The sequence below is a fragment of the Rhizobium azibense genome, from assembly GCF_004342325.1.
Lineage (GTDB): Bacteria > Pseudomonadota > Alphaproteobacteria > Rhizobiales > Rhizobiaceae > Rhizobium > Rhizobium etli_B.
The window spans coordinates 684,662-739,597 of the sequence record NZ_SMBJ01000002.1 but is presented as its reverse complement, the minus strand read 5'-3'; the positions used below and the strand labels follow the sequence as shown (position 1 = coordinate 739,597).

The 54,936-nt window shown below is 60.5% G+C and carries 51 protein-coding genes and 1 pseudogene (1 of these 52 running past the window's edge); 25 read left to right on the top strand and 27 right to left on the bottom strand.

Features of this window, described 5'->3' with window-relative positions; genetic code table 11:
* From EV130_RS32890 to EV130_RS07550, 5 genes and pseudogenes are all read right to left on the bottom strand, one after another.
* A pseudogene (locus EV130_RS32890) lies at positions 1-95 on the bottom strand (GNAT family N-acetyltransferase); the annotation flags it as partial.
* Between the two features lie 493 nt (positions 96-588).
* Positions 589-1,173, bottom strand: a complete 585-nt coding sequence (locus EV130_RS07565) for a YceI family protein (RefSeq protein WP_074065251.1) — start codon at positions 1,171-1,173, stop codon at positions 589-591.
* Between the two features lie 19 nt (positions 1,174-1,192).
* The gene (locus tag EV130_RS07560) at positions 1,193-2,044 is read right to left on the bottom strand and encodes a hypothetical protein (RefSeq protein WP_074065250.1); all 852 of its coding nucleotides are present in this window, start codon (positions 2,042-2,044) and stop codon (positions 1,193-1,195) included.
* Between the two features lie 393 nt (positions 2,045-2,437).
* Positions 2,438-3,055, bottom strand: coding sequence for a TetR/AcrR family transcriptional regulator (locus EV130_RS07555; RefSeq protein ID WP_074065249.1), 618 nt, complete (start codon positions 3,053-3,055; stop codon positions 2,438-2,440).
* A gap of 57 nt (positions 3,056-3,112) precedes the next feature.
* Positions 3,113-3,463 (bottom strand): DoxX family protein, encoded by a 351-nt coding sequence (locus EV130_RS07550; RefSeq protein WP_132659834.1) that lies wholly within the window; start codon positions 3,461-3,463, stop codon positions 3,113-3,115.
* A gap of 144 nt (positions 3,464-3,607) precedes the next feature.
* Between EV130_RS07550 and EV130_RS07545 the strand changes: the two genes are divergently transcribed.
* The 3 genes from EV130_RS07545 (at position 3,608) to EV130_RS07530 (ending at position 6,337) form a co-directional block, all read left to right on the top strand.
* Positions 3,608-4,714: an alcohol dehydrogenase catalytic domain-containing protein gene (locus EV130_RS07545; protein ID WP_132659832.1), complete on the top strand. Its 1,107-nt coding sequence runs from the start codon at positions 3,608-3,610 to the stop codon at positions 4,712-4,714.
* 5 nt (positions 4,715-4,719) lie between these two features.
* The gene (locus tag EV130_RS07540) at positions 4,720-5,001 is read left to right on the top strand and encodes a DUF3861 domain-containing protein (RefSeq protein ID WP_132659830.1); all 282 of its coding nucleotides are present in this window, start codon (positions 4,720-4,722) and stop codon (positions 4,999-5,001) included.
* 517 nt (positions 5,002-5,518) lie between these two features.
* A complete protein-coding gene (locus tag EV130_RS07530; protein ID WP_245520034.1) occupies positions 5,519-6,337 on the top strand; it encodes an alpha/beta hydrolase in 819 nt (272 codons plus the stop codon).
* Positions 6,338-6,461: 124 nt separating this feature from the next.
* Here the strand turns inward: EV130_RS07530 and EV130_RS07525 are convergent, their stop codons facing one another.
* From EV130_RS07525 to EV130_RS07515, 3 genes are all read right to left on the bottom strand, one after another.
* Entirely contained in the window at positions 6,462-7,796 is a 1,335-nt protein-coding gene (locus tag EV130_RS07525) for an HlyD family type I secretion periplasmic adaptor subunit (RefSeq protein ID WP_132659828.1), read from the bottom strand.
* A gap of 20 nt (positions 7,797-7,816) precedes the next feature.
* The gene (locus EV130_RS07520; RefSeq protein WP_132659826.1) at positions 7,817-9,541 is read right to left on the bottom strand and encodes a type I secretion system permease/ATPase; all 1,725 of its coding nucleotides are present in this window, start codon (positions 9,539-9,541) and stop codon (positions 7,817-7,819) included.
* 82 nt (positions 9,542-9,623) lie between these two features.
* The gene (locus EV130_RS07515) at positions 9,624-13,157 is read right to left on the bottom strand and encodes a DUF5801 repeats-in-toxin domain-containing protein (protein WP_132659824.1); all 3,534 of its coding nucleotides are present in this window, start codon (positions 13,155-13,157) and stop codon (positions 9,624-9,626) included.
* 907 nt (positions 13,158-14,064) lie between these two features.
* Between EV130_RS07515 and EV130_RS07510 the strand changes: the two genes are divergently transcribed.
* The gene (locus EV130_RS07510) at positions 14,065-14,655 is read left to right on the top strand and encodes a TetR/AcrR family transcriptional regulator (RefSeq protein ID WP_132659822.1); all 591 of its coding nucleotides are present in this window, start codon (positions 14,065-14,067) and stop codon (positions 14,653-14,655) included.
* 111 nt (positions 14,656-14,766) lie between these two features.
* On the opposite strand, the gene EV130_RS07505 is transcribed toward EV130_RS07510, so the two are convergent.
* The 4 genes from EV130_RS07505 to EV130_RS07490 all read right to left on the bottom strand — a co-directional run bounded on the left by EV130_RS07505 (position 14,767) and on the right by EV130_RS07490 (position 18,004).
* Complete coding sequence (locus EV130_RS07505) at positions 14,767-15,861, bottom strand: alkene reductase (protein WP_132659820.1); 1,095 nt, start codon at positions 15,859-15,861, stop codon at positions 14,767-14,769.
* A gap of 93 nt (positions 15,862-15,954) precedes the next feature.
* Positions 15,955-16,737 carry an SDR family NAD(P)-dependent oxidoreductase gene (locus tag EV130_RS07500; protein WP_132659818.1) on the bottom strand — a complete coding sequence of 261 codons (783 nt, stop codon included), beginning with the start codon at positions 16,735-16,737 and terminating at the stop codon, positions 15,955-15,957.
* A gap of 220 nt (positions 16,738-16,957) precedes the next feature.
* Positions 16,958-17,152 carry a zinc-binding dehydrogenase gene (locus tag EV130_RS07495; protein ID WP_132659816.1) on the bottom strand — a complete coding sequence of 65 codons (195 nt, stop codon included), beginning with the start codon at positions 17,150-17,152 and terminating at the stop codon, positions 16,958-16,960.
* Positions 17,153-18,004 carry a sugar phosphate isomerase/epimerase family protein gene (locus EV130_RS07490; RefSeq protein ID WP_132659814.1) on the bottom strand — a complete coding sequence of 284 codons (852 nt, stop codon included), beginning with the start codon at positions 18,002-18,004 and terminating at the stop codon, positions 17,153-17,155.
* A 342-nt stretch (positions 18,005-18,346) separates the two neighbouring features.
* Here EV130_RS07490 and EV130_RS07485 point away from each other — a divergent pair, with 342 nt between their 5' ends.
* Genes EV130_RS07485 through EV130_RS07470 form a run of 4 tightly spaced genes read left to right on the top strand, consistent with a single transcriptional unit; the run spans position 18,347 to position 22,155 of the window.
* The gene (locus EV130_RS07485; protein WP_132659812.1) at positions 18,347-19,234 is read left to right on the top strand and encodes a sugar phosphate isomerase/epimerase family protein; all 888 of its coding nucleotides are present in this window, start codon (positions 18,347-18,349) and stop codon (positions 19,232-19,234) included.
* Between the two features lie 60 nt (positions 19,235-19,294).
* Positions 19,295-20,461 (top strand): mandelate racemase/muconate lactonizing enzyme family protein, encoded by a 1,167-nt coding sequence (locus tag EV130_RS07480; RefSeq protein WP_132659810.1) that lies wholly within the window; start codon positions 19,295-19,297, stop codon positions 20,459-20,461.
* Positions 20,462-20,465: 4 nt separating this feature from the next.
* Entirely contained in the window at positions 20,466-21,158 is a 693-nt protein-coding gene (locus EV130_RS07475; RefSeq protein WP_074065240.1) for a FadR/GntR family transcriptional regulator, read from the top strand.
* Between the two features lie 22 nt (positions 21,159-21,180).
* Positions 21,181-22,155, top strand: coding sequence for an NAD(P)-dependent oxidoreductase (locus EV130_RS07470; RefSeq protein ID WP_132659808.1), 975 nt, complete (start codon positions 21,181-21,183; stop codon positions 22,153-22,155).
* An 88-nt stretch (positions 22,156-22,243) separates the two neighbouring features.
* On the opposite strand, the gene EV130_RS07465 is transcribed toward EV130_RS07470, so the two are convergent.
* From EV130_RS07465 to EV130_RS07435, 7 genes are all read right to left on the bottom strand, one after another.
* Positions 22,244-23,323 carry an ABC transporter ATP-binding protein gene (locus tag EV130_RS07465; protein ID WP_132659806.1) on the bottom strand — a complete coding sequence of 360 codons (1,080 nt, stop codon included), beginning with the start codon at positions 23,321-23,323 and terminating at the stop codon, positions 22,244-22,246.
* Positions 23,323-24,432, bottom strand: coding sequence for an ABC transporter ATP-binding protein (locus tag EV130_RS07460; protein ID WP_074065237.1), 1,110 nt, complete (start codon positions 24,430-24,432; stop codon positions 23,323-23,325). The genes EV130_RS07465 and EV130_RS07460 overlap by 1 nt, the downstream gene beginning before the upstream one ends.
* Positions 24,429-24,632, bottom strand: a complete 204-nt coding sequence (locus EV130_RS07455; protein WP_074065236.1) for a hypothetical protein — start codon at positions 24,630-24,632, stop codon at positions 24,429-24,431. The genes EV130_RS07460 and EV130_RS07455 overlap by 4 nt, the downstream gene beginning before the upstream one ends.
* Positions 24,629-25,588 (bottom strand): carbohydrate ABC transporter permease, encoded by a 960-nt coding sequence (locus EV130_RS07450; protein ID WP_074065235.1) that lies wholly within the window; start codon positions 25,586-25,588, stop codon positions 24,629-24,631. The genes EV130_RS07455 and EV130_RS07450 overlap by 4 nt, the downstream gene beginning before the upstream one ends.
* 1 nt (position 25,589) lies before the next feature.
* Positions 25,590-26,495, bottom strand: a complete 906-nt coding sequence (locus EV130_RS07445; RefSeq protein WP_074065234.1) for a carbohydrate ABC transporter permease — start codon at positions 26,493-26,495, stop codon at positions 25,590-25,592.
* Positions 26,496-26,645: 150 nt separating this feature from the next.
* Complete coding sequence (locus EV130_RS07440; protein ID WP_074065233.1) at positions 26,646-27,953, bottom strand: ABC transporter substrate-binding protein; 1,308 nt, start codon at positions 27,951-27,953, stop codon at positions 26,646-26,648.
* A 369-nt stretch (positions 27,954-28,322) separates the two neighbouring features.
* Positions 28,323-28,964, bottom strand: a complete 642-nt coding sequence (locus EV130_RS07435) for a TetR/AcrR family transcriptional regulator (protein WP_074065232.1) — start codon at positions 28,962-28,964, stop codon at positions 28,323-28,325.
* 101 nt (positions 28,965-29,065) lie between these two features.
* Here EV130_RS07435 and EV130_RS07430 point away from each other — a divergent pair, with 101 nt between their 5' ends.
* The 4 genes from EV130_RS07430 to EV130_RS07415 all read left to right on the top strand — a co-directional run bounded on the left by EV130_RS07430 (position 29,066) and on the right by EV130_RS07415 (position 32,775).
* Positions 29,066-30,262 carry a Tm-1-like ATP-binding domain-containing protein gene (locus EV130_RS07430; protein ID WP_132659804.1) on the top strand — a complete coding sequence of 399 codons (1,197 nt, stop codon included), beginning with the start codon at positions 29,066-29,068 and terminating at the stop codon, positions 30,260-30,262.
* 10 nt (positions 30,263-30,272) lie between these two features.
* Positions 30,273-31,115, top strand: coding sequence for a phosphoenolpyruvate hydrolase family protein (locus EV130_RS07425; RefSeq protein ID WP_074065230.1), 843 nt, complete (start codon positions 30,273-30,275; stop codon positions 31,113-31,115).
* Positions 31,116-31,140: 25 nt separating this feature from the next.
* Positions 31,141-31,554 (top strand): cupin domain-containing protein, encoded by a 414-nt coding sequence (locus EV130_RS07420; protein ID WP_074065229.1) that lies wholly within the window; start codon positions 31,141-31,143, stop codon positions 31,552-31,554.
* Between the two features lie 66 nt (positions 31,555-31,620).
* Positions 31,621-32,775, top strand: a complete 1,155-nt coding sequence (locus EV130_RS07415) for a M24 family metallopeptidase (RefSeq protein ID WP_165918505.1) — start codon at positions 31,621-31,623, stop codon at positions 32,773-32,775.
* A gap of 70 nt (positions 32,776-32,845) precedes the next feature.
* Here the strand turns inward: EV130_RS07415 and EV130_RS07410 are convergent, their stop codons facing one another.
* Positions 32,846-33,439, bottom strand: a complete 594-nt coding sequence (locus tag EV130_RS07410) for a DJ-1/PfpI family protein (RefSeq protein ID WP_074065228.1) — start codon at positions 33,437-33,439, stop codon at positions 32,846-32,848.
* 54 nt (positions 33,440-33,493) lie between these two features.
* Positions 33,494-34,192 carry a GntR family transcriptional regulator gene (locus EV130_RS07405; RefSeq protein WP_074065227.1) on the bottom strand — a complete coding sequence of 233 codons (699 nt, stop codon included), beginning with the start codon at positions 34,190-34,192 and terminating at the stop codon, positions 33,494-33,496.
* Between the two features lie 100 nt (positions 34,193-34,292).
* Between EV130_RS07405 and EV130_RS07400 the strand changes: the two genes are divergently transcribed.
* From EV130_RS07400 to EV130_RS07385, 4 genes are read left to right on the top strand one after another with little or no spacing between them, the layout of a single operon-like run.
* Complete coding sequence (locus tag EV130_RS07400) at positions 34,293-35,327, top strand: Ldh family oxidoreductase (protein WP_132659800.1); 1,035 nt, start codon at positions 34,293-34,295, stop codon at positions 35,325-35,327.
* A complete protein-coding gene (locus tag EV130_RS07395; RefSeq protein ID WP_132659798.1) occupies positions 35,324-36,553 on the top strand; it encodes an iron-containing alcohol dehydrogenase in 1,230 nt (409 codons plus the stop codon). Before EV130_RS07400 ends, EV130_RS07395 begins: the two co-directional genes overlap by 4 nt.
* 15 nt (positions 36,554-36,568) lie before the next feature.
* Entirely contained in the window at positions 36,569-38,056 is a 1,488-nt protein-coding gene (locus EV130_RS07390) for an NAD-dependent succinate-semialdehyde dehydrogenase (RefSeq protein ID WP_074065224.1), read from the top strand.
* Between the two features lie 11 nt (positions 38,057-38,067).
* The gene (locus EV130_RS07385) at positions 38,068-38,892 is read left to right on the top strand and encodes an alpha/beta hydrolase (protein WP_074065223.1); all 825 of its coding nucleotides are present in this window, start codon (positions 38,068-38,070) and stop codon (positions 38,890-38,892) included.
* A gap of 229 nt (positions 38,893-39,121) precedes the next feature.
* Here the strand turns inward: EV130_RS07385 and EV130_RS07380 are convergent, their stop codons facing one another.
* Entirely contained in the window at positions 39,122-39,337 is a 216-nt protein-coding gene (locus EV130_RS07380) for a hypothetical protein (protein ID WP_074065222.1), read from the bottom strand.
* A gap of 278 nt (positions 39,338-39,615) precedes the next feature.
* Between EV130_RS07380 and EV130_RS07375 the strand changes: the two genes are divergently transcribed.
* Positions 39,616-40,302, top strand: a complete 687-nt coding sequence (locus EV130_RS07375; RefSeq protein WP_074065221.1) for a winged helix-turn-helix transcriptional regulator — start codon at positions 39,616-39,618, stop codon at positions 40,300-40,302.
* 122 nt (positions 40,303-40,424) lie between these two features.
* Entirely contained in the window at positions 40,425-41,666 is a 1,242-nt protein-coding gene (locus EV130_RS07370; RefSeq protein ID WP_074065220.1) for an 8-amino-7-oxononanoate synthase family protein, read from the top strand.
* Between the two features lie 38 nt (positions 41,667-41,704).
* Here the strand turns inward: EV130_RS07370 and EV130_RS07365 are convergent, their stop codons facing one another.
* From EV130_RS07365 to EV130_RS07350, 4 genes are all read right to left on the bottom strand, one after another.
* Entirely contained in the window at positions 41,705-42,769 is a 1,065-nt protein-coding gene (locus EV130_RS07365) for an extracellular solute-binding protein (RefSeq protein ID WP_132551868.1), read from the bottom strand.
* 31 nt (positions 42,770-42,800) lie between these two features.
* On the bottom strand, positions 42,801-43,520 hold the full coding sequence (locus EV130_RS07360) for an ABC transporter permease (protein WP_132659862.1): 720 nt from the start codon (positions 43,518-43,520) through the stop codon (positions 42,801-42,803).
* Between the two features lie 100 nt (positions 43,521-43,620).
* The gene (locus tag EV130_RS07355) at positions 43,621-44,529 is read right to left on the bottom strand and encodes an ABC transporter permease (protein ID WP_074065733.1); all 909 of its coding nucleotides are present in this window, start codon (positions 44,527-44,529) and stop codon (positions 43,621-43,623) included.
* A 2-nt stretch (positions 44,530-44,531) separates the two neighbouring features.
* On the bottom strand, positions 44,532-45,629 hold the full coding sequence (locus tag EV130_RS07350) for an ABC transporter ATP-binding protein (RefSeq protein ID WP_132659796.1): 1,098 nt from the start codon (positions 45,627-45,629) through the stop codon (positions 44,532-44,534).
* 197 nt (positions 45,630-45,826) lie between these two features.
* Here EV130_RS07350 and EV130_RS07345 point away from each other — a divergent pair, with 197 nt between their 5' ends.
* The 7 genes from EV130_RS07345 to EV130_RS07315 all read left to right on the top strand — a co-directional run bounded on the left by EV130_RS07345 (position 45,827) and on the right by EV130_RS07315 (position 54,466).
* The gene (locus EV130_RS07345) at positions 45,827-46,537 is read left to right on the top strand and encodes a GntR family transcriptional regulator (protein WP_074065217.1); all 711 of its coding nucleotides are present in this window, start codon (positions 45,827-45,829) and stop codon (positions 46,535-46,537) included.
* Between the two features lie 89 nt (positions 46,538-46,626).
* Complete coding sequence (locus tag EV130_RS07340) at positions 46,627-47,988, top strand: aspartate aminotransferase family protein (RefSeq protein WP_132659794.1); 1,362 nt, start codon at positions 46,627-46,629, stop codon at positions 47,986-47,988.
* Complete coding sequence (locus EV130_RS07335; protein WP_132551864.1) at positions 47,985-49,697, top strand: acetolactate synthase catalytic subunit; 1,713 nt, start codon at positions 47,985-47,987, stop codon at positions 49,695-49,697. The genes EV130_RS07340 and EV130_RS07335 overlap by 4 nt, the downstream gene beginning before the upstream one ends.
* Positions 49,694-50,470: a 3-oxoacyl-ACP reductase FabG gene (gene fabG, locus EV130_RS07330; RefSeq protein ID WP_132659792.1), complete on the top strand. Its 777-nt coding sequence runs from the start codon at positions 49,694-49,696 to the stop codon at positions 50,468-50,470. Before EV130_RS07335 ends, fabG begins: the two co-directional genes overlap by 4 nt.
* 278 nt (positions 50,471-50,748) lie before the next feature.
* The gene (locus EV130_RS07325) at positions 50,749-50,988 is read left to right on the top strand and encodes a type 1 periplasmic-binding domain-containing protein (protein WP_132551862.1); all 240 of its coding nucleotides are present in this window, start codon (positions 50,749-50,751) and stop codon (positions 50,986-50,988) included.
* A gap of 269 nt (positions 50,989-51,257) precedes the next feature.
* The gene (locus tag EV130_RS07320; RefSeq protein WP_132659790.1) at positions 51,258-52,490 is read left to right on the top strand and encodes an HlyD family secretion protein; all 1,233 of its coding nucleotides are present in this window, start codon (positions 51,258-51,260) and stop codon (positions 52,488-52,490) included.
* Entirely contained in the window at positions 52,472-54,466 is a 1,995-nt protein-coding gene (locus EV130_RS07315) for a glycosyltransferase (RefSeq protein WP_074065211.1), read from the top strand. Before EV130_RS07320 ends, EV130_RS07315 begins: the two co-directional genes overlap by 19 nt.
* 269 nt (positions 54,467-54,735) lie before the next feature.
* Here the strand turns inward: EV130_RS07315 and EV130_RS07310 are convergent, their stop codons facing one another.
* On the bottom strand, positions 54,736-54,936 hold the final stretch of the coding sequence (locus EV130_RS07310) for a TetR family transcriptional regulator C-terminal domain-containing protein (RefSeq protein ID WP_245520028.1). The gene runs 450 nt beyond the window's last position; only the last 201 of its 651 coding nucleotides appear in the window; its start codon lies beyond the right edge, outside the window; it ends in the stop codon at positions 54,736-54,738.

Below are 54,936 nucleotides of genomic sequence, written 5' to 3'. Positions count from 1 at the left end.
ACCAGAACCTCGCCGGCCCGCGGGCCTTCAAGCTGTACGGTCATGACTTCCAGCGGTTTTCCAGCCTGAACGGCAACGGCGGCGCGAACGTCCATTTAGAATTTCCTTTCGAATAAAACCGAGCTTCGGCAAGGCGGTGATCAGTGAAGTCGCATGTCAGAGGCGATAGGATCGAAGCGATGGATAGCCGCGCGCAGGGCAAGATGCCCGGATCCACCGCGTTCGAGATGCCAATTGAAAAACCCCTTGATCCTCCCTCGGATCTGCGGGCCAACCCCCTCAGATCCTTCAGCCGCATTTTCTCGTTAACATACCGAAATGCATCTGCATACCAAAAAGTATCCGAAATACACGAATTGCGAATCTCTGCCGTTGCGTGGCCTTCACCGGCGGGCACGCCTTGCCGTACAGCAGCCGCCGAATTTCGGCCCGTCCTTTCCCGCTTCCGCCTTGGCGCAACGCCGGATGCGCCAAGCGGAGTGTTCACCAGATTTGGCCGGGCGAGTGCAGCCTGACGGTCCATCAACAGAAAAGGCGCCGTCGTGATCAAACGACGGCGTCCTAGGGAGACGACCTGACGGTCTTGCATTATCCCTGGTGTTCGCGACCTTCCACCTCGATCACGAGATCGACCTCGTCGCCGATCATGCCGAGTGCGGCCTTCATGCCGAAATCGCTGCGCTTGACTTTGGTGGTCGCGCTGAAACCGACAACGTGGCTCTTATCCCAGGGGTTTTGACCTTCCTTGTTGAACGTGACGTCCAAGGTCGTGGATTTGGTGACGCCCGCTATCGTCAGGTCTCCGACGATCTGTCCGGTATTCTCGGTTGTCTTCTTGAACTCCTTGCCGACAAACGTGATTTCGGGAAATTCAGTGGCGTTGAACCAGTCCGCACCCTGGATGTCACCGTCACGCTGCTTGTTGTTCGTCGAGATCGAGGCGACGGTGACCTTGACATCGAGGCTGCTGGCGTCCGGCTTGGAAGCGTCGAAATCGAAGCTGCCAGAGAACTCTTGCGCGACACCGATCACCTTCGTAAAGCCCAGATGATCGATGTAGAAAGCGATGCCCGAATGGACGGGATCGATGTCGAATTTCGCGGCCCAGGCGGGCGACACCGCGCCGGCGAGCGCCGTCATCGAAAGTAGCAATGCTGCAAGTCGGTATTTCATTTCCATTCTCCTCCTGATGTTAAACTGGAAAGCTCGACCCATAATCGAGAAATGCGACGGCAAAGGCCGCTGCAGCCGGCACTACAGCCAAGATGACGTGGACGAAAAGGCGCGGAAACGGCAAAGACACGCCCAACGTCCGGCAGGTCCGCTCTGAGAGTGCCGGCAGCACGACGCACAGAGCGAGAACCGCGAGTGCGATGGGGTCGGCCTTGCGCGTGATCAGCAGAACAGTATCGGCAATGGCGATCAGGCCCCCCAACGCGCCGATCGCCGAGGCGCCGCCAAAACGGTAGGCAGGCTTTACGGCGTGAATGACCATGATCCCAAAGCACCCGCCCGCAAAGAGCAGGCAGAGCTGAAACGAGGAAGACGAGGCGCCGAGAAGGGCTATCGGGGCGAAGCCGAGAGCAAGTACGGCAACGACGCCGCCGCGCTTTACGTCGTCTTCTGCGCCCGTTGCTCCGCGCAGCACCATCCCCATGACAGCCATTCCGGCGGCTGCTGCGAGCACCACTTCCCAGGACGCTATCCCCAATCGCGGCGAACCGACATAGAATGCGGCTGCGGCCGGCTGGAGAAGTGCTAGAAGGCGCAAGGCGCGTGGAGCGGCAATCTCGGCGGCGAAGCCGATCGCCGTTCCAAAGGCGATCACGTAAAACACCTTGTTGACCGCACCGACAGGCGGAAAGGTCGGCACCTTGTTATAGGCGAGCCAATACGCTGCAAGCAATGCTGCCGGCATCAGCAGATCGGTAAGCCGGGCTGGGCCGCGCCAGCGCATCAGGCTCGACGCTAAAAAGCCGACGAGCGCCATGACGAGCAGAGACGAGACCAGCGCCTCCTGTGGGGAGTTGCCAAATCCAAGCATGCAATGATTTCCGATTTTCGAATCTAGGACGGCGTGCCGTCGATATATGCGAACTGTGCGACCAGGCGCGTCTTAATCCCTGGCTCGTGCGCCTCGACAGGTCGTTGTCAAAGTAGCTATCTCCATGATCTCCCCATAACTCCGCAGCGCCTCGACAACGGTCGAGGCTTGCGACTTTAAATACCAGTTGGTTTTCACATACCAAGCGGTTTCTGGATGAACGCTAGTCTTCCAAATTTGTGATGTCAAGCTGGTTTTGTGCTGAAAGACCATCAACTTCAGCGCGGAAGAAAATTCGAACTGGCCAGACCGCTTGCCAGTCGAGTCCAGAGCGTTCGCGCCGACCGCAAGCGTCGGCGCGCGCTTCTCATGTCGTAATCTGGATGTCGTTGGTTAGGCGCTAGCCGCCCTGGCGGACGTTACCGCTCGTGAAGATCGGTACATTTCCCGCAGCACGACCCGGACCATGTCTCCAGGCGCGCCGTCCTTGAGGAAGCTCGAAATACCGCCATAGGTGAGTTCGAGAACGATGCCGCCAATGTAGAAGGGGCTCGCCGGCGGCTGCAGAACAAGATTCAGCTTGTCGATGAGGATGTTGCCCACGCCTTCCCATTGATCTCGGAATAACTTCACGTGCCGATCTCCGAGCGTGTGGTCATGCTGGGCCATTCGAAGAAGCTCTATTGCCAGCATGCCCCACCGGCGATCGTCTCCGCGGTCGTTTGCCCATGCTGCCAAGGTATCAATCAGTCCCATGGGGTCATTGCATTTTCCCAGAAGCTCAGTCAGCTGAACGACGTCGCCACCGGCGTTGCCGGCAAGGAGCTGCAGAAAGATATCTTCCTTATTGGCGAAATTCGAGTAGAACGCCCCCTTCGAGTAGCCCGCCTCTTCGGCGATGCGTTCAATCGAAGCCCCGGCATAGCCGTGGCGTGCCATGACTTCATAAGCGGACGCCAATAGCTTTTCCTTCGTGCGAGCCTGACTTTGCTCACGTGTCAGCCGTGCCATTTCAAAATTCCCGTTCGTGCGTATCCAGACACCGAGGCGTACCTCAAAACGACATGATCATACAAGAGCCGTTAGCAGACAAAGGAGTGCCCACAAAATCGGATATTCCGGACCCATCTTCTGCCAACGCCAGTTCAAGCCGTTGATCTTCACAACCGCGTAGGCAGCACCAATCAGCACAAGAGCACCGAAAACGGCCGCAACTCGGGGGTATATTGAGAACACCAGTCCGACCGTTGCGCAAGTCTCCGCAACGAGGGCGAGCCCCACGAACAGCGTCCCGGGCTTGAGGCCTGCCGCCTCGAATGTTCCTCCGGCCTTCTTATAGTGCAGTCCCTTGCCGATAAGGTGGGGAATGAACCAGACGCCGCACAGAATGCGAAGCCAGTCAATCAACACGAAGTCCATTTCTCCTCCCTGACGCCGGCCTCAGCCGCGTTCGCGAGGATCGATCGCAATTTCCCCGCTTGCATTTTCAGATACTAAACGGTATTCACAATCCAATCAGGATGTCAATATGACGAGATCTTTGGGTTTGGGAGGATAATGCCGATGGAAATGATGCGTGCTGCGCGCCTGCATGCCGTAGGTCAGGCAATGAGGATTGAAGAGGTCGAGCGGCCCAAGGCGACGGGAAGCGACGTCGTCGTTCGCGTGAAGGCCTGCGGAATGGTTCCGAATTTGGCAAATGTCCTGGCCAACTGGGAAACCTGGTATCCGCAGATGCCACTTCCCCCGCGTCCCGCGATTCATGGCCTCGATCCGAGCGGGATCGTCCACGAGGTCGGCCCTCAGGTTGTCAACCTTAAGGCGGGTGACAGGGTGTATGTGAACCCCGGGCGATTCTGCGGCGCGTGCCATCATTGTTCGTCGGGCAATCCCCAAGCCTGCGAACATTGGACCCTCGGCGGTTACTTCGGCTACAATCAAAAGAGCATCGAAATGTTCACCCGCTATCCTTACGGCGGCTTTGGTGAATTCATGCTCGCCCCGCAGGCGCAGGCCATCAAGATCCCAGATAACATGAGTTTCGTCCAAGGCTCCCGCCTGGGCTATCTCGGCACCTCTTATGCCGCCCTTAAGAAGGGCGGCCCATTGATGGGCAAGACCCTGATCATCAACGGTGCGACCGGCACGCTTGGACTGGGCGCGACCTTGTTTGCTCTGGCAATGGGCATCGCAAAAATCTATGCCGTCGCAAGGGGCGAGAAGCTGCTTGAGCGGCTGAAGGCGATTGCTCCCGACCGCATTGTCACCTTCTCGAACGTCAATGGATCGTCGGCAAGCTTCGTGAAAGAGCAGACCAATGGAAGCGGCGCCGACCTCATGCTCGATACGCTCGGCGCAAAGGCCCCACTCGAGGCCATGCTGGATGCCATGGGCGGTGTCAAAAGGGGCGGTCGCATCGTCAACATCGGCGGGACGTCCGGAGCTCTGCCTGTCGACGTCAAGTGGTGGATGGACGAGCAGATGGAACTGATTGGTTCCGTCTGGTTCACTGCCGCTGAAGGCATGGAAGTCGCTGCCATGATCGAGGCTGGTATCATCGACATGTCTGTCATGTCGCCGATGGTGTGGCCGTTGGAGAAGATCAACGATGCGATCTCCGGGGTCGGGAAGGACGAAGGCGGGTTCACATACTACGCCGTCGAACTGTGACGAAGGTGCCATCGGCTCACACTTACCGGGTCACGGTCGAGCGGCTGGAGGGCGACGCCCCTTCGGCTGCCGACGAAGCTCTCGTTTTTCGAACCACCAACCACGATGACCTGTTCAAAATCCTGTCGTTGATGCGCGAAAAGCAGTTGCTGCCTGAAGATGAGATTGCAGAATTCACCATCGGACTGAAGCTCTTCGCAGAGGTTCTCATCAGACACCGCTCCGAAATGCCCTTCAAAGAACTGTTTGCGCATTTCAGCAGCTTCATGAAGGCTCTGAAACGTTGAAGCCGCTTCTGTTGTGACTGCGGCGCAGCTCACGTGGAAGCAGGAGAGGTTGGCAGCGCGGGCCTCCTGCAATTGGCGGCAGACTTCCCGTCGAGGTGCCCGCGATCGTCAATCGGTTTGCGGGAAGGGGCGCAGGCGGTCGTGACCGCTGCGCTGGAGATTGTTGCGGGCGATAGCGATGTGGCCACCCGCGCGCCCGCTCTGATGGATGGGGAAAGCTCGGCTTGCCGGAAGCTATCGTCACTGTCGAGGGCGGTGCCATCGCCCATGGTTACCCGATCGGCAACCGGGACCATCCTTGTCAGGGGGCTCCTACACACGATGAATCAGGATAGTCTGCGCCGCGAAGTCGTCACGCTGTGCATCGGGAAGGCCAGGGCACCGCTCTCGCCCTCGAAACGTTATAGTCATTTCGAATCGGGAGTCGGCAATGTTTGAGGGTTCAAAGGAAGGACGCATTGGCGTCGGCGAGGTAGAGATTGCTTGTACGTCGGCGGGGGATGGGCCGCCGGTGCTGATGCTGCACGGATTTCCGCAGACAAAGGCGCTTTGGGCAAGAATCGCGCCGGGATTGGTCGCGCGCGGTTACCGGGTGATCTGCGCCGACCTGCGTGGCTACGGCGCCTCGAGCAAACCGCCGGCCCGACCTGATTTGGAAAACTACAGTTTCCGGACGATGGCGGCGGATCAAGTTGGTTTGATGAGGGTGCTCGGGTACGAGCGATTCCATCTCGTGGGTCACGACCGTGGCGCACGGGTGGCACACCGGCTGGCGCTGGATCATCCAGGTGCTGTCGCCAGTGTCACGCTGATGGACATCGTGCCGACGACCGTGCTGCTCAACGACCTCCGCAAGGAGGTCGCTCAAAGCTACTGGCACTGGTTCTTTCTCGCTCAACCATCGCCCTTCCCGGAACTGATGATTGCAGCCAACCCCGATCTGTTCTACGAGACCTGCCTCTATGGATGGGGTGCAGCGGGTCCGGCGGATTTCGATGTGGAACAGCTCGCCGCCTATCGGGCCTCATGGCATGACGCCGAGGCGATTGCTGGCGGCTGCAACGATTATCGCGCGGCACTAGGCGTCGATCTCGCCGACGATCTGGCGGATCAGGGGCGACGCATTTCTGCTCCCGCACTCATCCTCTACGGCGCATCTGGCGCAATGGCGAAACTCTACGATCTGCCTGCCGCGTGGGTGGATCGCTGCTCGATCATGGAAGCCAGGGCCATCTCAGGCGGGCATTTTTTCCCCGATTCCGCGCCGAATGAGGTCATCGAACAGGTGGCTGCATTTCTAAAACGTCATCCCCTGGAAAGCATTACAGCGAACTGATCGTTTGAGTCCGGGAATGCCTCCTAAGCAGTGGGGTCCCACTCGCTGCGGCGCCGGATGCGAGGGATCTCAACTCGGTGAGTTTCGCTGTTATAGCAAAGAATTGTCATCGGGTGGCCTGCAACTATTTTTCGCGCATCGCTCGGCGGAGATTCTGTGTGATAGGTTCAGCCAGATAAGAAAGCACGGTGCGAGCACCCGTCCGAATCATCGCCTCGGCCGACATGCCGGGCAGCAGCTTACGGCCCTCCAGCTTGGCCAGTTCGCTCTTATCGATCAATACGGTCGCGGCGAAATAGGGTGCCCCGGTGCGCTCCTCCACCATCCGGTCAGCCGACACGATCTCGACGACGCCGTCGAGTGGAGGAAGATTGTAGCGGGCAAAGGCCGGAAAACTGACGCGTGCGCGCTGTCCAGGGGCGATCGTCTCGACGTCCTCTGGCCTGACCATTGCCTCGACCACGAGTTGCTGTCCGAGGGGCACGACTGTCATCAGTGTATCTCCGGGTTTCACGACACCGCCGGTCGTGTGGACCTTCAGGTCCATGACGATGCTGTCGACTGGTGCAACGACGTTGGTACGGGCAAGCACGTCCTTGGCGGCACGCTCTTCCTGTGTGAGGTCAAACAACTCCGCCTCGACCTTGCTCAACTCCCCGACCGCCTCGTTCAACCGCACTGTGTTGAGGTTCAGGATTTGCATGTCAATCTCGGCCATGGCGCTTCTGGCACGAGCGATCGCCGCGACGTTGGTCGCGCGCTCCCCCTCGATCTCGCGCTGTTGCCGCCTGAGCATCAGGTTCCGCTCGCGGGTGACCAGCCCGCGCTTGAGGAGACTTTCAAGGTCTTTGGTTTCACTTTCGATCGCCTCGATCTGCTTGTCTTCGGTGATGATAAGCTCCTTCAGTCCCGTTATCTCTTCCTCGGTCTGGCGACGGCGCTGGCTGAGGATTTCCTGCTCGTCCTTTAAATTGTGGTGCTTTGCTGCGAACACGTCACGCTGTGAGGCCACCGCGTCCCTTGCGGCTTTCGCGGCGTTTGCGAGCAGCCCCGGATCAAATTCGATCTCGAACTTGCCATCCCGCTCAGCCCTCAGACGAGCGGCCAGCGCCTCACGCGTTGCTATCCGATTGTGGATCAGGTCAAGCTTCGCCGTTGCCTGTGTGTTGTCGAGCCGGACGAGGATTTCACCGGCCCTGACGATATCACCGTTGGCGGCGTTCAACTCTGCTATGATGCCGCCCTCGAGGTGCTGGATGAGCTTGCGGTCGCCGGCAACCTTGATGACGCCCGGTGCCACTGCGGCGCTTTCCAACGGGGCAATCATCGCCCAACCCCCCGCCATGCCGAAAAACAGGAACATGATCGCGAAGCCTGTGAGCGTCACACCTGTGAGACGCAGGGGAACTGGGGCGGCAGGTGGCGAAACGGGAAACGGAACGACCTTCATATCCTTCATGGCTGTTTCCGTTTCCTTGCTTAGTTCGCCACTATCGTTGGCATCTGAGTTACCTTGCGGATGCGCGAGGCGAGTTCGTTGAAGACATAGTCGCGTGGACCGAAGAGGTCTTGCTGGCCCCGGTTGAGGACGAGTATCTTGTCAACTGTCTCCATGATGTTCGGTCGGTGCGCGACCAGGATAACGGTCGTGCCAGCCGCCTTGACTGCGTTAAGAGCTGCGATCAATGCGTCCTCACCTTCGCGGTCGAGGTTAGAATTGGGCTCGTCGAGGATAATGAGTGCCGGGTCGCCGTAGAGTGCTCGCGCGAGCCCAATGCGCTGGCGCTGTCCTCCTGACAGCACCGCGCCGGATTCGCCGATCTCGGTGAGGTAGCCCTTCGGCAGTCCTTTGATGAGGTCATGAACTCCCGCCAGCTGCGCAGCCTTGACAACCTTGTCGAAGATCACTGGGCTGAGCTTGGCGAAGCGGCAGATGTTTTCGGCAACGGTGCCGGCGAAGAGCTCGATATCCTGCGGCAAGTAACCGACATAATGACCCCGGTCCTCCGCCGCCCATTGGGCAACGTCCATGCCGTCCAGCAAGGCACGTCCTGCGGATGGACGCCAGGCACCGGCCAATATTCTCACCAGACTCGTCTTGCCAGCCGCGCTGTGGCCGATCAACGCCATTGCTTCACCCGGCTCGAGTCGAAAGCTGATCCCTTTCAGGATGTGCTCGCCTCCCTGCCGGGCAAGCACAATGTTGTCGGCCTCGAACTTGCCTTTCGGTCGCGGTAGTGGCAGAACCGGCGTGGCCTCCGGGTGATTGCCGGCAACTGCGGTGAGACGCCGGTAGGCTGCACGCGCTCCCACCGTGGCCTTCCATGTGCCGATCGCCTGCTCGACCGGGGACAAAGCGCGACCCATCAGGATTGAGGCGGAGATCATGACTCCTGGTGAAGCCTCGTTGCGAAGTACGAGATAAGCCCCAAGGCCCAGAATGCCCATTTGCAGGGCCAGCCGGTGACAACGTGCGATCGCCGCGATGACGCCGCCACGGTTGGCAGCAAGCACTTGGCCTCTGTTGGCCTCGTCCTGATGCGCCTTCCAACCCTCCAGCAGTGGCTTCAACATCCCCATCGCCTGGATGACCTCGGCGTTGCGGATCGCCGCCTCGGCCTGGCCGTATGCCCGCGATTGTGCGCTTGCAGTCTCGGTCAAAGGCTTGCGTGTGAGCCATTCGTTCAGCAACGCCAACGCAAACAGGACGATCCCGCCGCCCAGCGCCAACCAACCCAGCCAAGGGTGCATGAAAAAAATAGCCGCGAAAAACAGCGGCGCCCAAGGCGCGTCAAGGATCGGGAAGATGCTGGGACTGGTGAAGAAATTCCGTACTTGATCAAGGTCGCGCAGCGGACGGGCGTTGACCTGGCCAGGCGCTGAAGCGGCATATTCTACCGATGCGGTCAGGAGAACGGGTGCCAGCCGCGCGTTCATCCAGGATCCGACGGTTGCCAGAAGACGCCCGCGCACCACCTCCAGACCCGCCATTGTCGCAAGCGCCCCTGCCGCCATCACAGAAAGCATCACCAATGTTTCCACGCTGTGGCTGGACAACACGCGGTGATAGACCTGGAGCATATAAAGCGCACCGGTCAGCATCAGCACGTTGATGCCGCCGCTGAACCAGATAAGTGGCCGGATGGCGCGTCTGGCCTCCTTCATCACGACCTGAAGAGCAGGGGCCCGTTCGTTGGCTTTCATCATTTAATCTCTGGTCCCAAGATGGTACCTCGTGCAATGGCAGAACGGGGGGCTGCGCCAGCTGCCCCCCGTTGGTCAAGTGTCAGGCGACGTCAACGAGTATGTGCTGCATCGCTGTCTGATCCGCGTCCGCGTCCTCCACCTGGAAGGCGAAGTCGAGCTCGGCTTCCGGCGTCTCGGTCACGGTCGAGGTGAAGCCGATGTCCGTGATCTTCAGCACGTCGTTGTCGGCGGCGTCGAAGTTCACCAGACCGGTGGTCGCATTGCTGCCGCCGCCAGCGCCGGTCGTCCTGTTCAGGTCGATCGCAGTGTTGTTGCCGGTGATCCCGTTGCCCGACTGCATGATCTGCGCACCCTGCAACACGTAGTCTTCGCCGGCTGCGTTGTAGTCGTTCTGCTCGATGATCACGAGGCCGTCGTTGTTGTCGAGCGTAAACTCGCCGCTATAGGCGGCCGGGACCTGACCCGTCTTGAAGATGTCGGCGTTTGACACGTAGACCGCCCGCGTGATCGTGGCGTTGTCGTCTCCGGTGCCGAGGGTGTTGTCGGCACCGTCCTTGTCGATCAGGTTAAGGATCAGCATCAGGTCCTCGCTGTTGCCGATGCCGTCGAACTTGATGGCCATGGTGCCGGCGGTCGCCGTCGGGGTGAGAGCCTCGTTCTGAATTCCGACGTTGCTGTTGAAGAACCGCAACGTGAGCAGTTCATCTTTCTGGATCGTGTCACCGGCGACACCGTTGGTGTTCTGCGTCGCAGACACCCATGTTTCATTGTTGTTACTCACCATCTCGTGAAGACCCACGGTGAACGTGGCGTCAGTGGATGTCCCCTCGCCATTGTTCGTCAGGCGGAACGGGTTGGCTCTGTTGATCGCGTTGCCCGTGAACTGCACGTAGAAGTCTTCGTCATCGGGCGTGTCCGGATCATCCGCCTGCAGCCGTTCCACCACGATCTGCGGGTGACCCGTGTTGCTCATGGGCTCCTTGGACAAGAGCTCACTGGTGTGGAGCACGTCGACGCTGAAGCCTTCGAGCGGGTCGGTCAGGTTGATGGTATAAGTGTCGGCAACCTTGTCGAAGACGAGCGTGCCGACCGCCGTGCCCGTCTGGACGCCATCCGCGGGGTCCTTGTCGTAGGTGAAGGTGAAGTTGAACGTCGCGGAGGTGAGACTCTCCGACGCGAGCGTCACGTCCGAGGTGAGGAGATTACCGCCACCGCCGCCGGTAATGGTGCCGCTCAGTCCAATCTGTACGCCGGCAAGTGCAACATTCTGGTCGACAAAGTCAGAACCGCCGCCCGCGTAGAACGCGGCCGTGCGTGCATCCGCGCCGATGTTGTACCCGAAGGCTCCGGTGGCCGACGCGTTGAGCACGTTAGCCAGAGTCTCGTGCTGGATACCTGCGGTACCGGGGTCACCGTCAAACGGCACCACGATCGTCGGCGCGTCATCCTCGAAGTTGAGGCTCTGGCCGATGTCGTGCGTGGCCGAGGCTTCATCCCCGTCACCGTCGGTGATGGTCGCCGTCAGAGTAACGAGGTTGGCAGCAGCCAGCGTAGTCGACTGGTCCGGGCCGCTGTCGGGCGTATGCACGACCGCACGCGCTTGATCGAGTGTCACATTACCGTCAGCATCTACGCTGACCGTGAACACCAGATCATTGCCGATTGCAGTGCGGCCCTCGACTATGCCGGCGTTGACCGACAGGTTGACCGCCTGACCGCTCAACGTATCAACCAGACCCGACGCACCCGCGATCACGCCCAGCTCATAGGTGATATCATCACCGTCTGCACCGGCATTCGAGGTGAAGGACGCCGAGAAACTCGCGCTGGCGTCGGTCGTGAAGTCGGTCTCGTCCACCGTGAGTTCCGGCAGGACACCGTCTGCCGTGATCGTCGGCGCGTCGTCCTCGAAGTTGAGACTCTGGCCGATGTCGTGCGTGGCCGAAGCTTCATCCCCGTCACCGTCGATGATGGTCGCCGTCAGAGTAACGAGGTTGGCAGCAGCCAGCGTAGTCGACTGGTCCGGGCCGCTGTCGGGCGTATGCACGACCGCACGCGCTTGATCGAGTGTCACATTACCGTCAGCATCCACGCTGACCGTGAACACCAGATCATTGCCGATTGCAGTGCGGCCCTCGACTATGCCGGCGTTGACCGACAGGTTGACCGCCTGGCCGCTCAACGTATCAACCAGACCCGACGCACCCGCGATCACGCCCAGCTCATAGGTGATATCATCACCGTCTGCACCGGCATTCGAGGTGAAGGACGCCGAGAAATCCGCGCTGGCGTCGGTCGTGAAGTCGGTCTCGTCCACCGAGAGTTCCGGCAGGACACCGTCTGCCGCGATCGTCGGGCCGTCATCGTCGAAGTTGATGAATGAGCCGACTTCCTCGCTGTAGGCGTTGGTGTTCGTCGCCGAGAAATGGAACTCGGTGATGTCGAGGCCCTCATTCGTGTCGACCCCCGCAACCTGCAGCCGATCCATTGGGCTGCTGGTGGTGATATCGACGGTTGTGACGTTATCGAGCCCGGTGATGGTGACGACGTTGCCGCTCCCGCTCAGTCCGGTGACGGTGACACTTCCGCCTGTCGTGATATAGGTGCCATCGGTGGTGATGGTGGCAGCAAACCCTGATTGACCAGTCAACTTGAGGGTAACGATGTCAACGGGGCTTGTGGTGGTGCCGTCAAAGAACTCCGAGCCTTGATCGTTGCCCGTATTGTTAAAGGCGCTGATACTGATGTCCACTCGCGCTTCCGGATTGGAAGGCGTGATCTGGTTGATCGTGAACCCGGCCTGCGTGATGGTCTCGAGATGGCTGCCGTACTGGATTTGCGAGGCAGAACCTGCGGCGAGGTTGCCGCCGGTCACAAAATCGACCTGCAGCGTTTCGGTCGGATTGATGCTCTGGTTGTCGACCCCGAAGCCCTGTGTACTGACGTTGGCGGTGCCACCGTTCAAACCTATCACCAGAAGCTGCTTGGAAGCGTCATTGGACGAATTGATCAGGTAGAAATCGTTATTGCCGGGCGCGGCGTTCTGGCCTGAGAAATTGTTCACGCTGGTGCCCGTGACCGAGGCGAAGACCTTGCTGGTCAGATCGATGCGGTCGTCCGCGCTGGTGGCGTCGGGATGGAGCAACGGCACGTATTGGACCGTGTAGAGGTCCGCATTGGTGTTGCTGGTGTTGATCAGCGCAAACGAGAAGGCGAGCGGCCCGGCCTCATCGGGCTCGAAGTTCGGATCAGCAGTACCGATGACGCCGATCACGATGTTTGGATGAGTTGGGTCCTGGAACAGCCAGACCCAGTTGCCATCGACCGTCTGAATGCCGCTGTTCACGCCGACGGTAGGGGAAAACGGGGTACCATTGAGGTTCTGGGAGAGAACGACCGAGGTGATGGTTTCCCCTGCACTCGCCGAGGCCACCACGAAGTTGGTCTGGAAGGCGACTTCCGGTGAGGTTAGCCCGCCGGAATCGTCAAGACCCAACAGATATTGCAGCGTGGTGTTGCTAGCGTGCGGCGAACCGGACGGATCAATATCGTCGTCGGTAAGACCGGTAGTCTCGTCGATGATGATGTCTTGGGTCGTGATGTCGAGTGCCATGGAGATTCTCCCTCGGTTTAAATCGCGACAAGGGGAGGGATCCAGGCGCCAGATGCCAAGCAGCGCCCGCCCGGGTCTACCCTTGCGCATTGAACTTGCGGCTCTCGATAGACGACGATCGTCTTTGCCGATTGGGACCGCTGGTTCATTCTCAGTTAGAAGGTAATTGGTGAATGGCCGTACCTAGGGGTTGCCACAATAACAACGTCGAAGGTCAATTCCTCAGGTGCAAGAGGAAGTTGGAAAATGCAAAAGCAATCCATGAAGATATGGCCAGACCTCTCGCCCATGCGCGATTTTATTTCGCCTACACTTTCTTTATATTACGAACACATCTGCAATGCACGTAGCCACTTAGAGCTACAAAGTGGAGTGATAGTAATCACATCGCGAGAGTTTGGCTTCATTTTAGAAGGAAAACGCATCCGTTCTGATTTTCGGTAGTTAAAATAAGAAGAGGTCTTACGGTTACTATAGAATGAGGTGTTGCCTGGCAGATTATTTTTGAGAATGCCGACGTTCGGTCGATGTCTGGCCACTTAGATCTGAGTGTCTCGGAGGCAGGTTCTCTGCGCGAAGATGCGATGGCGGCGCCATCAGAAACCCGGTGGCGGATCCTCAATTGAAGTGGAAACGGCTCAGCGCCAATGGCAACTCTAGTGCCAAACGTGTTGATTCATTGAGCTAGGTTTATCACGTTCCACGACAAGGGACACTTGGTTCCTGGAAAGCGCGGCGGCGTTCATTTTAGCGCTGGCGGCGCGATCTCAACGCACTTCGATCTTGATTGTATCGGTTCGCAAAACATCTCTGCAATGTGCTTGCCCCGGTTGGTTTGACTCACTAAAAGGACTATATTTGATGATGGTCAACATCATTTGATTGCACCGCTGCCAGGAGCGCTCGCATGCGAATAACGGAAGAGAAGAAGCAGCAAAACCGAGAGGCCATTATCGCCGCTGCTTCTGAATTGTTTCGACAAGGCGGATTCGACGGAATAGGTGTGGCGCAGCTGATGGAAAGAGCAGGGCTCACCCATGGCGGCTTTTACAATCATTTCCCCTCGAAAGAGAATCTGATCGTCGAGGCCACAGCCCATGGGTTCGACACCATCGTAAGCCGGTATGTTGGCTTTAACGCGTCCACGATCCTTAATGTATATCTATCAAGGGAACACAGGGACAATCGCGGCGCCGGCTGTCTGATCGCCGCGCTGAGCGGAGACGCTGCACGCCAAACAGACGAAACAAGGGCGCCATTTGCTGAAGGTATCGAGAAGTTCATCAGGCTTCTCGAAAAGGATATTGCCTTCAAGCAGAATGATGGCCCTGGCGCCCGGGCCAAGGCTATCAGCGCACTTGCCCAAGCCCTCGGAGCGCTGGTGATGTCCCGAGCATGCCCTGATGGGGCACCATTGGCCGACGAAATACTTGAAGTTGCCCGAGACGCTTGCCGCTTGGCGATTGATCAAGTTGGTCCGGAGCAGTCAACGCAATAAGTGGACCGCCTGGTTTAGCCGCTGCAATACTTGTCCGAACGACATTTGGGGACGCGGGCGACCACCTTGCATCGTGAAGGGCCACGCGCATGGGCGTGGCCGCCATGACAGTCAGGCCCGAAGTTTGTCTGCAACGGTTGGGTAGTCGGTGTAGCCGGCGGCTCCCCCGCCATACAGTGTGGCGGGATTGAAATTTGCCAAAGGTAGACCCTTCCTGAGACGGTCGACGAGATCAGGATTGGCGATGAAGGGCCTCCCGAAAGCGATCAGATCCGCTTTGCCTTCAGCAAGGTGGCTTGTTGCGAGTTCCAGATCATAACCATTGTTGGCAATGTAGCTGTTGGTGAACCGCCGCCGAAGCTCCATGAAGTCGAATGGCGCCACGTCGCGCGCTCCGCCGGTCGCCCCTTCAACGACGTGCAGATAGGCGAGATTGAGTTCATTCAGCTTATCGACGATGTAGTAGAATTGTCCCTGCGGATCACTGCTGGAAACGCCGTTCGCCGGCGAGACTGGCGAAATCCGGATCCCGGTGCGCTGTGCGCCGACTTCGTTGACGACGGCTGCCGTGACCTCCAGCATCAGTCTCGCACGGTTTTCGATGGTTCCTCCGTATTCATCGGTGCGCAGATTTGCGCCGTCCTTCGCAAACTGGTCCAGAAGATAACCGTTTGCTCCATGGACTTCGACACCGTCGAAGCCGGCGGAAATCGCGTTCACTGCAGCACGACGAAAGTCCTCGACGATATTCCTTATCTCATCCAGCCGAAGCGCGCGCGGCTCCGACACGTCGACAAAGCTGTTGTTCACGAAGGTTTTCGTCTCGGCACGGATTGCCGAAGGGGCCACCGGCGCTTGGCCGCCGGGCTGCAGGTCGGTATGCGATATGCGTCCCACGTGCCACAGCTGCAGGAAGATATGTCCTCCCCTGGCGTGGACGGCTTCGGTCACCTTCCGCCAGCCTTCGATTTGCGCCTCGGTGTAGATGCCTGGCGTGTCCTGGTAACCCTGGCCCTGCTTGGAAATCTGGGTCGCTTCGGAAATGATCAGCCCTGCCGAGGCACGCTGCGCGTAATACTCCGCAGCAAGTTCGCCAGGGGCAAGACCCGGGCCGGCCCTGTTGCGCGTGAGTGGGGCCATTACGATCCGGTTGCTCAGCTTCAGCGCGCCAAGATCATAGGGTTCGAGCAAGGTTGGAACAGTCATGATGGACCTTCTGGATTGAGTCATTAGAGAGGTCGGCAGCGATCGCCAAACCACCATCGTCCGATACGGGCGATCGTTGCGGGTCGAAGCCTCTTACTGGCGATAGCGCTTGGCGGCATGTTCTTGCCGGCTGTTGGGAAGAATGGCCAGGCGAGCTGCCTGATAACCGTCCCACTGCGTAACATCGGGAAGCGGCGGAATGGTAACGGGTTCGCGCCGATCAAAGCCGACCAAGGCGGCGTCGACGAGTTCTTCGACTTCCATCACGCCAGTGAGCGAATTGACGTCGATGCCGGAATGCTCCCAGATTTCAGTGCGGGTGGCTGCGGGAAGAACCGCCTGGACGTAAACGCCCTTTGGAGCGAGCTCCAAGCTCAGCCCCTGCGAAAGAAACGTCACAAACGCCTTGGTTGCGCCATACACAGTCATGCCAAACTCCGGCGCGATCCCAACGACCGAAGAGATGTTGACGATCGAACCTTCACCGGCCTTTGCAAGCCGCGGCGCGATGGCACTCGCCAGTCTTGCGACAGCTGTTGCATTCAAGGCGACAAGCTGAGCGACGTCGTGAGTTTTCTGATCAACGAAGCTTCCCGGAAGATTGCCGCCGGCATTGTTGATCAGGACGCCGATCGAGTGATCATCGCGCAGTAGCGCTTCGACCGAAGCAAGATCGTCGAGATCGGTCAGGTCCGCTTGCAAAACCTCGACCGCGACGCCGGTGTCATTGCGAAGTGTTGCCGCAACGGCGTCCAGGCGCAGCTTGTTGCGAGCGACCAAGACGAGGTCATGACCGCGATGCGCGAAACGATGAGCATAAGTCGCGCCGATGCCCGTCGATGCGCCAGTAATTAGAACCTTAGGAAGTTTACTCATGGAATATCTTTCTCGTGTCGGCAAATGATCAATGATGATGGTCGTCATCATTGATACAGTGGGTCCGCGTCAGATGTCAACCAAGCGCATTCCGATTTGGCGTTATGCACGCACCTGCCGCACTTTTGGGTGTGTCTGCCGATTAGGCAGTGAGGCATTACCGCTTCAATAGTCTCGAAAGGAAGAGGCGTTCTGTCACACGCGTCTGCGAGCGACAGGGTCAGGTTGCGCGTAGTTTGCGCATCGACTTCGCAAAGCTATTTTGCCTTGATCCCGACCTTGCCCCTTGGCGCGATCGCTTTAGGTGCGGCGTCTGTTCGAAGGGATAGACGGTGTCGATGACCGGGCGGACCGCGCCTGCATCGACCAGATCGGCGAGCTTGGCAAGCTGCTCACCGCTGGGCCGCACTTTCATTCATGCTGCCGCGTGCCATCCATCGCGAATATGGCGGTAACCTTCGCGATAGACCGCTTCCGGCGTCTCGCAAAAGTCGCGCCAGACCTTTGTCGCGGCGGCAAGGTCCTTGAGTGCGCGGCCGAAGGACTCGATCGTCAGCCAGCCGTCGTAGCCGCTTGCGCGCAGCGCCCTGAACGTCTCGGCCCAGGGAATGTTGCCGCGCCCTGGTACGCCGCGGTCGTTCTCCGAAATGTGGACATGGACGATGCGGTCACTGTTTCGCGTGAAGGCGCCGATCGGATCGGCCTCCTCGATATTGCTGTGGAACGTATCGTACATGGCGCGGATGTTCGGATGCCCGACCGCATCGACATGGGCCGCGATGGCGTCCATCGTATTGAACAGGTAACATTCGAAGCGGTTCAGCGCCTCGAGCCCGATCGTGACGCCGCGCTTTGCTGCATGGTCGCCAATCGCGCGTTGCGAATAGATCGAGCGCTTGAGTTCTGCCGCGCTCGGCCCGCTTCCGGAAAATTGGCCGAGTGTCGAATGCAGCGGACCGCCCAGAATCGTTGCGCCGAGCGCATCGCTGCAGTCGATTGCCCATTTCATGTAGTCGATGCCGCGTTTGCGGGTCTTGGCATCGGGCGCGATCAGGTTCATCGAGGGATCGCCCATGGCGGAAACGGCAGTCCGTTCCAGGCCTATCCGGTCGAGCAAGCCCCCCAGCCGACGGTAGTCATCGGGCGTTCCCGAAAAGATCGGAATCTCGACGCCATCAAATCCGGTGTCCTTGATGTCGCGTAACAGTGCCTCGTGCTTGCGCCCGACACTCGTCGTCCACAGGAACATGCACATGCCGATCTTCATGTCTCCTCCCTCCGGGCTCTTTGGCCCCTGCGCCTGGTTCGACACCTGTTTGGCTCCGAAATCTGGTCATACCAAAACCGGAAATTCGGTCAAGCCAATTCTCAGCGACAATAGCTTGCAGAATTGGCGTGTATTCCGAATTTACAACGTTAAACATCGGCATAAGAAGATATGTTTCCGTTTCTCGTTCCGCCTTGCAGAGGCTGAGAATTTGCGCTAGAGCTTTCAACAGCGATAAATTGGCCAAACCAGATGCGCGCAATCTCGGGCTTGGCTGACAAGAGGGACCGCTTGCCGCCCTCAGCGGTCGAGCGAGCCGCAAACAGTCTGGGAGGAGACCTCATGCATCTTTCAACACACAACTGGATGCGGGCCGAGCCGCTTGCCGTCACGCTGAAGCGGATCAAGAAATACCGCTACCAGAGCATCGAGATATCGGGCGAGCCGACGCAGTACGATGTGAAGGACACGCGCGCGCTGCTCAAGGAACACGGCATCCGCTGCTGGGGCGCCGTCACTCTGACGCTGGGCGAGCGCAATCTTGCCGCCAAGGACGAAGGCCAGCGTGCCAGGACGGTGGATTACGTCAATAGCGTCATCACCATGGTTAGCGAACTCGAGGGCGAGATCGTCACGCTCGTGCCGGCGACCGTCGGCAAGGTCGTGCCGGATGCGACCGAAGAGGAGGAGTGGAAGTGGGTGGTCGACGCCACCCGCGAGTGCTTCACCCACGCGCAGAAGAAGGGCGTAAGGCTGGCGATCGAGCCGCTCAACCGCTTCGAGACCTATCTCATCAACCGCGCCGCCCAGGCGCTGGCGCTGGCCGATGCGGTGAGCCCGCAATGCGGTGTGTGCCTCGATACCTTCCATCTCAATATCGAGGAGGAGGACATGTACGCGGCGATCCGGCTGGCCGGCAAGCGCCTCTTCGATTTCCACGTGGCCGACAACAATCGCTTCGCCGCCGGCCTCGGCCAGCTCGACTGGCCCAAGATTATCGGCACGCTGAAGGAAAGCGGTTATGAGGGTGCGGTGACGAACGAGTTCGTCGCCCCCGTCGATCGCACGCCGGCTGCCAAGTACCCGGACATGGTGGAGCGCAACCCCGTCGATATCCCGCCGGAGCAATTGAAGTTCATCCAGGACCACGGCTCGAGCCTTCTCACCGAGACGTTCTACGACAATCAGATGCGGATCACGGCCGAGACGATCCTGCCGCTGATCAAGTGATGAACGGGAAGGCATATGCCCTGCCGGCCGGCGAGGTCGTGAGGGCGGGGGATCCGACACATGCATATCAAAACCGTAGAGGCCTGGTGGGTGAAGATCCCGATCGAGGCGAGCCGCCAACACCGTAGCGACTTCGGCCGACTGACGACCTTCGATGCCGCGATCGTGCGTATAGAGACGAATGACGGCATCGTCGGCTGGGGAGAGGGCAAGAATGCTGCCGGCAGCGCAGGCACTTACGGCACGCTGGTGCATATGCTGAACCACGAGGTGGGGCCGAAGCTCATCGGCCGCGACCCTGCCGACATCTCCGCCATATGGGAAATGCTCTACAACGGAGCCCGCCACGAGATGGCGGCGATTTCGGGTCACGCTATGCCGGAGATCGCGCGGCGTGGTCTTTCCATCGCGGCGATCAGCGCCGTCGACATGGCCCTTTGGGACATTCTCGGCAAGTCGCTCGGCGTCCCCGTCTGGAAGCTGCTGGGCGGCCGCAAGGCCGACAGGTTGCCAGCCTATGCTTCGGGCGGTTGGGAGAGCGCGGACAGGATCGGCGAGCAGCTCAAGTCCTATATCGCCACCGACGGCTTCAAGTCGGTCAAAATGCGGGTCGGCGCGATGGACGGTGCGCCGTATGTCTCGGCGTCGCGGGTGCGGGCGGCTCGCAAGGCGATCGGCCCTGACATCGACCTGATGGTCGATGCGCACGGCACCTATACGGTTGCCGAGGCGAAGCGCTTCATCCAGATGGTGGCGGATTGCGACATCGCCTGGTTCGAGGAGCCGGTGATAGCCGACGACAAGCCGGGCATGGCGGAGGTACGCGCGTCCGGAAATGTGCCGATCGCCGCCGGCGAGAGTGAGGCGACCCGCTTTGCCTTCCGCGATCTTGCCGTGCTGCGAGCTGCCGATATATTCCAGCCCGATCCGGCCTTTTGCGGCGGTATCACCGAGGCGATGCGCATCAGTTCGCTCGCCAGCGCCTTCAACCTTCGTTTCGCACCGCATCTGTGGGCCGGAGCGCCCTGTTTTTTCTCGGGCCTGCACCTGTGCGCGGCTTCCCCGGCAAGCTTCGTCATCGAATACTCGCTTGGCGCCAATCCGATGATCCATGATCTCGTCGAAGACACGGTGTCGGTGAAGGACGGCATGATAGAGATTCCCGATAAACCCGGCCTGGGCTTCACGATCAACCGGCGGGTCCTCGAGGCTCACGCGCAAAGATAGTATGATGAAAGAAAACTCCTTACTCTCCGATCTCGCAGGCTATCTATTCTCGAATTCGAGCGACAATGGCCGCACGCCTTCAGAGCGGGAGCTTGCGGAGCATTTCGGGGTCAGCCGCGGCCAGATTCGCGAGGCGCTGGCGATCCTGGAGGCCATGCGCATCGTCGAACGCCGCGCCAAGTCCGGTATCTACCTGACGACCACGGAGGCCAGCGTCGAGGCGATGGCACTGTTTGTGCGCGCCGGCGTGCCGCTTGATCCTATCCTGATCTACGAGACCGTGGAGCTTCGCAAGATCCATGAGATCAAGGCCGCCGAACTGGCCTGCCTGCGGGCGACGGAAGAGAATTACCAGCGCCTGCGCGACATCCTCGCCGCGTCCGAGGCGAAGCTTGCCGCTGGCGAGGGACTGGCACGCGAGGATCGGGATTTCCATCTGGAGATCGTCCGCGCTACCAAGAACAGCGTCTTTTATCGCGTGTGCAGCGTCTACTACGTGATGGGCGAACAGCGCCTGCCGATCTATTTCGGCGACATCGCCCGCAGCCGGCGCTCACATGAGGAACATATCCGCATCTACGAGGCGCTCGTTGCCCGCGACGGCAATCTCGCCCAGGCATTGATGAACGCGCATCTCCAGGGTGCGGAAAGCTACTGGAAGGGTCTCATCGGCGGGCCAGCGACGGCCGTCGGGTAGGCGTAACCGGCTGGGAGGTCCGATGAGCTTCATCTTTTCCACGCATCCCCTTCATCCAGCGGCTGAGGCCATGCTCAAGGCTGCGGGCGATCTGCGCGTCGCGTCCGCCGCCGATCCTCAAACCTTGCTTCGCGAAGGGCGGGGCGCTGGCATCATCATCGTGCGCGCGCCGATCCCGCCGGACTTCTTTGAGAATGCGCCGGCCCTTCGCGCTGCGATCCGCCACGGCGCCGGGCTCGATATGGTGCCAATGGATGCGGCGACCCGTGCGGGGGTGCTCGTCGCCAACGTGCCGGCCGTCAACGCGCCGACGGTCGCCGAGCACGTCTTCCTTGTGACGATGGCCCTGCTTCGGCGCTTCCGCCCAATGGACCGGGAATTGCGTCAGAAGGGCTGGGCGGCAGGGCGCAGCCAGTCGGACGGGGCTGTCGACCTTTGCGGCCGCACCATAGGCATCGTCGGCATGGGCAATGTCGGCAAGGCGATCTTCCGGATCGCGAAGTTCGGTTTCGGCGCGGAGGTGGTCGCCACGAGCCGCTCGCCTGAAAGCGTGCCGCATGGTGCGCGCTCCATGCCGCTCGACGACCTCGTCGCCATGGCCGATATCATCGTGCTCTGCTGCCCCCTGACGCCGGAGACGGCAGGCCTGCTCAATGCCAGGCGCATCGGCCGCATGAAGCCCGATGCCATTCTGGTCAACGTCTCGCGCGGCCCGGTGATCGATGACGCGGCGCTGATCCAGGCGCTGCACGATGGCCGCATCGGCGGAGCCGCGCTTGACGTCTTCGCCACGCAGCCGCTGCCGCTCGACCATCCCTATTTCGGCTTCGACAATGTCATCGTCACCCCGCATCTCGCCGGCCTAACGCAAGAGAGCATGATGCGTATGGGAACGGGCGCGGCCGGCGAAGCCATGCGCGTCTTGAAGGGCGAACTGCCAGTCAATCTGCGCAATCCCGAGGTGGTCGAACACTATCGCCGGCGTTTTCCGGCATAGCTGCGAGCCCCTTTGCGACAATCCGAAACGCCGGCGTTCCCCCGCAGTTTTTCGAGGGGCGCCGTCGGCGTCTTGCGGTGCGATCAGGTCATGTCGCGTAGCGCAGGCTCATACCGCTGTTGGCGTCGAAAAGGACGACCTTTTCCGGATTCCAGCAGAAGCGCACGGACTCGTCGATCGCCAGCTCCGTGCGGGCCGGCACGGTTGCCTGCAACAGCTCCCCGTTTCCGGTTCGCAGCGTCACGATCTTTTCGACGCCATGGTTCTCCACGTCGTGCACCCAAGCTTGTCCCGGCGCACCGCTGTCGAGAAAGAGGTCCTCGGGGCGGATGCCGAAGGTGAGCGGGCGACCGTCCGTCGCAATCGCGTACCCGTTGCCGAGCGGCAGCCGGTAGCCCTCGCTGGCCACGGCCTCGCCGCCTGAAAGCGTGCCGCCGATCAGGTTCATCGGCGGCGAGCCGACTGCGCGGGCGACAAAGGTGTTGACCGGGTTGTTGTAGATTTCATGCGGGGTGCCCGTCTGCACGAGATGGCCGTTGTTCAGCACGCCGATCTTGTCGCCCATCGACATGGCCTCGATCTGGTCGTGTGTGACGAACAGGAAGGTTGCGCCGAGGTTCATCTGCAGGTTTTTCAGCTCGGTGCGCAGCGCCTCGCGCAGTTTGGCGTCGAGCGCCGACAGCGGTTCGTCCATCAGGAAGACCCGCGGCTTTCGCACAATGGCTCGGCCGATCGAGACGCGCTGCATCTCGCCGCCCGACAGCCGGTCGGTCTTGCGGTCGAGCAGGTGCTCGATGCGCAGGGTTTTCGCGACCCGCTCGACGCGTTCCTTGATCTCTGCAGGTTCGACACGGCGGATGCGGGATTTCAGCGGAAATTCCAGGTTCTCCCGCACCGTATAGCGCGGATAAAGCGAATATTGCTGGAGCACCAGCGCCACGTCGCGCTCGGCGGCCCCCCAGTCGGCGACGTCCTGCCCGTCGATGAGGATCTGCCCTGCCGTCGGCTTTTCGAGAGCGGCGATCAGGCGCAGCGTCGTCGTCTTGCCGGCACCGGTCTGGCCAAGCAGCACGAAGAACTCGCCGTCAGCAATTTCGATGTTCAGGTTATTCAGCGCCGCGTGCTTGCCGAAGGTCTTGGTGATGCCCTTGAGTTCGATATGCGCCATCAGAGTCTGATCCCGAGCGACGAGCCGGTCGCCGTGTTGAAGAAATGGGCCTGCGCGGGGTCGATGCGTGCCCAGACGGTTTCGCCAGGACCAGACACGAATCCGCTCTTGGTGCGAGCCCTTATCATCTGGTCGCCGACCTTCAGGTCGACGATGTCGTGCGAGCCGAGCGGTTCGATGATGTGTGCCTCCACTGGCAAGAAGCCCTCGCGCGCCTCGCGCGAGATGAGTACGCCCTCTGGCCGGACGCCGAGCGTCAGCTTGCCGTTCTCGGCCTTCGCGTCCGAGAGGCGGTTGGCAAGGGCGGCGGGGAACTCGAAGCCCTTTGCTCCACCGCTGATCTGCACACTGGCATGGCCGTCCGTTTCGCTGACCGTCGCCTGCGCCATGTTCATGACAGGGCTGCCGACGAATTGCGCGACAAACATGTTCGCCGGATAGGCATAGACCTCGAACGGGCTGCCGACCTGCTGAAGAATGCCCTCGTGCATGATGACGATGCGGTCGGCGAGCGACATGGCCTCGACCTGATCGTGGGTCACGTAGATGGTGGTCGAGCCCTGCTTGAGATGCAGGCGCTTGATTTCGGCGCGCATCTCCTCGCGCAGTTTTGCGTCGAGGGCGCCAATCGGTTCGTCCATCAGCATGGCCTTTGGCCGGCGCACAAGCGCCCGGCCGATCGCCACGCGTTGCATGTCGCCGCCCGAAAGCGCTGAGGGCTTGCGGCCGAGAAACTCGCTGATGCGCAGCACACGCGCGATCTCGCCCACTGCCGTATCAATGTCGCCCTTGCTCATGCGCGTCGCGCGCAGGGGAAAGGCGATGTTTTCGTAGACCGTCATGTGCGGATAGAGTGAGAAGGACTGGAATACCATGGCGATGTCCCGGTCCGACGCCTTCATGTGCTGCACCGGCTGGCCGTTAATCAGGATGTCGCCTTCGTCGATGGTCTCCAGGCCGGCTACGGCGCGCAACGTCGTCGTCTTGCCGCAGCCGGATTGTCCGAGCAGCACGATGAATTCGTTGTCGGCGATGGCGAGATTGAGGTTCTTGATGACCTGGACGGCACCAAAATATTTCTGGATGCCGCGAAGCTCGATCTGCGTCATGAATGGCTGCCTTCGTCTCGTTGTTCCTCCCGCGGGATTTTGGTCGTCACCATGAAGGCGATCAGCCCGATGAGCGTCATCGTCATGCCGTAGCGGTGGAGAAGCAGGTTCCAAGGCTGGCAGAGGGCGATGATGCCGAAGATCATCAGGTACTGCGAACCGGGTTCGAGATATTTCTGGTTCAGGGCGCGGAAAGTCATTTGCGGATCGCTCCGAAGCTCATGCCGCGCAGGAGATGGTTCCTGAGCAGGAAGGTGAAGATGGCGACCGGCAGCAGGAACAGGACCGTGCCGGCCGCAATTACCGTCCAGTCCGGCAGGCCCGAGCCAACCTGGCTCGGAATGAAGGGAGGTGCGGTCTGCGCGCGCCGGTTCGTCATGATCAGCGCGAATGCGTATTCGTTCCAGGCGGTGATGAAGCAGAAGACAGCGGTGGCGGCGATGCCTGTCGCCGCTTCCGGGATCACGATCTTGAAGAAGGCTTCCATGCGGGTGTAGCCGTCCACGAGAGCCGCCTCCTCATATTCCTTCGGGATCTCGTCGATGAAGCCCTTCATGAGCCAGACGGAGAAGGAGAGGTTGAAGGCAGTGTAGAGTATGATGAGGCCCCAGTGCGTGTCGTTGAGACCGACGGCGCGGTACATAAGGAACATCGGGATGGCGACGACGACGGGCGGCAGCATGCGGGTCGACAGGATAAAGAAGAGAAGGTCGGCCTCTCCCTTCACCTTGAAGCGCGAGAAGCCGTAGGCCGTGAAGGTTCCCATGCTGACGGCCAGCACCGTGGAGGTGATGGCAATGATCAGCGAGTTCATGAAGCGGTTTGGATAGCCCGACGGTTGGATTTCGCCGCGGCCGGAGCGGACGATTTTCTCGCCCCCGTCGAATACCATGCGCTCCCACCAGGGGGCGTCGGCATATTCTTCAGGAGTCGGCGCGACGCGCAGTTGCGAGCGCTTGGTGAAGAGCTTCACGAAGGGCGAGATTTCCGGCTCGAAAAGCACGGTCGGCGGAATGGTGGTGGCGAGGTTGCGCGGTTTGAAGGCCGTGGAGGTGATCCAGTAGATCGGCGCCAGGAAGATCAGAGTGATGACCAGCACGGCGGCGATCGCCACCCGGTTCAGCGCGCGTTCGGAGCGGGTTTGGACGGCAGCCATCTCAGCGCTCCTTCACCTTGTTGAGATATTTGACATAGATGTTGGTGATGGCGAGCACCATGATCAGCACGATGTAGGCGAGAGCGCAGGAGCGCCCCGTCTGCCATTCCTGGAATGCCATCTTGTAGAGCCGGATCGAAATCACTTCGGTCGTCGGTTGGCTGGTCAGGATGTAGGCGAGGTCGAAGGTCTTGAAGGCTTCCATGGTCCGGAAGATGATGGCGATCATCAGGATCGGCGCCACCAGCGGCAGCGTGATGCGGAAGAAGGTGTAGAACGGACCCGCCCGGTCGATAGCTGCCGCCTCGTAGAGATGCTTCGGCACGGCAGACAGGCCGGCGAGCGACAGCAGCATCACGAAGGGCGACCACATCCAGATGTCGGTGATCGCCACGGCGTAGAGCGCCATGTCGGGGTTCGACAACCATTCAAAGGAGCCGAGGCCGAGGGTGTAGTTGATGATGCCGAAGGAAGGATCGTAGAGCAGCTTCCAGAAGAGGCCGACCACCGCCATCGACAGCATCATCGGCAGCAGGAGCAGCGTGGTGAGCAATCCCTTCAGCGGAATGTCGCGGTTGAGCAGCATTGCGGTGCCGAAGCCGACGATCACCTGCCCCGTCACAGAGACGATCACATATTTTGCAGTGATGGCGAAATTCGACCAGATGAAAATGTCGTTGAGCAGCTCGCGGTAGTTCCGCAGGCCGACGAATTTGGCCGGCGCGTTTGACGAGGCGCGGAAGTCGGTAAAGGAATAGCCGAGCGAATAGATCAGCGGAAAGATGTTGAAGACGATCAGAAAGAGGATCGTCGGGATGATGAACAGGTTGCGGATACTGATATCGCTCATTCCGCGCGATGCGGCACGCGATTTCGCGTCAAGGGATGTCATGACGACGGTTGCCAATGTGCTCCTCCTCAAAGAGCCCAGCGCTGGACGCGGTGATGGCATCCGGTTGCGCATTGCCTGGGCATGGACGAAGTGCCATGCGTCGTTTGGTTCTCTGGTGTAGAAAAACGGGAGGAAGCCAGGCAACCTCCCGTCATGTATCAAGGCTTATTGACGACCATACTTCTTGAAGGTCGTGTTCCAGTCCTTGGCAAGTGCGTCGAGCGCTTCCTTCGCCGTGCCTACGCCGGCGGTGACGAAGGGATAGATGCGCTGGTTCATCTGGATCAGCAGTTCGGCATATTCAGGCGTCGCCCAGAAGTCCTTCACCTTGAACATGGTCTCGTAGAAGGCCTTGTTATAGGGTGTCGCATTCTGGAACTCCGGCGATTCCAGCACTTTTGCGCTTGCCGTGTAGCCGCCGAGTTCGGCCCAGCGCTTCTGGGTCTCGTCCTTGATGAACCATTCCAGGAACTTCATCGCCTCTTCCTGGTTCTCCGAGTATGAAACGATCGAGATACCCTGGCCACCAAGCGCTGCGAACTGGTCGCCGCCCGGGCCGGCCGGGTTGGCGAAGAAGCCGGTGACCTTGGCGTTCGGATTGGACGCCTCGTTGACCAGCGCCGGGAAGAAGGCGAAGTAGTTCATGCTCATCGCCGCCAGATTCTCGGTGATCGCCTGGTTGTTCTCGACGAAGAAGGTCTTCGCCCAGCCGGGAGGCGTGAAGCCGTAGAGCTCGCGATACATTTCGAGCGCCTTGACGTTCTTTTCCGAATTGATGATGCCGTCGACCTTGTAGTTCTGATAGTCACCAAGTTCGCCACCATAGGAAAAGATCGCGTTTTCCACGCCCATCACGAGTCCGTCATAGGAGTTGTCGGTGTAGATGGCGATGCCGTAGCGCTTTTCGTCTGGACGATGGAAGAATTCGGCGATGTCACGCATCTCGGCCCATGTCTTGGGCGGGGCGAGGTCGTAGCCGTATTTGGCCTTGAAGGCCTCCATCTCCTTGGGGTCCTCGAACCAGTCCTTGCGGTAGGCCCAGCCGACTGCGTCGCCTTCAGCCGGGATCGACCAGTACTTTCCGGAGTTCGCGGGATATTCGGCGTAGTATTTCACCGTCGCCGGCGCCATGACTTCGTTGAGCTTGTGCTTGTTGAAGAAGTCGGTGAGGTCGACATAGTGCCCGGCTTCGGACGCAGCGCCGATCCACTGGCTGTCGCCGACGACCATGTCGTAGGCCGAGCCCTTGGCGTTGAACTCTGTAAAGGCCTTGGTCTGGAAGTCGGCCCACGGCGTGGTCTCGACAGTGACCTTCACGCCGCTTTCAGCCTCGTATTCATTCACGAGTTCCTGAAGGTAGTTTGCCGGGTCCCACTCGGCCCAGAAGATCGTCAGTTCCTGGGCTTGTGCGGCCGTTCCGCAGGCCAACATCAGCCCGACACCGGCCAAGAGACCGGTCATAGTTTTGCGCATAACGTTTCCTCCCATTTATGCACGCTTCCCGCTTCGTGCGGGCCTTCCGATCCGACTTTCCGATCCTCCTGGGTGGTGTTCGCTCTGGTGGGCCTCCCCCGACCTTTTTCCCGTCTCAGATCTCCAGCCCGAATGCTGGTTGCTAAATCTGGTAATACCAAACATAATAAGCGTCAAGACCAACTTTCGGCGATGCCTACACCCACGACGCCTCTACAAAGGCTCTAGATCGAGTGCATAATTGCGCATTTGTGGATATTGTCTTGTCGGCTCGTCTCATTGGCTGTGGCCGCTCTGGCCCGCAATGCGAAAAGATACTTCCAAAACTGGTAGAACCAGTTGCCGTTTGCGATCCGAAGGTCGTCGATGTCATGCCTCGCTCCCCGCCTCCCGTACCGCAGCCTCAACGAGCGCCTTGGCCGCCCATGCGGCAACCGACTGTGCGCTTTCCGAGGTCAGTCCCCAGATATCCTTTAGCACGATCAGCACCTCGACCCCGAAGACAAGGGAGAGCGCCTGTGCAAGGCGTGCGCGGGCCTCGGGCGACACGGTGCCCTGAAGCGGCTTCGTCACGCTCTCCAGGAGATCGACGCGGTGGCCGCGCGTGAACAGTGGCTCGTTGCCGAGCGTGCCGGCCTGGCGCTGCGCCCACTGGTCCAGCGAAAGCTTCAGTGCCGCCTTGAAGGTGGCCTCGAACTCGTCAATGCGCGGCATCGCGGTCGCCAGCAGGTCGGCAACGCGGATGCGTGCATCGGGACTGTCGGACGACCAGTCGAGTATCGGCCCCAGAGCCTCGTCCACCACGGCGTGCACGAGCGCGGCCTGGCTTGGAAAATAGCGGTAGGCGGTTGCGCGCGACACTTCGGCAGCCTCGGCGACTTCGCTTACCGACGGAGTGATGCCGGATTGCATGAGCCGCGTTGCCGTTTCGAGCATCAGTTTCCGCGTGCGGGCCCGCGGGCCACGCTCGACGGTTTTGGCGGTTTCATTCTGTTGACGTGAGACATGCATGTCTTTACGATACGCGCGTCTCACCAATTTGCAAGAGCCAATCGAATGGCTGTAAGGGCGGGATATGGCGTGGTGGGGATCCACGTCGTCGTGGAGGAGAAATGAAGAACATCTACGTCGTCGCAACGGCCGACACGAAGGGCGAGGAGCTCGATTACCTGGCCGCTTGCGTCGAGGCGGCGGGCGGTGATGTCGTGCGCGTCGATGTCGGCACCCGCCAGCCGGCGACCGCCGTCGATATCAGTGCCGAGACGGTTGCCGCCTGCCATCCGGGTGGCGTTGGAGCCGTCCTTGCCGGCGACGACCGCGGCAGGGCGGTCGAGGCGATGGGCATTGCCTTCTCGCGCTTTCTCGCCGAGCGCCAGGACATCGCCGGCGTCATCGGCATCGGCGGAGGCGGTGGCACCTCGATCGTCACCGCAGGCATGCGCAATTTGCCGCTCGGCCTGCCCAAGGTGATGGTCTCGACGCTGGCGTCGGGCGATGTCGCTCCCTATGTCGATGTTTCCGACATCGTGATGATGCCCTCGGTCACCGACATGGCGGGCCTGAACCGGCTGAGCCGGGTCATCCTGCACAATGCAGCCCAGGCCATCACGGCCATGGCCAGCCGGCCAGCTGAGGTGACGGCATCGAAACCGGCCCTCGGGCTTACGATGTTCGGGGTAACGACACCTGCAGTAACCGCAATGGTCGAGCGCCTCAAGGCGGACTACGACTGCCTGGTCTTCCACGCCACCGGCACGGGCGGGCGCACGATGGAGAAGCTTGCAGACAGCGGCCTCGTCTGCGGTGTGCTCGACATCACGACCACCGAGGTCTGCGACCTGCTTTTCGGTGGCGTCCTGCCTGCCACCTCGGACCGTTTCGGCGCAATCGCCCGCTCACGCCTGCCCTATGTCGGCTCCGTCGGCGCGCTGGACATGGTCAATTTCTGGGCGCCGGAGACGGTACCGGGGCACTATGCCGACCGGCTCTTCTACCGCCACAACCCGAACGTCACGCTGATGCGCACCACGTCCGCCGAATGTGCGCAGATCGGGCGCTGGATCGGCGAGAAGCTCAATCTCTGCCAAGGCCCCGTTCGCTTCCTCATTCCCGAAAGGGGCGTCTCGGCCCTCGATATCGAAGGTGGTGCATTCTTCGACCCGCAAGCCGACGCCGCGCTCTTTGCCGCGCTGGAGGCGACCGTGAAGCCGACGGCGGCGCGACGCATCATCCGCCTACCGCTGCATATCAATGACCCGCAATTCGCCGAAGCCGCGGTTGCGGCCTATCGCGACATCGCCAACCCTTGAGAGACAACCAATGCCAGCCATACCCCGCAAGACCATCCTCGAAAAATTCCACGGCATGATTTCAGCCGGCGTGCCAATCGTCGGTGGCGGCGCCGGCACGGGCATCTCCGCCAAGGCCGAGGAGGCGGGCGGCATCGACCTCATCATCATCTACAATTCGGGGCGCTATCGCATGGCCGGCCGCGGCTCGGCGGCCGGCCTGCTCGCCTATGGCAATGCCAACGAGATCGTGAAGGAGATGGCGCTCGAGGTGCTACCCGTCGTGAAAAACACGCCGGTGCTTGCCGGCGTCAACGGCACGGACCCCTTCGTGCTGATGCCGCGTTTTCTCGCCGACCTGAAGGAAATGGGTTTTTCCGGTGTGCAGAACTTCCCCACGATCGGCCTCTTCGACGGCCGGATGCGGCAGAGTTTCGAGGAGACGGGAATGGGCTATGGTCTGGAGGTCGAGATGATCGCCACTGCCCACGCGCTCGACCTATTGACGACGCCCTATGTCTTCAATGAGCGCGAGGCGATCGACATGACGGTTGCCGGCGCCGACATCGTCGTGGCGCATATGGGTGTGACGACCGGCGGCACAATCGGCGCCACTTCCGGCAAGTCGCTCGATGACTGCGTCGACGAGATCACGGCGATCGCCAAGGCGGCGCGCTCCGTGCGCGACGACGTCATCGTGCTTTGCCACGGCGGTGCGATCTCCATGCCGGAGGATGCGCGCTACATCCTGGAGCGTTGCCCTGGCTGCCACGGCTTTTACGGCGCAAGCTCGATGGAGCGCCTGCCGGCAGAGGCGGCCATCCGCAAGCAGACCGAAGATTTCAAGGCACTCGCCATCGGCGCGGTCGTCTGAGGAAGGACACGGAGGAGGCCCTTTCATGGCAAAAGACGGGTATTTCATCTATCCAAAGGATGTCAGCGCCTTCGGATTCGACTGGGGCAGGCTGTCGCTGACGGTGGCGCCGGAGGTCAACGGTTCCAGCCGTTTTTCCGGTGGTGTCGTCGACCTGCCGAGTGGCCAGGGACATGCCCGCCACAATCATCCGGGTGCGGAAGAGATCATCTTCGTCATCCGTGGGGAGGGCGAGCAGATGGTTGAGGACGAAAACGGCAATCCGATCACGACGAAGGTTGGGCCTGGCTGCACCGTCTATGTTCCCGAAAGCCGCTTCCATTCGACGAAAAATACCGGCGCCGGGCCCATGCAGCTCTTCGTCGTCTATTCGCCGGCGGGGCCGGAGCTTGCGCTGCGCGAGCTGCCGGACTTTCGCCTGCTGCCGCCGGGCTCCTGAAGCCGGGCCATACGTTTTGTGGGAGGAGAAGCGGTGTACACCAATGCAAGGGAAACAGGTTTCGCCATGCCGCCGTTCGATACGGCCAAGCTCGACGGGCTCATGGAGGAGGCGGGCATCGACGTCATCGTCGCTACCTCGAAGCACAACACCCAATATCTGATGGGCGGCTACAAGTTCATCTTCTTTATGGCCATGGATGCCATCGGCCATAGCCGGTACCTGCCCGTCGTCGTCTACGAAAGGGGCGCACCTGACCACGCGGCCTATCTCGGCAACCGAATGGAAGGCGGCGAGCACCAGAACAACCCATTCTGGACACCGACCGTGCACACGGCGACCTGGGGCACGATCGATGCCGCAGCACTTGCCGTCGAACATCTGAAAAAGATTGGCAAGGCGAGCACGCGCATCGGGATCGAGCCGGCATTCCTGCCGTCGGATGCCCGCGATGGGCTTGTCGCCGGGCTAAAGGGCGCCAGTTTCGTCGATGCGACGCATACGCTCGAGCGCCTGCGCGCGATCAAGACGCCGGACGAGCTTTCCAAGCTGCGAACGGCTTCCGAACTTATCACGGAAGCGATGAAGGCGACGATCGCCGGCGCCCGGGAGGGCTCGACGAAGGCGCAGATCATCGAGCAGCTCCGGCGCGAGGAGACGAACCGCGGGCTCCACTTCGAATATTGCCTGCTGACGCTCGGCTCCAGCCACAACCGCGCGGCCTCGCCGCAGGCCTGGGAGAAGGGCGAGGTCCTGTCGATCGATTCGGGCGGGAATTATCACGGTTATATTGGCGACCTCTGCCGCATGGGCGTGCTGGGCGAGCCGGATGACGAACTCGAGGATTTGCTCGCCGAGGTTGACGCGATCCAGCAAAAGGCTTTTGCAAGGGTCCGCGCTGGCGCTTTCGGCCGCGAGATGATCGAGGCGGCCGAGGCGGAACTGAAGGCATCGCCTTCTGCGGCCTTCACCGATTTCTTCTGTCACGGTATGGGCCTGATCAGCCACGAGGCGCCGTTCCTGATGACCAATCACCCGGTCACCTACGACGGCATCGATGCGGAGCGGCCGCTGGAGGCAAACATGGTACTGTCGGTGGAGACGACCATGCTTCATCCGAGGCGCGGCTTCATCAAGCTGGAGGATACGCTCGCCGTCACCGAAGGGGGCTACGAGATGTTCGGCAGCACGGGCCGAGGCTGGAACCGCGGCGGCGCGTGATTGCGAGGCCCCAGCGCAAAAAGGTCCGGCAGATGTCACCTGCCGAACCCTTTTTTTCTTGGCCGCCGTATCAGGCGTGACGGATCTCCGTGCCGAGAACCTTCAGGCATTCGCGGATGAAGGCGGCGAGTGCCGTCCAGCCCTTGGCTGATACCATCGTGCCATCAACATAAGCTTCCGTCGGCGACAGATCCACATAGGTGCCGCCGGCCAGCGTCACTTCCGGCTCGCAAGCGCCGAGCCCGCCCACCTTCCTGCCGCGCACGACGCCATCGACGGCGATCAGGATCTGGACGCCGTGGCAGATAGTGAAGATCGGCTTTTGCGTTTCATGGAAGTGGCGGACGATCGTCTGAACGCGCTTGTCGGTGCGAATGTACTCGGGCCCGCGACCGCCCGCGCAGTAGACGGCGTGGTATTCGTCGAGTTGCGCCTCGGCCTCCGAAAAGGTCTTGTTGATGACGACGTTGTGTCCGAGCTTTTCCGTATAGGTCTGGTCGCCTTCGAAGTCGTGCAGCGACGTCTTCAGTATATCGCCTGCCTTCTTATCGGGGCAGACGACGTGCACCGTGTGGCCGACGGCCTCCATGGCCTGCTGATAGACGAAGATTTCGTACTCCTCGGTGAAATCGCCGGTGAGCATCAGGATTTTCTTGCCTGGCATGGTTCTCCTCCTCGTTGTCAGGTCGGGCAGGCACGTCCTTGCCCGCCGGGTTGCTCATGTTTCGTCGAATGCTGGCAGCAGCCGGTCGCGCGAGTGTTCGATATGAATGCGCATTGCGTTCGCCGCGGCTTCGGGGTCGCGAGCCGCGAAAGCATCGAGCAGCGTCTGATGCTCGCCGAGCGCCTCCTCGGTCACGCGTCGATGGAACATCAGGCGGAAGATATGGAAATGCGTGTGCTGGAATGTCAGCATCTCGCGGATCAGTTCATTGCCGGCAAATTCCATGATGCGGTCGTGGAAGATAGCGTCCTGGCGGGCGAAGGTCGAATAGTTGGCCCGCTCGTCCCTGTTGTCACGACGCGTCATCACGCCTGCGGCCTCCGTCAGGATCGCAAGCCTTTCGTCGTTCATCGCCTGGGCTGCCTTCGCAGCGCCGGGGGGCTCAAGCAGCAAGCGGAGTTCGTAGAGTTCGTCGAAGCGCTGGTGCGTGATCTGGGGTGCGGCACGATAGCCGATGAGATGCTGCTTGACGACGAGACCCTCGCCCTCTAGCCGGCCGAGTGCTTCGCGGATCGGAGTGTGGGAGACGTTGAACTCCTTGACCAGGTTATCGACCGTGATGCGCGCACCCGGGGCGATCTTCAACGACATGAGCTGGTTGAAGATCGCTTCGTAGACGTCGCCGGCCAGGCTGTTGGCGCGCTGTATCTGGGTCGTGGCCACTGAAGGTTCGTTGGGTCTCGTCGAAATCATCTGCTGTCTTGCCTCTTGACAGGTTCAACCGCTAGCACGATGCTACGGCGAATACAATCCTATATCCTATACGATTTTATTTTAGCGGAGGGAGGAGAATATGCGCTTAACCGAAGCGGCAGCCCTTGCGCTCGCCACTCGCCTGCTGGAAGAGCACGGCGCGCCGCGTGACCACGCGGTCCTGCAGGCACGTGTCCTGGTGACGGCCGACATGAAGGGGCACCCTTCACATGGCCTGCGCCGCCTTCCGCGACTGGTCGAGCGGATCAAGCGCGGGCTCGTTGACCCTCAGATGAAGGGCACGCAGCGCTGGCGGGCGGATGCGGTGATGGAGGTGGAGGGTTCTTCGGGGTTCGGTCCTGTGGTCGCCATGGCGGCGATCGAGCGGCTGGCACCCCACATTCCCGATCTGGGCATTGGCCTCGTCGTCGTGCGCAATGCGAACCACCTGGGCATGCTCGCCCATTATGTGGAGGCCATCGCCGCGATGGGTTTCGTCGGCATCGCGCTGTCGTCGACTGAGTCGCTGGTTCATCCCTTTGGCGGCACGCGGGCCATGCTCGGCACCAATCCCGTCGCGATCGCCGTGCCGACGGCCGCCGAACCGCTCGTGCTGGATCTCGCCACCAGCCTGGTGCCGATGGGCAGGATCCATCATCACGCGGCGACCGGCAGGCCCCTTGCCGAAGGATGGGCGCGCGATGCGGAGGGCCACCCGACGACTGATCCGGTTCGTGCCAAGGCCGGCGCGATTGCGCCCTTCGGCGACGCGAAGGGCTACGGCCTCGGCATCGCCATGGAATTACTGGTGGCAGCCCTTGCCGGCTCGGCGCTCGCGCCTGATGTGCGCGGCACATTGGACAGCCATTTTCCATGCAACAAGGGCGACGTCTTCATATTGATCGAGCCCAGTCTGGCGCCCGGACTGCCAGCCCGGCTATCGGCCTATCTCGATGCCGTGCGGGCCTCACCGCCGGCAGAGGCAGGCGCGCCGGTTCTGGTGCCGGGCGATCGTGCCCGACGCCGGCGGGCAGCGGCCAGCCGCGACGGTTTCGATATCGACCAGCGCCTCTGGGAAGACCTCAACGCGCTTTCCAGCTCCCGCGTTCTGGCCTTTGAAGGACTAAGATCATGAGCCTGTTTGCCGTCTTGAGGCTGCCGCGCGAAATTCTGTTCGGCGTAGGCCAGCGCCATGCCCTGGCTGGTGTCGCCGGTAGGACCGGCCAGCGCGCGCTCGTCTGCACCGATGGTCGTTTTGCCGCGACGCCCGTCTTCGCCGAAACGATCGCCGCGCTCAAAGCCGCCGGTATCGCGGTACTGGTGTATGACCAGACGTTGCCGGACGTGCCGCGCGATACGGTCGCCGGTTGCGTGGAGGCTGCGCGCGGCTTTGGTCCCGACATGCTGATCGGCATCGGCGGTGGCAGTTGCCTCGACATGGCGAAATGCGCCTCCCTGCTGCTTGCCCATGGCGGCGGGCTCGGTGATTACTATGGTGAGTTCAAGGTGCCGGGACCCGTCCTGCCTGTCATTGCCGTGCCGACGACTGCAGGCACCGGCTCCGAGGTCACGCCCGTTGCGGTCGTCTCCGATCCAGACCGCACGCTGAAGGTCGGAATCTCGAGCCCGTATCTCATCGCCGCAGCGGCGATCTGCGACCCGGAACTTACTCTCTCCTGCCCGCCGCAACTCACGGCGATCGCGGGCGCGGATGCGCTGACGCATGCCATCGAAGCGTTCACGGCCATGCGCCACCCCGGCGATCCTGAACTCGCGCAGCAGCATGTCTTCGTCGGCAAGAGCGATCTCTCCGATCAGTTCGCCCTTCATGCCATCAGGCTCCTCGGCCGGAGCCTGGAAAAGGCCTTCGTCGACGGCTCTGACATCGATGCGCGCGCCGATGTGATGATGGGCGCGCTTGCGGCAGGCTGCGCCTTCGGCACGGCGGGCACCGCTGCGGCCCATGCGGTGCAGTATCCGGTCGGTGCCGTGACCCATACGGCGCACGGCCTCGGGGTCGCCACCATGCTGCCCTACGTGATGACCTATAATCGCCGCGTCGCCGCTGCGGAGATCGCTCTTGTCGGTAGGGCGCTCGGCCTCGACCCAGCCGGCCTGGAGGGCCAGGAGACACTTGCCGATGCGGCGATCGGCGAAGTATGCCGGCTTTTCGCCGCGATCGGCATCTCGCCGACGCTCGCCGGGCTCGGCCTGCCGGAAGACCGCCTTGGCTGGGCCGCCGAGCAGGCGCTCGGCATCGCTCGGCTGATCAAGAACAATCCGCGCTCCCTCGATGCAGCCGACATGCGTGGCCTCGTTCGCGCCGCCTATGACGGCGACCTGGCCGCTTCCGCCCTCTAACCTTGAGAAAACATCATGAACGTCAACCACAATCCTTCGCATCCCGACCACGATCGCTTCGGGTTCGGCTCGTTCTCCTACGGCCTCTATATTGGCGGCGCCTGGCGGCAGGCTGCGGGCGAGGGTCAAATTCAGGTGATCGATCCCTCGACCGAGGCACTCATTGGCGCCGTGCCCGATGCGACTGTCGCTGATGCGGCGGCGGCAGTGGAGGCTGCTGCGGGCGCGACAGAATGCTGGCGCGAGACGCCGCCGCGAAAACGTTCCGAGATCCTGCGCCGCTGTTTCGAACTTATGGTGGAACGCTCCGAAACGCTTGCCAGTCTCATTTCGCTCGAGAACGGGAAGGCCTTGCGCGACGCGCGCGGCGAGGTGGCCTATGCGGCGGAATTTTTCCGGTGGTACGCGGAGGAGGCGGTGCGCATCTCCGGCGAATTCGGCGTTGCCCCGTCCGGTGCGAACCGCATCGTCGTCGATTACCAGCCCATCGGCATCTGCGTTCTCGTCACGCCGTGGAACTTCCCGGCTGCAATGGCGACCCGTAAGATCGCGCCCGCCCTTGCCGCAGGCTGCACCGTCATCCTCAAGCCGGCGAGTGAGACGCCACTGACGGCCTATGCGCTTGCGTCCCTTTACCAGGAGGCTGGCGTGCCGCCGGGCGTTGTCAACGTGCTGACGACATCGACGCCCGGCCCCGTCACCGCCGCCATGCTTGCCGATCCGCGCGTGCGAAAACTCTCCTTCACAGGGTCGACGGGCGTCGGCCGCACGCTTTTGGCGGAAGCGGCGAAGAATGTCATCTCCTGCTCGATGGAACTCGGTGGCAACGCGCCGTTCGTCGTTTTCGACGATGCGGATCTCGACGCGGCAATCGAGGGCCTGTTGGTCGCAAAGATGCGAAATGCGGGCGAGGCATGCACGGCCGCAAATCGCATTTATGTCCAGTCCGGTGTCTACGATGTCTTCGCGGAAAGGTTTACGCAACGCATGGCCGCCCTGCGGATGGGCCCAGGTGTGGATCTGGACACGGAATGCGGTCCGATGATCACGCGCAAGGCGGTGGAGAAGATCGACCGGCTCGTTGCAGACGCCATATCGAAGGGCGCGCGCGCCCTTTGCGGCGGACAGGCACCGGCCGGACGAGGCTTCTTCTATCCGCCGACGGTGCTTGTGGATATTTCACCGGCTTCCGACATGCGTCACGAGGAGATTTTCGGTCCCGTGGCGCCGCTTTACCGTTTCGAGAGCGAGGCAGAGGTCGTCGCAGTTGCCAACGATACCGAATACGGCCTTGCAGCTTATATCTACACCCGCGACATCGGCCGTGGCATGCGCGTCGCCTCGAAGGTGGAGGCAGGCATGATCGCCCTCAATCGTGGACTGGTCTCCGATCCCGCCGCCCCCTTTGGCGGAGTGAAGCAGAGCGGCCTTGGACGGGAAGGAGGGCAGCGTCATGGTATCGCCGAGTTCATGGAAGCCAAGTACATTGCGACTAGTTTCTGACGGAGGGACCTGTGGCCGCCGATCCGTTCCGCATTCGTGACCAAGTCGCAGGTTTCGACGATATTGTCGACGATATCCGTACCCGCAGCATCGCCACTCGCCGCACCGTGGCCATGGAGGCCAACATCGCCTATGGTCGTGAGCCGGACGAGACACTCGACATCTTCCTGCCAAATGGCACCGGCTCGGGCCTGCCGATCCACATGTTCATCCATGGCGGCTATTGGCGGATGTTCTCCAAGGACGACTATTCCTGCGTCGCTGAGACCGTGACACGCGCTGGCGCGGTCGCCGCCATCGTCAATTATTCGTTGATGCCCATGGCGAGGATGGAGGTCCTGATCGATCAGGTCCTGAAAGCCAAGACCTTCCTGCTGGCGCATGCCGATCGCTTTGGTGCCACGCCCAGCAGGTTCTCCGTCAGCGGCCACTCCGCTGGCGCACATCTTGCGACCTTTCTCTTCAATCGATCGGTCGCGCCCTCGAGAGTGGTTGCTGCTTTCCTGCTTGGCGGACTATACGATCTCGCACCCTTGCAGACGTCTTTTCTGCGTGACGAGATCGCCTTGAGCGACGAGGAAGTGAAAAGGTTTTCGCCGATGCGCAACGTGCACGATCCTGCAACGCGCGTGGACATCATGACGGGCGAACTGGAAACCAGCCCTTTCAAGAATCAGGCAAATGCCTTCAGGGACGCGCTTGCCGGCCAAGGGCTTGAAGTGCGCGACTCGCGCGTTGCAGACGGGGATCACATGACCACGATACGCGATCTCGCCGTCGCTGGCACGCCCGTAGCGGCAGCCTTGCACGCCCTTATTGCCAATGATGCCAGTTAGAAACCGCAAGCGGCGTGGCTGAGGCGGGACTGCCGCTCATCCGCATTGGGAGTCCCGCCAAAGCGTTCCTGAAGACACGGGTGAAAGACACGGACCGCTTCGCTGGGGCGACACGCCTTGCAACCTGGCGGGCACGGAGGATGTCTCCTTGGAAATGTCCGACGCGCCGAGCGGCATGCTCCGGCTTCACTCGCGTGATCCACGAGCGAAGCCTATCTCAGCCGAGCTCTCAGCCGTCGTTGCCAAGGTGGCGAAATACCCGCACCCAGAAGGCGAAGTCGCCGCTTCGTTCATCGCTTCGAGCATGGATGGCGCACCATGCGACCGCTGTCTTGGCGCAATCGCCATAAATCGAGCGGGCCGTGGCCGCAGCCCGTTCGACCGGAATGTTGTCTATGAGCGCCGTTACACGGCGCCCCTGCTGCCTCGCACTCTTGTCACGCATGCCACTTGTCCCGTCACCGTCCGGCGCGGGTTGATCGAAAAGACTGTTGCCGGACGTCAATCCCCGCAGGGCCACGATCACGTGCCGTCCTTGGCGATCAGCCACAAGTGACAGCGTTGAGAGAACACCAGATCTTTTTATGTTGCAACAAAAAAAGGGCTAATGGGCTATCAATCGCCCAAAACGTGTCCTATAAGCAAATATCAACACTTATCTGCAACGTAAGCGTTCATATTTGTAACATCAAAAATCATTCACTGATCTCGACGAGGTGCCATATGAAACCCTGTATCGCAATCCTCTCGACCGATGCGGACTATTACCTGATGTTGTCCTATGTGCTTGATGCCAGTGGTTACGAAACGGTGCTGACCGACGAGCTCGATGCGGCCCTTGCACTGATAGCCGGGTCGAAGATCGTCGCCCTTCTGGTCGACTGCCAGCCAGAATCATCCCTTCTTTCCGACCTTTCCAGCCGACTTAGGGCACCTGACATTGAAAGTGACGTTCCTGTCGTGGCCCTGGTTTCAGCAGGGGTCCGCTATATTGAGATCCTGAAGGCCGAGGTCGATGAGAGCTTCATTCGCCCATTGAAACCGGAGCGGCTGCTCTCCTACCTTCATCAACGCCTGAACGAGAGCGGTGTGGCAGTCTCCCGTCCAGCCTATGCCGGGGCGAGTGATCTACGGCTCGATGCGGATGCAAGGCGGGCGCTCGCAAACGAAAAGCCTGTCGCTCTCAGCCCCATCGAATTTCGGATACTCAGCACTTTGATGAGCGCGCCTGGCCGAGTGTTCGGCCGGCCCGAACTGATCGAGGCGGTCTGGCCGCAAGCCAACTTTGTTGACCCGCGAACCGTCGACGTGCATGTCGCACGTCTGCGCCGCTCCTTGCACGATGCTCTCGGCCGTGAGGTGATCCGTACCGTTCGCGGGCAGGGATATGCGGTCGACGTCAAGGGTTGACCGTCACCGTAGCCCTTCGAACATTCATGCAATCTTAGGGAAAAATTCAGGCTGGCTTCGTTGTATGAAGCTGGGCCTCCTCCTTACGCTCGGTGTCACCTGACAGCAGTTCGGAGGACCCCATGCAGAATGAAGCGCGGCACAATGCGTCACCCCCAACGCGGCATCGCAACACGGCAAGTCTTGTACACACCTCGGCGCCGCATTTTGCGGCAGCCCATCTGAACGGGCTGATGGCGCTCTATGCCAGGCCGCTTGAAGGCCGGAAGGCCGAGATACGATCGCCGAAGGGCAAGACGAGGATCGTCACCGATTTCGTTCGATGCTCCTATCTCGGGCTCGATAACCATCCGGCGATTGCGGTCGGCGCGATGGCATCGCTCCTCGATTACCGGAGCCTTCACTGGTCCTGTGCACGAACGCGGCTGAACTTTGCCGCTCTCGGCGATCTCGAGGACGCGCTTTCGGATCTCTTCGGTGCCCGGATCATTACCTACACGACCGTGCTTGCCGCCAACATGAGCGCCTTGCCTATCATTGCCTCCGGCGTGCTGACGGAGGGTGTGAAACCCTTCATGGTCTTCGATCGCCTGGCGCATGCGACCCTTGCCTACAACAAACCGGTCGTTGCCGCAGAAACGGATGTCCGCACCATCGCCCACAACGACCTTGCCGCGCTCGAGGAGATCTGCCAGGCCCAACCCTGCGTCGCCTATATCTGCGACGGTGTCTATTCGATGGGCGGAAATGCGCCGATCGCCGAACTTCTGGATCTACAGCGGCGCTATGGCTTGTTCCTCTATATCGACGATGCGCACGGCGTTTCCATCTTCGGCGAAAAGGGTGCGGGCTTTGCCCGTTCGCAGATTCCAGACGGTCTTGGCGACAGGACGATCCTTGCAGCTTCCCTTGGAAAGGGCTTCGGCGCGTCCGGCGGCATACTGATGCTCGGCACGGCCGAGCAGGAGGAAATCTTCCGGCGCTTCGCTATTGCCCATGCCTTTTCCGCTTCGATCAATGTCGCCGCAATCGGCGCTGCCATGGCGTCTCAAACGCTTCATCGCACCGGGGAGCTGAAGCTGCGACAGGAGAGGCTGGCATCGAACATCGCGCTCTTCGACGAACTTGTTCCGACCGCCCAGTCCGGATCGCCGTTACCGATCCGCACTGTTGTCATTGGCGACGAACTGGCAGCGATCGGGGCTGCGCGGTCCGTTCTGGACACGGGAAGCTACGTCTCGGCGATATTCTTTCCGACAGTCGCCTCAGGGCGGGCCGGGCTGCGTGTCTGCCCGACCGCCGACCATTCCGTCGACGAAATAAAGGCGCTTGCTGCCGCAATCAGCAACGCTTTGGAGCGGTAGGGAAGGGAAGAGCCGGGTTTTTCGACCCGGCACGTTCTTCAGCGTATCCAGGCGTTCCAGCGCTCCAGCAATGCCGCAGCATTGGCATTGATCCAGGCGGCGTCCGGGATGACGATATGATCGCGAATATCTTCTTCGCTCGGCAGTGCTGCGCGCGCCGCCGGCGACATCGCGGCGATCGCCTTGGTGCTCGGTGGCGTGCATAACAGCTCCTCGCAGACTCGCGCCTGGGCTTCCGGACTGTTCAGCCAGAAGGCGATCAGCTTCAAGGCATTTTCCTGGTTCGGCGCGCCCTTGATGACGGTCAGACGATCGCCGACGAGAAAGGAGGCTTTATTGGACCAGCCAATGGCTCGGCCTTCGGCCTTCAACGCGTTCGCCCGTGTCAGCCAGATCTGGCCGATACTGTAGTCGCCGTTGCGAAAGCCCTGGACACTCTGGTCACCCGTCTTCCACCAGACGGAAATATCGCTGCGGATGGTCTCAAGCTTGGCAAGCGCCCGGTCAATGTCAAGAGGAAACAGCCTGTCCTTCGGCACACCGTCGGCAAGCAGGGCAGCGGCCATTACCCGCCAGGGATCATCAAAATTCGGAAAAGCCCGCCCGCCAGGAAAGCGCTTCGTGTCCCACATGTCCACCCAGGTTGCCGGTGCGCCATCCGGATATGCGTCGGATCTATAGGCCATCAGCGTTGCCGTCGAAAACAGCCGGGCCCCCGCGCCGATGCAGGCATCCTCGACCAAATCCGACCGGTTCTTGAACGCTTTGCAGAAGCCAGCAAGATCTTCCGAAGTCGTCTTGTGATTATCCGAACCCGCCTGGATTTCCCCGTCGGGGTAGAGATCCCAGGTCACATTGCCGGTTTTGACCATGGCAGTTGCCTTGGCCCGCATCTCGGCATTGGTCGCAGCCACCGAAACGACCTTGATCCCCGTGCTCTCCTCAAATGGATCGAACCAGAATTTCCGGAGTGCCGCATCATAGGCGCCGCCCGTCGTCGCAATGACGACCTGCTCTGCGGCCGCCGCAGCGCTTGGCGAAAGCAAGGCAATATGCAATGCCGCCGTCGCCAAGGCAGAAATGAAAGTGATTGACCTCTTCATGTCTTTCCTCACGTCATGAAATTCGGGCCGCCTACGTCTCCCGGCGGCCCTTCAGGAGCTCGACCGATCCCATCAACAGCAGTGAAACGGCGACCATGAGGGTCGAGACCGCGGCGACGACGGGGGTCAGGTTGAAATCGATGTCTTCGAACATCTTCCGGCTGATCGTCTTTCCTCCGGTGTCGGAGATGAAAAAGGCGACCGTTGCCTCATCGAAGGAAGCGAGGAAGGCGAAGACCGCGGCTACTGCTACGGCAGGTGCGATACTCGGCAGGACCACGCTGAAAAAAGCTCGTGTCCGTGTCGCCCCGCAGCTCAACGCCGCACGTTCGAGCGCCGGATCGAACCGCTCGAGCGCCGCGGTGACGGTAATCACGACATAGGGGATCGAAAGGACGCAATGGGCGATCAGAAAGCCGGAGAAATTGCCGGTGAGGCCGATTGGCGAGAAGACGAGGTAGAGTGCAACGCCGAAGACGACATGGGGAACGATCATCGGGGCTATCGCCAGTGCCTTCAGAGCATTCCGTCCCGGCAGATTTCCCCTCACGATCGCAAGCGATGCCAGCGTGCCTGTCACAGTGGCTGCGACCGCCGTGGCAAGCGCAATCTTGAGGCTGAAGATCGTTGCAGCCCGCCAGTCCGGATCGGCAAGGTAGTCAAGATACCATTGCAACGTCAGCCCGCGCGGCGGCAGCTCGATATAGGCCGTCTTGTTGAGCGACATCGGGATGACCAGAAGCGTGGGCATCAGCAGGAAGAACAGGACGGCGCCGACGCCAAGGCCGCCTGCCAGCCGGACGGTGGCGGTACGGAGCGGGCGATTGGAGGCTTTTGACGAAACGGAAAGATCAGGTGACACTGTGTATTCCTTTGCTGACCGAAAGTGCGCGGCGGAAGACGACGACGCAGGTGAGCGTTACCAGAAGCAAGATGGTCGAGAGCGCTGCTGCAAACGGCCAATCGAGGACGACCGTTGTTTGCTGGGCAATGAGCGTCGCCATGGTCATGGCTTCCGGTCCGCCGACGAGGGCGGGGGTGATATAAAAGCCGATCGCAAGGATGAAACACATGACGCATCCAGCAAACACGCCCGGCAACGAGAGTGGCAGCACAATGCGCATGAAGGTAGCAAACGAGCCGGCGCCAAGGCTGCGGGCGGCGCGCGCATAGTCCGGGGGAATCGAGCGCAACGCATTGGTGACGGGCAGGATCATGAACGGCATGAGCACATGCGTCATTGCCAGGATCACCGCGCCGTCGGTGTAAAGCAGCTTGAGTGGCGCAGCCGTGAGACCGCTGTCGACCAGAAAGGCGTTGACGAGGCCGCTCCGCTGCAAAAGCACGATCCAGGCATAGGACCGTACAAGCACCGAGGTCCAGAGAGGAATGAGGACTGCCGCGGCGATCACAAGCGCCGCACGGCCCCGGGCTCGGGCCATCGCCAGCGCGACCGGATAGCCAAGCGTCAGGCTCAGCACCGTGACGATGGCCGCTGTCGAGATCGTGCGCGACAGGACGCCGAGATAAAGCGGCGTCGCCAAGATGCGCCGGTATTGCACAAGACCCGGCGCGGCGTCGCCGAAGCTCATGATCACGAGCCGCCCGATCGGGTAAAGGAAGCCGATCGAAAACAGGACGATCAACGGCATCAGCAAAACGAGCGTCAGGGATGGCCCGTAGCGCCCGGCCGGTGTCGCTGCTCTGAGCAGCGGCCACCTGGTCAAGCTTCCTGATTTTGGCGCAGCCGATGTGTCCATGATCACGACTCCTGCCTTTCGAAAACATGCAGATTGTCGCGGTCCGCGATGATGTCGACCCGCGCGCCGGCGTTGAGACGAGCAGGTTTGGAAGCGGCAGGTGTCTGGACCTGTATAAGCGGCCGGCCTTCGGTGTCTGCGCGCACAAGGTGCAGAACATAGGCACCGGTAAAGACACTCGCCTCCAATGTTCCGGGAATGACGTTGACTCCGCCTTTGCCGCGTGCCGCGAGGCAAAGGCTTTCAGGACGCATGGCAAGCTGCAGCCGCGCGCCCGGACTGATCGTGCCATTGACGCTTCCGGCCTGAAGGACGACCGCCTCACTGAGCCGGACCGAATGGGAGCCATCGCGTTGGCCAACATAGGTCCCATCGGCAAAGCTCATCCGGCCGATGAAATCGGCGACGAAAGGCGTTTGCGGCTTCCCGTAGAGAGACGCGGGCGTTCCGGTCTGGACGACCTCGCCGGCCGCCATGACGGCGACGCGATCCGACATCGTGAGCGCCTCCTCCTGGTCGTGGGTAACGTAGATCACTGTCGCACCGAGGCGCTGCTGGAGTTGCTTGATCTCCAGCTGCATGGCCTCGCGCAGCTTCTTGTCGAGCGCCCCCAACGGCTCGTCCATCAGCAGCACTGGCGGCTCGAAGACGATGGCGCGGGCAAGGGCAACGCGCTGCTGCTGGCCGCCCGACAGCTGATGGGGATAGCGTCCGGCGAACGCGCCGAGCTGCACAAGCTCCAGCGTCGCGGCGACCTTGCGCTTCCGCTCGCTTGCCGGCACCTGGCGCATTTTCAGGGGAAAGGCGACATTCTCTGCAACGGTCATATGCGGGAAGAGTGCATAGCGCTGGAATACCATGCCGATGTCGCGCCGGTTCGGAGCAAGCCGCGTGACGTCGCGTCCACCGATGACGATGCGCCCTGAACTCGGCAGTTCGAAGCCGGCGATCATGGTCAGAAGCGTCGTTTTTCCCGAGCCTGATGGCCCGAGGATCGAAACGAATTCTCCAGCTTCGATCGCAAGCCTGACGTTCCGGACCGCAGGATGGGCGCCGTAGTGCTTGCGTGCGTCGTCGATGAGTATGGGGGCACCAATCAAGTCTTCTCCTCCTAGAGAAATGTGAACGTATCGGGCTCGCGCTTGCAGACATGGCTACGCCCGTCCCGCCAGTCTCATGCGCCCGGCGTTGCGATTGTTCATAATCTCGTTATGCTGTTACATTAAACGGTAATACGTCTGTAATATCTCTTTTGTTGCAACAAAAATCACGGAGTGTCAATGCTGGGAGATGAAATATGAATGAAAATACAACCGCACGTCCGTGCGCACCGGAGGTTCACCAGGGCCGGCTTAGCGATTACGTCTATGAAGCCCTTAAGGACAAGCTCACCAGGGGCGCCTATAATCCCGGCAAGAAGCTGCCGATCCGCACCGTCGCCGAAGAGTTTGGCGTCGGATCGACTCCGGCGCGCGAGGCCATCAATCGGCTTGTCTTCGAGGGTGCGTTGGTAATGGCGGGCCCAAAGACCGTCATCGTTCCCTTCCTCGATCTTGCGGGACTTTACGAGGTGACGCAGATGCGGCTTGCCCTTGAGGGGCTTGCCGCGGAAAAAGGCACGATCAATGCAACCGATGGAACGGTCGAAGCCCTTTTGAAATTACAGGAGAAAATCACCCGATCTCTCGACGAAAAACGCTATCGTGACGCGCTCCACGACAACAAGGAGTTCCACTTTACCATCTATCGTCTTTGCGGCATGCCGCATCTCCTGTCGACAATCGAGATCCTGTGGCTTCGCGTCGGATCATCCTTCCACGATCTTTACCCGGAATTTGCAGAGCAGCGTTACGGCGTCCACAACCACATGGTCGCCATCGAAGGTCTGGCCGAGCGCGACGCATCCTCCGTGCGGGCTGCCATGGAAAACGACATTCGGGATGGCTACCGGCGTCTGAGGAAAGCAGCCCTGTCGCGGGCCGGTGAAGGGTCTGCGCCGTCTGGTTGATTTTTTTTGTTGCAACTTTTCTGGCATTGTGATTTTTGTTGTAACAAAATTGCAATGTTTGGACGCATGGTGCGCTCCGGAGGAAAAAGATGCTTCATACACGTGACGTTTCCGGGGACCGGCCGCTTTCGCGCGCCCGGTCCCATCATTTTTTCAACAGGGGGCGCAAGATCTTTCCCTCGGGGGTGACGCGGGTGACGGTCGAGCGTCAACCGATCCCCCTCTACATTGCACGCGGGGACGGCGCCTACGTGCACGACGTCGACGGGAACCGGTTCCTGGATCTCAACAACAATTTCACGACGCTGATCCACGGTCATGGTTTCCTGCCGGTTGCCGACGCGGTTGCCGACCTCCTTCACCGCGGAACCTGCTTTTCCAATCCGACCGAGCACGAAATCGCCCTTGCCGAACTGCTTGGCGAGCGCATTCCGGCGATCGAACAGGTTCGCTTCGTCAACAGCGGAACCGAAGCGGTGATGTTCGCCATCAAGGCTGCCCGTGCCTTTACCGGACGGGCCGGCATTATTCGCGTCGAAGGCGCCTATCATGGAGCCTATGACTGGGCCGAAGCCGGCCAGTCGGGTTCTCCAGCCCTTTGGGGAGAGGCATCCCGCCCCGCATCCGTCGCTGCTTACCGGGGAACGCCGCCCTCCGTCGCCGAGGACGTCACCGTCGTTTGCTTCAATGACGTCGAAAGCCTCGAACGGAGAATGGAGGAGGTTGGAGGTAGGACAGCCGGCATCCTGATTGATCCCATGCCGAGCAGAGCCGGTCTGATCACGCCGCGGACGGATTTCCTGGATGCGCTTCAGTCAGCCGCGCGAAGGCATGGAGTCCTCGTCGTTGCCGACGAAGTTCTCAATCTGCGGCAATCCTATCGCGGTGCCTCGGCCCGCTACGGCCTTGCGCCGGACCTGATCGCCTGCGGCAAGATCATCGGCGGCGGGTTTCCGGTCGGAGCCATCGGCGGGAGGGCCGACGTGATGAGCGTCTTTGCCAACGACAAGGGCAGGCCGCTCCTGCCGCAGGGCGGCACATTTTCGGCAAATCCGGTGTCGATGGTGGCCGGTCGCGTCGCGATGGAAGCGATGACAGAGGCAGCCTTCGATGGCCTGGAGTGCCTCGGCGAGCAGGTTCGCTCAGGTTTGCACGACGCAATCGATCGCGCCGGCGCATCCTTCAGTGTGAGCGGTGCCGCGTCGCTGTTTCGCATCCATCCGAAGAAGGAAGCGCCCAGCGATTATCGAAGCGGCTATGCCACACCTGTCGAAAACGACGTTACCAGCGCGCTTTCCGATCATTTCCTTCACCGTGGCATCCTGTTGCCGAATGGTGCCGCCGCATGCCTGTCGACGGCGATGACGGCATACGAAGCCGATGCGATTGTCGCTACCTTCTCCGACTTCCTTTCGACCCCCGCAGCTCATGAATTCGAGGCCTCCCGATGACACGTCCCAATGAAATGCAGACCGTCGCAGAGCGTATTGCGCACAGCCTGAAGCGGCATGACGTTTCGATGATCTTTGCGCAGAGTCTGCCATCCGCCGTCATCCTTGCGGCAGAAGCCATTGGCATCCGCCAGATCGCCTATCGGCAGGAAAACATGGGCGGCACGATGGCAGATGGTTATGCCAGACGGTCAGGGAAGGTCGGTGTCGTCGCCGCCCAGAACGGTCCTGCGGCAACCCTTCTCGTTCCACCTCTCGCTGAGGCCTTGAAGGCCTCTGTGCCAATCGTGGCCCTTGTCCAGGACGTCGAGCGGGACCAGGCCGATCGCAACGCCTTCCAGGAACTCGACCAACTGGCGCTCTTCCAGTCCTGCACCAAATGGGTGAGAAAGGTGATCGTCTCCGAACGCATCGACGACTATGTCGACGCTGCCTTCACCGCCTCGGTATCGGGCCGGCCGGGGCCGGTGGCACTGCTTCTTCCCGCAGACCTGCTCCGAGAAAAGGCCGCAGTCCCGCCACTGCATCGCGCCGCAAGTCTCGGCCGATGGCCGCTTGACCGGACGCGACCGGCTGACAGCGAGATCGGCCGGGCCGCTGCGCTGATCGCAACGGCGCGGGCGCCTGTCGTGATCGCCGGAGGCGGCGTGCATGCAAGCGATGCCGCCCAGGCGCTGGCGAAGCTTCAGGAAGAAGCAAGCCTTCCAATCCTGACGACCAATATGGGCAAGGGCGCCGTCGACGAGCATCATCCATTGTCGGCAGGTGTGCTTGGCGCACTCGTCGGGCCGAGGTCTCTCGGACGCCACACGCTTCCCCTCGTTCAGGAAGCGGATGTCGTTCTTCTCGTCGGCACGAGAACGAACCAGAACGGCACCGACAGCTGGCGTCAGATCGATCCGGCCTCGACTGTCATCCATATCGACGTGGATCCTTGCGAAATTGGCCGCACCTATGAAGCCGTCCGGCTTGCCGGAGATGCGGCAGAGACAATCGATGCGCTTCGCGCGGCGCTTGGCATGTGCGATCTGTCGAAACGCCACGCCGCGCGGGCGGAACTTGTCGGGCGCATCGCCAACTGCTGGTCGATGTTTGACGCTGATCGGCAAGCGAGCCACTCCTCTGGGACGCCGATCCGGCCGGAACGGATCATGCGTGAACTGCAGTCGCAATTGACATCGAATACGACGGTTGTCGCCGACGCGAGCTACTCCTCCATGTGGGTTGCGGGACAGCTCAGATCTCTTTCGGCAGGCATGCGCTTTCTGACGCCGCGCGGTCTTGCCGGTCTCGGTTGGGGATTGCCCCTCGCCCTTGGTGCCAAGCTGGCCGAGCCGGACAAGCCGGTTGTCGTTCTCGTCGGCGATGGCGGTTTCGCTCACAGCTGGGCCGAAATCGAAACGATGGTTCGAAGCAACATTCCCGTGCTGATCATCGTTCTCAACAATGGCATTTTGGGCTTTCAGCGCGATGCAGAGATGGTGAAGTTCGGTCGGTTCACGAGTGCTTGCCATTTTGTCGATGTCGATCACAGCCAGGTCGCCACGGCATGCGGTTGCCCGGCTGTCCGGGTCAAGGACCCCGAGGCGCTTGCGCAACATATCCGCACAGGGCTTTCCGGCAAGGCACCTCTCTTGATTGAGGTGCTGACCGATCCGGAGGCACATCCGCCGCTGTCGCTGTTTGCGGCGATGGACGAGGCGGCATGAGCACCGGCGGTGAGGGCCCGGTCGCCGTCATCACTGGCGGGACCACTGGCATCGGCCTCGCGACCGCCCGGCGGTTCCTCAAGGATGGATATCGCGTCGCCGTCTTCGGGCATCGTTCCGAGACCGTCAAGGCGGCAGGCACCACCCTTGCCGAGGGCGTCGGAGCAGATCGCGTCGTCGCGTTGCAGCTCGATCTTCGTGACCCCACAGCCATTCAGGGCTTTTTCAATGATGTTCGAGGGCGCCTTGCTGCGCCCTCGGTACTTGTCTGCAGTGCCGGTGTTTCGCCGAAAGGCGCCAATGGTCCATCGCGGGTTGGTACTATGCCGCGCAAGGAATGGGACGATGTGCTCTCGATCAATCTGACTGGCGCAATGTTGTGCTGCCAAGCGGTGTTGCCCGACATGCAAGAGAACCGCTTCGGACGCATTGTCTTCGTCGGATCGGTGGCCGGAAGGACGCGGCCGCTGATTGCCGGCCCGGCCTATGCCGCCTCGAAAGCAGCCCTGGCCGGTCTGTCGCGTTCACTCGTCACCCAATATGGATCTTTCGGTATCACCGCCAATGTCGTTGCCCCTGGGCGAATCCTGACTGGAATGACGGGTCCAGTCTCGAGCGATGCCAATCGCGAGGCAATCAAGCGCATCCCGGTCAGCCGGCTAGGGACGGTCGAGGACGTCGCAGCGGCCATTGCGTTTCTCGCATCCAGCGAGGCAGGCTTCATCAATGGAGCGATACTCGACGTCAATGGTGGCGAATTTGCACCCAGTTGAGGCGAGGGCTTTTGATGGAACAGCGCGCGCTGATCTCGCAATCGCATGCTCAGCAGTATCTTTTGATTCCGACCAGATGTTCGTTCCGGCCACGCGTTCCATAGGCTTCGAGCGTGCTGCACGCCTTTCAAATGTCTCTCGCTTCTGCGGCCTGCTATCGAAACAGTTGGCGCTTGCCGGCTGAGAGCGGGTCTACCCGGCTCTTGATGCAGACGGGGCAGAGACTGCTTCAAGCCGATGCTGCGACCGTTTCGTCGCTGGCTGCGTGAGCGCGATCGGTGGTCAGCGCGATGAATGCGCTCGGGAGGAGAAATGAAATCGTCTTTGTCACGCATGAATTGACGGACGAACGCCGCCAGTTGATGCGCGAGGGGTCGATTGATGCTATCATCGACCAGGATCCGGCGCTTGAAGTACGAGCGGCCGTTGAAGCACTGGCTGCCCATTTCGGTCGCAATGACGACCCACCTGCCTGCCTTACAACGTCAATCCATATTCACATGATCGAGAACTGTTGAGCTGCTTTTCCTGATGAGACCATTCGGGCTGAGCAGACGAAAGAAAGACGGCGACATCGCCTAAAAGACACGTCTCGGTCCATCATGATACAAAACGAATACAGTTGCTTCATTACCTTATTGCAACACCAACTGCACGTATCGCGCGCAGCCGGTTCTCCCCTTGCCCATCGCCGTGATGCGCCTAGATCACCACAAGATGGAGTTGCATTCACTTTGCGCTAGCCTCACATGAGTGCCTTGCGGTTGATAAATTTTCGGAAGTGCCAATGATTTGGAACCACCGCATCACCCGTATTCTGGTCGGCCTATCACTGCTGGCGCTTGTCATCGTTCTTATGCTGCCCAGCCTGACTGGCTTTACAAGCCTCGACGGTACAGTGAACGCACGATTTGCGATCGTGAACGCTCCCATCGACGGCGAGCTTCAAGAAGCACCCCCAAAAGTTGGTGCGCACGTGTTGGCAGGCGAACCGCTCGCCTTGATACACAATGCCCGCGTGAACCGCGCAATACTGACGTCGCTGCAGGCCGACCATATGACCGCCGTCGAACATGTTACGGCGCTAAAGCGGGAACGCGACGAGCTCGTACGGCTTCGTGATCAGTTGGGTGCACGCATGGAAGTCTTTACGCGTACAACCATTGCCGACCTGGAGCGACAAGTCGAAATCCTGAACAAGCGGGTCAAGGTCTCAGAAGCGCAGGACAATGTCGCGCAGGTCGACTTTGACCGGCGACTGGCGCTCGAGGCCAAGGGTATCCTCTCCACCAAGATGGTCGAATCCGCGAAAGCCGCCTGGGAAGCGGCGGGGGGCGAACTCGAAATCAGTGGCCTGACCGTTGCGCAGCTCGAACAGAAGCTGGAAGCCGTTCGCCAGGGGGTTTTCGTTCTCGGTGACGGCCAGAACGACGTGCCCTATTCCCGCCAGCGGCAGGATGAGGTGATTGTTCGTATCAACGATCTCAATACACGCATCGCCGAGAACGAAACACGGGCCGCACAGGTGCAAAAGCAGCTGATTGAGGAGGAAAACCGGGTCCGAAGCCTCACTTCGGCAACAGTTCCATCACCTTTCGAGGGAGTCGTATGGAGCAGCAACGTCGTCAACGGCTCGAACGTCATCCTCAACAACGAGCTGATGCGCATCCTCGATTGCAGCGATCTGTTCGTCGATATCCTTGTTCCAGAGGTCGATTACCAAGCCATTTATCCTGGCCTTGCTGCAGAGGTGCGCTTGTTAGGCGCAGGCGACGTCTTCAAAGGCGTGGTGCTGTCGGTCAGAGGCAGCGCTGCGGTCGCCGAGAAGGACACGCTGGCCGCCAATCAGCCCGAAACGACCAAACGCAACGATCGAATCCGCGTGGGCCTGTCTCCCTCAACTCTCAATGCGGATTTTGCAAACTTTTGCCAGGTGGGGCGTTCTGTTCAGGTGCGCCTGCCCAAACCTAACATCCGCATATGGAACTGGGTGGAAGGCCTGTGGTTCAGTATCTCATAGCACTGGTGCCGACGTTTTTGGTTTTGGCGTTCTTTCTACTTGGGCCCTTCAACTGGTCGCGTAATCATAGCTGGACGCGCGCGATCACATGCGCAGTCGTTGGCGCCATTGCATTGCGCTACATTCTTTGGCGGTTGTTCGAGACGGTACTTCCTTATCCCAATGATGGCCCCAATTTCTACTGGGTCTGGTTTCTGTTCATCGTAGAAATTCTCGCGTTCTTTGAAGTCGTCCTCTTCCTGGTCTTGATGAGTCGATATGTCGACCGCAGTGCAGAAGCGGATAGGCTCGCGCGGGACTTCTTTAGCGGTGACGAGGATGAATTGCCGACGGTGGATGTGTTCATTCCTACCTACAACGAACCGCTCGACGTCCTGGAGAGAACGATCATAGGGGCGCTTGCGCTCGATTATCCGCAAGACAAGCTTAAGGTCTACGTGCTCGACGATCAGCGTCGTGATTGGCTTAAGGCCTACTGCAAGGAGAGGGGAGCAATCCACGTCACCCGGCCCGACAACAGCCATGCCAAAGCCGGCAACATGAACAACGGTCTGAAGGTCAGCTCCGGCGACTTCATCGCAATATTCGATGCTGACTTCGTGCCCTATCGTCACTTCCTGCGCCGAACGCTTCCCTTCTTTTCCGATGCAACCATCGGCATCGTTCAAACGCCGCAGCATTTCTTCAACACCGATCCGGTGCAGACAAATCTCGGTCTCGAAAATATCTGGCCGGACGAACAGCGACTGTTTTTTGATGAGATCGCGCCGAGCCGAGATATCTGGGACGTCAGTTTCTGCTGTGGGTCATGCTCGATCGCGCGGCGCAAGGCGATCGATGCGATTGGGGGTTTTCCGACCGAATCCATCACAGAGGACTTGTTGACCACTCTTTCCATGCTCAACAAGGGTTACAAGACCCGTTACCTGAATGAGCGCCTGTCGATGGGATTGGCCGCAGAGAATTTGACTGGCTATTTCGTACAGCGCGAGCGCTGGTGCCAGGGAGGAATTCAAACACTCTATCTTCATAACGGCCCGCTGCGCGGCCCAGGTCTCTCACTTTTTCAACGCATCATGTTCCTTCCGCTGTCGTGGTTGGTCCAGTATCTGGTGCGCTTTACGATACTGATCATCCCGATCATATATCTCTGGTTCGGCTTGCTACCGCTCTACTTCACAAACGCTGCAGACTATATCTCCAATCAGGTCCCGTTGCTGACGGCCTATTTCCTGTTGATGCTTTGGATAACACCGACGCGGTATTTGCCTATCGTATCGAGTGCCGTAGGCGCTTTTTCGACGTTCCGGATGTTGCCAACCGTCATTTCGAGTGTCGTGCGTCCCTTCGGCAAACCCTTCAGGGTAACCCCGAAGGGCAGCGGCAATGAGGCGATTGGATTTGACGGATACAGTTTTGCCTGGATAGCAGCGTTGATTTTGGCGACGGCCATCGGTCTTGTCATCAATATTGTGCCGGAGACCTCCCATGTCGAGGCGCAGTTCTCGCCGATTGCGGCTTGCTGGTCGGGCATCAACATTGTCGTTCTCGCTATCGCGTCGTTAATCTGCTTCGAGAAACCGCGACGGCTCTTCAATGCGTTCAAACTTGATGAAGCGGTTCTCGTGGACGACGTTCCCGGACGCCTGGTCAGTCTGGCGCTCGACAAGGCGGTCGTTGCCGTGCCGACGGAGACGCGCTTTGCATCTGCCGATGTCACTCTGTCGCTCGAAGGCTTTTCACCCTTCAAAACGGAACTGAGAATGGTCACTCAAAGACGAAGGAGCGTTGCCCGCCATGGCGACAAGGAGGCTTTCTACCTGCACCTCCATTTCGATCTTAGCGGGCCGGCTCGCGATAAAATGATCGTCAAGCTTTATACCGGGCGTTACTCCCAGGACGTTCGTGACATTGACAAGGTCGCTGTATCGATCAACCTGCTGCTTCGGACATTCGGTCGAACCCGGACGCTTTGAGCGGAATTTGGGCCGCACATAAACTGGGTTGGAAGCGCACAGAACTCTCCGAAGCGGCTTGGCCATCTCCAATGCATGGCCTGTTCGCCCTCATCAAAAGTCGTCCTGTTCGAAGCGGCCGTCGACCACGTACACACGTGCGCAAGCCTTTGGAAGGTGTTCCCCAGTCAGCGGCCTAGTCTAGTTGAACCGTTGCGCCTGAAAAATCGGCGCAAGGGCCTCCGGTTCGATTGCAGAATTGTGCTGATGTCCTCCCGATAGCGGATTGTCTAGGGAATTGCTGGCGAAGAAGGAATTACCCCTGCCAGTACCGTCCGCACGATCGTGTCAGCCGCCGCGTCGTAATCGACGGGCCTGATCGTCTTGGTACCAAGTGCGTCGCAGGCAAGAGGCTGGAAATCGCTATAGAACTGTGTGGTTGCCCAAAGCATGATGAACAGGTGCCGCGGATTGATCGCCGCCATGCGACC

Coding starts and splice junctions, on each gene's coding strand:
- EV130_RS07515 (WP_132659824.1), bottom strand. CDS start 13,157: ATGGCACTCGACATCACGACCCAAGACATCATCATCGACGAGACTACC.
- EV130_RS07340 (WP_132659794.1), top strand. CDS start 46,627: ATGCTTCATACACGTGACGTTTCCGGGGACCGGCCGCTTTCGCGCGCC.
- EV130_RS07360 (WP_132659862.1), bottom strand. CDS start 43,520: ATGCCCACGCTTCTGGTCATCCCGATGTCGCTCAACAAGACGGCCTAT.
- EV130_RS07560 (WP_074065250.1), bottom strand. CDS start 2,044: ATGCTTGGATTTGGCAACTCCCCACAGGAGGCGCTGGTCTCGTCTCTG.
- EV130_RS07440 (WP_074065233.1), bottom strand. CDS start 27,953: ATGCGCAAAACTATGACCGGTCTCTTGGCCGGTGTCGGGCTGATGTTG.
- EV130_RS07370 (WP_074065220.1), top strand. CDS start 40,425: ATGCAGAATGAAGCGCGGCACAATGCGTCACCCCCAACGCGGCATCGC.
- EV130_RS07400 (WP_132659800.1), top strand. CDS start 34,293: ATGCGCTTAACCGAAGCGGCAGCCCTTGCGCTCGCCACTCGCCTGCTG.
- EV130_RS07380 (WP_074065222.1), bottom strand. CDS start 39,337: ATGCGTGACAAGAGTGCGAGGCAGCAGGGGCGCCGTGTAACGGCGCTC.
- fabG (WP_132659792.1), top strand. CDS start 49,694: ATGAGCACCGGCGGTGAGGGCCCGGTCGCCGTCATCACTGGCGGGACC.
- EV130_RS07455 (WP_074065236.1), bottom strand. CDS start 24,632: ATGACTTTCCGCGCCCTGAACCAGAAATATCTCGAACCCGGTTCGCAG.
- EV130_RS07475 (WP_074065240.1), top strand. CDS start 20,466: ATGAAAGAAAACTCCTTACTCTCCGATCTCGCAGGCTATCTATTCTCG.
- EV130_RS07480 (WP_132659810.1), top strand. CDS start 19,295: ATGCATATCAAAACCGTAGAGGCCTGGTGGGTGAAGATCCCGATCGAG.
- EV130_RS07415 (WP_165918505.1), top strand. CDS start 31,621: ATGCCGCCGTTCGATACGGCCAAGCTCGACGGGCTCATGGAGGAGGCG.
- EV130_RS07425 (WP_074065230.1), top strand. CDS start 30,273: ATGCCAGCCATACCCCGCAAGACCATCCTCGAAAAATTCCACGGCATG.
- EV130_RS07465 (WP_132659806.1), bottom strand. CDS start 23,323: ATGGCGCATATCGAACTCAAGGGCATCACCAAGACCTTCGGCAAGCAC.
- EV130_RS07505 (WP_132659820.1), bottom strand. CDS start 15,861: ATGACTGTTCCAACCTTGCTCGAACCCTATGATCTTGGCGCGCTGAAG.
- EV130_RS07500 (WP_132659818.1), bottom strand. CDS start 16,737: ATGAGTAAACTTCCTAAGGTTCTAATTACTGGCGCATCGACGGGCATC.
- EV130_RS07530 (WP_245520034.1), top strand. CDS start 5,519: ATGCTGCACGGATTTCCGCAGACAAAGGCGCTTTGGGCAAGAATCGCG.
- EV130_RS07450 (WP_074065235.1), bottom strand. CDS start 25,588: ATGGCTGCCGTCCAAACCCGCTCCGAACGCGCGCTGAACCGGGTGGCG.
- EV130_RS07335 (WP_132551864.1), top strand. CDS start 47,985: ATGACACGTCCCAATGAAATGCAGACCGTCGCAGAGCGTATTGCGCAC.
- EV130_RS07410 (WP_074065228.1), bottom strand. CDS start 33,439: ATGCCAGGCAAGAAAATCCTGATGCTCACCGGCGATTTCACCGAGGAG.
- EV130_RS07545 (WP_132659832.1), top strand. CDS start 3,608: ATGGAAATGATGCGTGCTGCGCGCCTGCATGCCGTAGGTCAGGCAATG.
- EV130_RS07375 (WP_074065221.1), top strand. CDS start 39,616: ATGAAACCCTGTATCGCAATCCTCTCGACCGATGCGGACTATTACCTG.
- EV130_RS07490 (WP_132659814.1), bottom strand. CDS start 18,004: ATGAAGATCGGCATGTGCATGTTCCTGTGGACGACGAGTGTCGGGCGC.
- EV130_RS07420 (WP_074065229.1), top strand. CDS start 31,141: ATGGCAAAAGACGGGTATTTCATCTATCCAAAGGATGTCAGCGCCTTC.
- EV130_RS07435 (WP_074065232.1), bottom strand. CDS start 28,964: ATGCATGTCTCACGTCAACAGAATGAAACCGCCAAAACCGTCGAGCGT.
- EV130_RS07460 (WP_074065237.1), bottom strand. CDS start 24,432: ATGACGCAGATCGAGCTTCGCGGCATCCAGAAATATTTTGGTGCCGTC.
- EV130_RS07550 (WP_132659834.1), bottom strand. CDS start 3,463: ATGGACTTCGTGTTGATTGACTGGCTTCGCATTCTGTGCGGCGTCTGG.
- EV130_RS07520 (WP_132659826.1), bottom strand. CDS start 9,541: ATGAAAGCCAACGAACGGGCCCCTGCTCTTCAGGTCGTGATGAAGGAG.
- EV130_RS07510 (WP_132659822.1), top strand. CDS start 14,065: ATGCGAATAACGGAAGAGAAGAAGCAGCAAAACCGAGAGGCCATTATC.
- EV130_RS07430 (WP_132659804.1), top strand. CDS start 29,066: ATGAAGAACATCTACGTCGTCGCAACGGCCGACACGAAGGGCGAGGAG.
- EV130_RS07555 (WP_074065249.1), bottom strand. CDS start 3,055: ATGGCACGGCTGACACGTGAGCAAAGTCAGGCTCGCACGAAGGAAAAG.
- EV130_RS07320 (WP_132659790.1), top strand. CDS start 51,258: ATGATTTGGAACCACCGCATCACCCGTATTCTGGTCGGCCTATCACTG.
- EV130_RS07495 (WP_132659816.1), bottom strand. CDS start 17,152: ATGAAAGTGCGGCCCAGCGGTGAGCAGCTTGCCAAGCTCGCCGATCTG.
- EV130_RS07470 (WP_132659808.1), top strand. CDS start 21,181: ATGAGCTTCATCTTTTCCACGCATCCCCTTCATCCAGCGGCTGAGGCC.
- EV130_RS07345 (WP_074065217.1), top strand. CDS start 45,827: ATGAATGAAAATACAACCGCACGTCCGTGCGCACCGGAGGTTCACCAG.
- EV130_RS07355 (WP_074065733.1), bottom strand. CDS start 44,529: ATGGACACATCGGCTGCGCCAAAATCAGGAAGCTTGACCAGGTGGCCG.
- EV130_RS07485 (WP_132659812.1), top strand. CDS start 18,347: ATGCATCTTTCAACACACAACTGGATGCGGGCCGAGCCGCTTGCCGTC.
- EV130_RS07565 (WP_074065251.1), bottom strand. CDS start 1,173: ATGAAATACCGACTTGCAGCATTGCTACTTTCGATGACGGCGCTCGCC.
- EV130_RS07405 (WP_074065227.1), bottom strand. CDS start 34,192: ATGATTTCGACGAGACCCAACGAACCTTCAGTGGCCACGACCCAGATA.
- EV130_RS07390 (WP_074065224.1), top strand. CDS start 36,569: ATGAACGTCAACCACAATCCTTCGCATCCCGACCACGATCGCTTCGGG.
- EV130_RS07365 (WP_132551868.1), bottom strand. CDS start 42,769: ATGAAGAGGTCAATCACTTTCATTTCTGCCTTGGCGACGGCGGCATTG.
- EV130_RS07395 (WP_132659798.1), top strand. CDS start 35,324: ATGAGCCTGTTTGCCGTCTTGAGGCTGCCGCGCGAAATTCTGTTCGGC.
- EV130_RS07525 (WP_132659828.1), bottom strand. CDS start 7,796: ATGAAGGATATGAAGGTCGTTCCGTTTCCCGTTTCGCCACCTGCCGCC.